This window comes from Acinetobacter guillouiae CIP 63.46 (assembly GCF_000368145.1).
In the GTDB taxonomy this organism is placed as follows: Bacteria; Pseudomonadota; Gammaproteobacteria; order Pseudomonadales; family Moraxellaceae; genus Acinetobacter; species Acinetobacter guillouiae.
Genome location: NZ_KB849285.1, coordinates 139,618 through 181,024, shown reverse-complemented (window position 1 = coordinate 181,024; position 41,407 = coordinate 139,618). Strand labels below are relative to the sequence as shown.

General features: G+C 37.7%; 36 protein-coding genes, 10 tRNA genes and 1 rRNA gene (1 of these 47 cut by a window edge). 33 read left to right on the top strand and 14 right to left on the bottom strand.

Annotated features, from left to right (window positions below; genetic code table 11):
* The first annotated feature begins 78 nt into the window (after positions 1-78).
* Positions 79-193: ribosomal RNA gene (gene rrf, locus F981_RS17680) — 5S ribosomal RNA — on the top strand.
* A gap of 165 nt (positions 194-358) precedes the next feature.
* Here rrf and F981_RS17675 read toward each other — a convergent pair.
* From F981_RS17675 to metG, 3 genes are all read right to left on the bottom strand, one after another.
* Complete coding sequence (locus F981_RS17675; protein WP_004723842.1) at positions 359-1,336, bottom strand: MBL fold metallo-hydrolase; 978 nt, start codon at positions 1,334-1,336, stop codon at positions 359-361.
* A gap of 142 nt (positions 1,337-1,478) precedes the next feature.
* Complete coding sequence (locus F981_RS17670; protein ID WP_004723841.1) at positions 1,479-1,952, bottom strand: hypothetical protein; 474 nt, start codon at positions 1,950-1,952, stop codon at positions 1,479-1,481.
* Positions 1,953-2,074: 122 nt separating this feature from the next.
* Positions 2,075-4,129, bottom strand: a complete 2,055-nt coding sequence (gene metG, locus F981_RS17665; protein ID WP_004723839.1) for a methionine--tRNA ligase — start codon at positions 4,127-4,129, stop codon at positions 2,075-2,077.
* 180 nt (positions 4,130-4,309) lie between these two features.
* On the opposite strand from metG, the gene F981_RS17660 reads away from it, so the two are divergent.
* From F981_RS17660 to F981_RS17650, 3 genes are all read left to right on the top strand, one after another.
* Positions 4,310-5,110 carry a hypothetical protein gene (locus F981_RS17660; RefSeq protein WP_004723837.1) on the top strand — a complete coding sequence of 267 codons (801 nt, stop codon included), beginning with the start codon at positions 4,310-4,312 and terminating at the stop codon, positions 5,108-5,110.
* Positions 5,111-5,212: 102 nt separating this feature from the next.
* Positions 5,213-5,707 (top strand): hypothetical protein, encoded by a 495-nt coding sequence (locus F981_RS17655; RefSeq protein WP_004723834.1) that lies wholly within the window; start codon positions 5,213-5,215, stop codon positions 5,705-5,707.
* Between the two features lie 50 nt (positions 5,708-5,757).
* The gene (locus F981_RS17650; protein WP_016539416.1) at positions 5,758-6,060 is read left to right on the top strand and encodes a putative quinol monooxygenase; all 303 of its coding nucleotides are present in this window, start codon (positions 5,758-5,760) and stop codon (positions 6,058-6,060) included.
* A gap of 4 nt (positions 6,061-6,064) precedes the next feature.
* On the opposite strand, the gene F981_RS17645 is transcribed toward F981_RS17650, so the two are convergent.
* Positions 6,065-6,283, bottom strand: coding sequence for a DUF6500 family protein (locus tag F981_RS17645; protein WP_004723831.1), 219 nt, complete (start codon positions 6,281-6,283; stop codon positions 6,065-6,067).
* A gap of 193 nt (positions 6,284-6,476) precedes the next feature.
* Between F981_RS17645 and F981_RS17640 the strand changes: the two genes are divergently transcribed.
* Positions 6,477-6,665, top strand: coding sequence for a hypothetical protein (locus F981_RS17640; RefSeq protein WP_004723829.1), 189 nt, complete (start codon positions 6,477-6,479; stop codon positions 6,663-6,665).
* A gap of 48 nt (positions 6,666-6,713) precedes the next feature.
* Here F981_RS17640 and F981_RS17635 read toward each other — a convergent pair whose 3' ends face one another.
* Complete coding sequence (locus F981_RS17635) at positions 6,714-7,013, bottom strand: hypothetical protein (protein ID WP_004723828.1); 300 nt, start codon at positions 7,011-7,013, stop codon at positions 6,714-6,716.
* 320 nt (positions 7,014-7,333) lie between these two features.
* Between F981_RS17635 and apbC the strand changes: the two genes are divergently transcribed.
* Entirely contained in the window at positions 7,334-8,584 is a 1,251-nt protein-coding gene (apbC, locus tag F981_RS17630) for an iron-sulfur cluster carrier protein ApbC (RefSeq protein ID WP_004723826.1), read from the top strand.
* A gap of 327 nt (positions 8,585-8,911) precedes the next feature.
* Positions 8,912-9,790, top strand: a complete 879-nt coding sequence (locus tag F981_RS17620; protein WP_004723822.1) for a 5'-methylthioadenosine/S-adenosylhomocysteine nucleosidase — start codon at positions 8,912-8,914, stop codon at positions 9,788-9,790.
* A 28-nt stretch (positions 9,791-9,818) separates the two neighbouring features.
* On the opposite strand, the gene F981_RS17615 is transcribed toward F981_RS17620, so the two are convergent.
* Positions 9,819-10,370, bottom strand: a complete 552-nt coding sequence (locus F981_RS17615; protein ID WP_004723820.1) for a DUF2062 domain-containing protein — start codon at positions 10,368-10,370, stop codon at positions 9,819-9,821.
* Positions 10,371-10,826: 456 nt separating this feature from the next.
* On the opposite strand from F981_RS17615, the gene F981_RS17610 reads away from it, so the two are divergent.
* From F981_RS17610 to F981_RS17600, 3 genes are all read left to right on the top strand, one after another.
* Positions 10,827-11,420, top strand: a complete 594-nt coding sequence (locus F981_RS17610) for a LysE family translocator (RefSeq protein WP_004723817.1) — start codon at positions 10,827-10,829, stop codon at positions 11,418-11,420.
* A 139-nt stretch (positions 11,421-11,559) separates the two neighbouring features.
* Positions 11,560-12,129, top strand: a complete 570-nt coding sequence (dcd, locus tag F981_RS17605; RefSeq protein ID WP_004723815.1) for a dCTP deaminase — start codon at positions 11,560-11,562, stop codon at positions 12,127-12,129.
* A gap of 329 nt (positions 12,130-12,458) precedes the next feature.
* The gene (locus F981_RS17600) at positions 12,459-13,805 is read left to right on the top strand and encodes a hypothetical protein (protein WP_004723813.1); all 1,347 of its coding nucleotides are present in this window, start codon (positions 12,459-12,461) and stop codon (positions 13,803-13,805) included.
* Between the two features lie 133 nt (positions 13,806-13,938).
* Here F981_RS17600 and F981_RS23750 read toward each other — a convergent pair whose 3' ends face one another.
* Complete coding sequence (locus tag F981_RS23750) at positions 13,939-14,085, bottom strand: hypothetical protein (protein WP_004723812.1); 147 nt, start codon at positions 14,083-14,085, stop codon at positions 13,939-13,941.
* Positions 14,086-14,555: 470 nt separating this feature from the next.
* Here F981_RS23750 and F981_RS17595 point away from each other — a divergent pair, with 470 nt between their 5' ends.
* The 5 genes from F981_RS17595 to F981_RS17575 all read left to right on the top strand — a co-directional run bounded on the left by F981_RS17595 (position 14,556) and on the right by F981_RS17575 (position 22,097).
* Positions 14,556-15,944 carry a hypothetical protein gene (locus F981_RS17595; protein WP_004723810.1) on the top strand — a complete coding sequence of 463 codons (1,389 nt, stop codon included), beginning with the start codon at positions 14,556-14,558 and terminating at the stop codon, positions 15,942-15,944.
* A gap of 261 nt (positions 15,945-16,205) precedes the next feature.
* Positions 16,206-17,762 (top strand): hypothetical protein, encoded by a 1,557-nt coding sequence (locus F981_RS17590; protein ID WP_004723809.1) that lies wholly within the window; start codon positions 16,206-16,208, stop codon positions 17,760-17,762.
* Between the two features lie 16 nt (positions 17,763-17,778).
* Entirely contained in the window at positions 17,779-18,531 is a 753-nt protein-coding gene (locus F981_RS17585) for a DUF6160 family protein (protein WP_004723808.1), read from the top strand.
* 21 nt (positions 18,532-18,552) lie between these two features.
* Positions 18,553-21,042: a DUF6160 family protein gene (locus F981_RS17580; RefSeq protein ID WP_004723807.1), complete on the top strand. Its 2,490-nt coding sequence runs from the start codon at positions 18,553-18,555 to the stop codon at positions 21,040-21,042.
* 95 nt (positions 21,043-21,137) lie between these two features.
* A complete protein-coding gene (locus F981_RS17575; protein WP_004723806.1) occupies positions 21,138-22,097 on the top strand; it encodes a DUF6160 family protein in 960 nt (319 codons plus the stop codon).
* A gap of 97 nt (positions 22,098-22,194) precedes the next feature.
* On the opposite strand, the gene F981_RS17570 is transcribed toward F981_RS17575, so the two are convergent.
* Together F981_RS17570 and F981_RS17565 are read right to left on the bottom strand one after the other, a co-directional pair.
* Complete coding sequence (locus F981_RS17570; RefSeq protein ID WP_004723805.1) at positions 22,195-23,910, bottom strand: proline--tRNA ligase; 1,716 nt, start codon at positions 23,908-23,910, stop codon at positions 22,195-22,197.
* Between the two features lie 249 nt (positions 23,911-24,159).
* Complete coding sequence (locus tag F981_RS17565) at positions 24,160-24,801, bottom strand: hypothetical protein (RefSeq protein ID WP_004723804.1); 642 nt, start codon at positions 24,799-24,801, stop codon at positions 24,160-24,162.
* A gap of 284 nt (positions 24,802-25,085) precedes the next feature.
* Between F981_RS17565 and pilG the strand changes: the two genes are divergently transcribed.
* From pilG to F981_RS17535, 6 genes are all read left to right on the top strand, one after another.
* A complete protein-coding gene (pilG, locus tag F981_RS17560) occupies positions 25,086-25,469 on the top strand; it encodes a twitching motility response regulator PilG (RefSeq protein ID WP_004723803.1) in 384 nt (127 codons plus the stop codon).
* A 25-nt stretch (positions 25,470-25,494) separates the two neighbouring features.
* The gene (locus F981_RS17555) at positions 25,495-25,863 is read left to right on the top strand and encodes a response regulator (RefSeq protein ID WP_004723801.1); all 369 of its coding nucleotides are present in this window, start codon (positions 25,495-25,497) and stop codon (positions 25,861-25,863) included.
* A gap of 3 nt (positions 25,864-25,866) precedes the next feature.
* The gene (locus tag F981_RS17550; RefSeq protein WP_004723799.1) at positions 25,867-26,403 is read left to right on the top strand and encodes a chemotaxis protein CheW; all 537 of its coding nucleotides are present in this window, start codon (positions 25,867-25,869) and stop codon (positions 26,401-26,403) included.
* 42 nt (positions 26,404-26,445) lie between these two features.
* Positions 26,446-28,515, top strand: coding sequence for a methyl-accepting chemotaxis protein (locus F981_RS17545; protein WP_004723798.1), 2,070 nt, complete (start codon positions 26,446-26,448; stop codon positions 28,513-28,515).
* 145 nt (positions 28,516-28,660) lie between these two features.
* Positions 28,661-33,187, top strand: a complete 4,527-nt coding sequence (locus F981_RS17540; RefSeq protein ID WP_004723796.1) for a hybrid sensor histidine kinase/response regulator — start codon at positions 28,661-28,663, stop codon at positions 33,185-33,187.
* An 8-nt stretch (positions 33,188-33,195) separates the two neighbouring features.
* On the top strand, positions 33,196-33,660 hold the full coding sequence (locus F981_RS17535; RefSeq protein ID WP_004723795.1) for a hypothetical protein: 465 nt from the start codon (positions 33,196-33,198) through the stop codon (positions 33,658-33,660).
* A gap of 76 nt (positions 33,661-33,736) precedes the next feature.
* On the opposite strand, the gene dapE is transcribed toward F981_RS17535, so the two are convergent.
* From dapE to F981_RS17520, 3 genes are all read right to left on the bottom strand, one after another.
* On the bottom strand, positions 33,737-34,870 hold the full coding sequence (gene dapE / locus F981_RS17530) for a succinyl-diaminopimelate desuccinylase (protein WP_004723792.1): 1,134 nt from the start codon (positions 34,868-34,870) through the stop codon (positions 33,737-33,739).
* A 156-nt stretch (positions 34,871-35,026) separates the two neighbouring features.
* Entirely contained in the window at positions 35,027-35,167 is a 141-nt protein-coding gene (locus F981_RS17525) for an entericidin A/B family lipoprotein (RefSeq protein ID WP_004723791.1), read from the bottom strand.
* A 115-nt stretch (positions 35,168-35,282) separates the two neighbouring features.
* Positions 35,283-36,128: a DUF1853 family protein gene (locus F981_RS17520; RefSeq protein ID WP_004723789.1), complete on the bottom strand. Its 846-nt coding sequence runs from the start codon at positions 36,126-36,128 to the stop codon at positions 35,283-35,285.
* A 226-nt stretch (positions 36,129-36,354) separates the two neighbouring features.
* On the opposite strand from F981_RS17520, the gene F981_RS17515 reads away from it, so the two are divergent.
* The 12 genes from F981_RS17515 (at position 36,355) to F981_RS17460 (ending at position 38,904) form a co-directional block, all read left to right on the top strand.
* Positions 36,355-36,753: a YbaN family protein gene (locus F981_RS17515; protein WP_004723787.1), complete on the top strand. Its 399-nt coding sequence runs from the start codon at positions 36,355-36,357 to the stop codon at positions 36,751-36,753.
* Between the two features lie 282 nt (positions 36,754-37,035).
* A tRNA-Val gene (locus tag F981_RS17510) sits at positions 37,036-37,111 on the top strand.
* 23 nt (positions 37,112-37,134) lie between these two features.
* Positions 37,135-37,211 (top strand) — tRNA-Asp (locus F981_RS17505).
* A 44-nt stretch (positions 37,212-37,255) separates the two neighbouring features.
* Positions 37,256-37,332 (top strand) — tRNA-Asp (locus F981_RS17500).
* 72 nt (positions 37,333-37,404) lie between these two features.
* A tRNA-Val gene (locus tag F981_RS17495) sits at positions 37,405-37,480 on the top strand.
* Between the two features lie 8 nt (positions 37,481-37,488).
* Positions 37,489-37,565, top strand: a tRNA-Asp gene (locus tag F981_RS17490).
* A gap of 107 nt (positions 37,566-37,672) precedes the next feature.
* A tRNA-Val gene (locus F981_RS17485) sits at positions 37,673-37,748 on the top strand.
* An 8-nt stretch (positions 37,749-37,756) separates the two neighbouring features.
* Positions 37,757-37,833 (top strand) — tRNA-Asp (locus tag F981_RS17480).
* 107 nt (positions 37,834-37,940) lie between these two features.
* A tRNA-Val gene (locus F981_RS17475) sits at positions 37,941-38,016 on the top strand.
* Between the two features lie 8 nt (positions 38,017-38,024).
* Positions 38,025-38,101 (top strand) — tRNA-Asp (locus F981_RS17470).
* A 184-nt stretch (positions 38,102-38,285) separates the two neighbouring features.
* Positions 38,286-38,361 (top strand) — tRNA-Val (locus tag F981_RS17465).
* 75 nt (positions 38,362-38,436) lie between these two features.
* A complete protein-coding gene (locus F981_RS17460; RefSeq protein ID WP_004723784.1) occupies positions 38,437-38,904 on the top strand; it encodes a DUF2750 domain-containing protein in 468 nt (155 codons plus the stop codon).
* A 33-nt stretch (positions 38,905-38,937) separates the two neighbouring features.
* Here F981_RS17460 and F981_RS17455 read toward each other — a convergent pair whose 3' ends face one another.
* Positions 38,938-39,723: a YdcF family protein gene (locus F981_RS17455; RefSeq protein ID WP_004723783.1), complete on the bottom strand. Its 786-nt coding sequence runs from the start codon at positions 39,721-39,723 to the stop codon at positions 38,938-38,940.
* Positions 39,724-39,847: 124 nt separating this feature from the next.
* Positions 39,848-41,407, bottom strand: partial view of a PepSY domain-containing protein gene (locus tag F981_RS17450; RefSeq protein WP_004723780.1) — the 3' portion only. 1,089 nt of this gene lie beyond the right edge of the window; 1,560 of the gene's 2,649 nt are visible here — the last part of the coding sequence; its start codon lies off the right edge, out of view; it ends in the stop codon at positions 39,848-39,850.

Below are 41,407 nucleotides of genomic sequence, written 5' to 3'. Positions count from 1 at the left end.
CAACTCAAATGTTCTGTTAAACTCATTTGGTACGAAGTAAGGCATTTAAATAAGACCCGAACAAGTCCATAACAGTTTGCTGGCGACAATAGCAAGAGTGAACCACCTGATCCCTTCCCGAACTCAGAAGTGAAACCTCTTAGCGCTGATGGTAGTGTGGGGTTACCCATGTGAGAGTAAGTCATCGCCAGCTTTTAAATCTAAAACACCCCGATCTTTAACGAGATTGGGGTGTTTTTTTATGCGCGGTGTTTATTAGCGAAATGAAAAGAAAACTGCGAAAGGAAATATAAAAGCTCTAGCCTTAGCAGGAGCTTTTAAAAATCATTAGGAATATTCTACTTAAATAATAAAATCATTAATCTTTAAAGTGAACAGGAATCCATTGATAGCTTTTCCCATCGGCTGAGTAAATATGTCCAATGCCTGGGAATGGTAAATGAGGTGCTGCGATGGTTTGCCCATGTTTTGCATAATCAGCAAACTGCTTTAATCGGGTTTGAACAGCTGTTTTCGGGTCAATATCATATTCTATTGCTGTTTCTGGTTTATCGAATTGCACTGTATGAGAGTGGACAATATCCCCAATAAAAACAATATCTTCACCCGTTGTTTTTAGTTTGTAACTAAAATGCCCTGGGGTATGACCAGCAGTACTGATCACTTCAAATCCGCTGATGTTGTCAGCCAGTTTAAATGTTTTAAACTGTTTTTTAGCTTGATAGGGTGCAAGGGCGGCTTTGATCTTTTCTACAGTTGCTAAGTAATTGGCACGTTTATCTTGTGCTATTTTTTCAGCTTGTTTCGGATTTAGCCAATAATTTGCTTCATCTTCAGAGACATAGATGGTGGCATTTGGGTAGTTTGCTATGCCATTTTTACTGACACCACATGAATGATCAGGATGTAAATGTGTTAGTAAAATCGTATTGACTTGTTCAGGTTGATGACCTGAAGCTTTGAGATTTTTTAATACAGAGCCTAGATGTGCACCGAAACAATCTGCAGTACCACTATCCACCAAAATCAGTGATTTACCTGTGTTAACTAAAAATGCATTCACTGATGTTTGCACACCTTTGGCTTGATCTGCATGATATTTCTTTAAAATTTCTTGAACCTTATCCTGTGAAATATCTTTAAATAGTGTGGGAGACATAAAGTTAGTGCCATCTAGCAAGGCTGTAATTTGTGTATTGCCCAGCTGATGTTGGTAAAATCCTGCTACTTGCGCTTGTTGTTCAATGATCGGTAATGTTTTGGTGACTTCTGCTTGTGATGTAAGAGGGAATAAGCCGAATAAAAGGACTGATAATGATAGGGCAGTTTTTTTCATTGGAGTTGATCAGAATTAATTTAACGAATTATTTTTTAACATGGATTGGTTCATCACGGCGCTTTTTATATATGAAAAAAAATCTACTTTTGTAAGCGAATTTTTTATTAATATACACAATGATCGAATCAGCTATGTGAGGTCATTCATTGATATCCTGACGATTTCTGGCTCTTTTCCATTCAATAAAAGTACAAATCAGCGTTGTTGGTAGTATAAGGACAAACTGGAGGTAAAGAAAAGTGAATAAAGGGGACGGCGTGACTATAGCAATGATAAGAATAAAAGGGGCTAGCATAAAGCTTAAAAGACACCCATAGATTAAACTATAACGCCAAGAGGCTAACGCTAATTTACTTGCAAAAAAGTGTTTAAATAAGAGATTGGTAATGATGGCTGGAATGCACCCTAGGAGATAACCAAATGGAGTAATCAAGATGAATGCAGCGATCATTGGAAATATAATAGATGGTGTAATGAGTCCTTTTAAAAACCGCATTGGATTATAAAAAATAATTTCGCTGTGAAATGTGATTGCGATAATAAATGTACCAATGAATGGACCACAGAGGATAAATGCAGATATTTTTCTTTTGTTATTTTTTGACATATCCATATTGAGGCGAGCCCCTTTTTTTCATTTTTATAATGATAGTGTAGTAAAACATTAGCATAAAAAAAGACTTCCGAAGAAGCCTTTTAGTGATTTATGATCGTCTAGGATGAGACAATCAATACTTAAGAAACTTTATCACCTGGTTTCGCACCAGATTCAGGTGAAATCACCCAAACGCCATCACCATTTCCAGCAGCAAGCACCATACCATTTGAAATACCAAAACGCATTTTACGCGGCGCAAGGTTTGCAACCATAACCACCAATTTGCCAGTTAAGTCTTCAGGTTTGTAGAACTCACGGATCCCACTGAATACATTACGTGGTTCAGCTTCACCGACATTTAGAGTCAATTGAAGCAGCTTATCAGAACCTTCTACTGTTGCTGCTTCTAAGACTTCAGCAACACGCAAGTCGACTTTGATAAAGTCATCAATCGTAATGATTTCTGCTTCACCCACTTTGGCTTCAGGCTTTTTCTCTTTGGCTTTTTCAGTTTTCTTTTCTGCTTTCGCTGGTGTTGCAGCAGCTAAAGATTCTTTTGATGCATCAACCATTGCAGCAACTGCTTTGGGATCAACACGTTGCATCAATGGTTGGAATTGAGCAATTTCATGCGCAACTAAAACCGTTTTTCCTGAAGTAAAATCAAAACTTTCAAGTTTTAAGAAGTCTTGAACTTGTGTTGCCAAAGTTGGAAGTACTGGTGCCAAGTAAACAGCCAATTGGCGGAATAGATTGATCCCAACAGAACAGACATCATGAACTTGTTGTTCCTGACCTTCTTGTTTTGCCAAAGCCCATGGTTTTTTCTCATCAATATACTGATTTGCACGATCAGCAAGTGCCATGATTTCACGTATAGCGGTTGAAAACTCACGCGCTTCATAAGATTGAGCAATCGAATCACCCGCATCAATGAAACTTTGAACCAGTTCAGGTTCAGCACATGTTGTAGACAAGCTATTATTAAAATTGCTGTTAATGAATTTTGCACAACGACTGGCAATATTCACAACTTTACCTACCAAATCTGAATTTACTTTTTGTACAAAGTCATCAAGATTCAAATCAGAATCTTCAACTTTATCAGAGAGTTTAGAAGCAAAGTAATAACGTAAATATTCAGGATTTAAGTGCTGTAGATAGGTTTCAGCTTTAATAAATGTGCCACGCGATTTTGACATTTTTTGACCATTTACAGTCAAGAAACCATTTACGAATAGACCTGTAGGGGTGCGGTAATTTGCACCTTCTAACATCGCAGGCCAGAACAACGCATGGAAATATACAATGTCTTTACCAATGAAGTGATACACCTCATTTTTAGAATCTTTTTTCCAGTAGTCGTCAAAGCTTAATTCTGGGCGTTTCGTTTTGATGTAATTTTCAAAACTTGACATATAACCAATCGGGGCATCAACCCAAACATAGAAATATTTATTTGGTGCATCTGGAATTTCAAAGCCGAAATAAGGTGCATCACGAGAGATATCCCAATCGTTTAGACCATTTTCAAACCATTCATCTAACTTATTGGCGATCGAAACAGGTAAACGACCTTCATCGCGCGTCCATTTTTGCAAGTATTCGGCAAAGTTTGGGAGTTTAAAGAAATAATGATCTGATGATTTTTCAACAGGTGTCGCACCACTTAATGTTGAGCGTGGATTTAATAGCTCTGTTGCATTATAGGTCGTACCGCATACTTCGCATGAGTCGCCATACTGATCTTCTGATTTACATTTTGGACAAGTACCTTTAATGAAACGATCTGACAAGAACATGCTTTTTTCAGGATCAAACAACTGAGTAACAGGGCGAATCGCAATATTGCCTGCCTCACGGTTTTTAATATAGATTTTCTCAGAACGGGCTTTATTTTCATCGCTATTGGTTGAATCATAGTGATCAAAATGTACGCCAAAGCCATCAAAATCACGAATATGCTCTTTTTGCACATTGGCAATTTGTGCTTCTGGACTAATCCCATTGGCTTCTGCACGGAGCATGATTGCTGTACCGTGTGCATCATCCGCGCAGACATAAGTCACTTCATGACCCATTGCACGCATGGCACGAACCCAGATATCTGCTTGGATGTAGCCGAGTAGGTGACCCATATGAATAGGACCATTTGCGTATGGAAGGGCGTTAGTGACTAAAATATTTCGCACGGATATAACTCTCTTTCTCAAAGTTAATGCAAGGGCATTGATTTTAGCGTAATTGCTATGAAGATGCACAACAGAATAGGTGAATTCTTTTCAAATGTAGATTTTTACGCATATTCTTATATCTGCCAATTCATTATTATAGAATGACGTATTCGTGTATTTCCCAAGAGTAATAAATCTATGATTGATGATGAATATTTTGATGATGACCAGCCTGTAACCCGTATTCCACAAAATCAAAATAGTAAAAATCTGATTGAAAAAAATATTCTGAAACAAGCTGAACGCTATTTTGCAGATATTTCTGAAGATGAACATCAGTATCTTATTGAAACACTCAATGGGTTTGCTCAAGAAGAGCCTTATTTTGAAGTTTTAGCCGATCAATTGGATCAGCCTGTGGGGGCTAAAATTGCCAATGACGCTCTCAATCTATTGCATTTTTGGCAATTAATACATGAAGCTGAGGATATTGCTCAGTTTAATCTTTTAGATGTGATCAACAGTGCGTTTTTTCAGTCCGAGATGTTTAAAGCTTTTGATCAATTAGCGCTGGGTGAGCAGAAGTCACAATACCAAGCTGTGTTAGAACAAAGCTTTAAACTCTATCAATTAGAGTTGTATGCGGGATGTATTCCATTGCTTTATGCTCAATTGGAAGGTTTGTTAACGGCTGTTTTAGTTCAAAATGGTTATTTAAAACAACAGGACACCAAGTTTATTGATGTCTATAAAATCGTTCCTGGGTTAAAAGGTCATGAGATTAAAAGTTTGTGGCATAAAGCTAAAATTGCCAATGAATTGAATCATTATTTTTTAGAGTTGGCTGCTTATAAGATGGATAGTAGTTCAACGGTGAGTATGACACGGCATAACATTCTACATGGTACGGATTTAAATCATTTTAATCAGGGTCGCAGTTTCGTATTGTTTATTTGGCTATTTGCGGCAGTCAGTTTTATGGGAAATGTCCGATCATAAAGTTCGAATCGTGATGATTCTTCACCTAAATTTCACATCCTAATCAAACACGCTACATTTTAATTTTAGAAACTAACACCAAGATCGAAGAAGGAGAAAATCATGCGGTCTTGGTATGTATTTGTTGCTTCAGCATTTGCAAGTTTAGCGGCTGTTCTCAGTTTAGTTGTGCCATTTTGTCTTTTTCTATATTTTTATCAGGGTGATTTATTTATTTCAGCTTCTGAACGAACTTCAAGCCGAGGCATGGAAGTCGTATTGTATTTAACTCCATTTTTACTGCTGGTCGGGTTTTTTAGTTACACTGTTATTTTTAAAGTATTTAAAGTACCTCAAAAAATCATCGAAACAACACAGATTATAAAATCTATAACTTTGATCTTTATCATGATGCTAAGTTTTTTATTCTTAGTTTTATGTTTAGATGGTGCTCTATCTAGCTTTATCGAGGCATTGAGTTATTTAATCTTCGTTTATTTACTGTTATTGTTCCCGTTTTGTATCGGTCTAATTCTCGGAAATGCAATTTATCTCATTTTATACAGAAAATTTAATACGCAGAATATGTTTAGAAAACAAGTACATCATTGGGTTTAAATTTGCGTTTCATGTTATGTTCGAACTTCGATATCAATAAGAAATTACCTATGCTTAAACTGATTGCTGAAGACTTTATCCAAGTGGATAAAATTGATTTAGTTTTACCTTTATATCAACAATTAGTTGAGCAAACTAAACGAGAAGCGGGCTGTATAGCCTATGATTTATATCATGATTTACGCAATACAGGGCATTTTGTATTTATTGAGGAATGGGTGGATCGAGCTGCTTTAGATGCCCATGTTCAATCCTCCCATTTTCAGGATTTAGTCCCGAAAATTGATCAACATAGAAGACAAGACGGAATTTTTACCCATATGCAGCATTATGATGAATTGTTTAAAAAATGAATATTTAGCATTCATCTTCAATCATTTTCTTAATCTTGATTGCCTTTTCAAAATGATCAAGCTGATGGGTTTTAATCCACCATTCTGCCACTTGCATTAAGGTTTCTGGGTCATCATTTTTATTGGCAAAGAATGCATAAAAAGATAAACCAACATCATCTCCCTTTTTAGCAATTTTATCATTACAGACTCGGATAATTTTTTCTTTCATTAAGTGTTGCATTCGATAAGACTCAGTGTTTGTTTTAATTCAATGATTTTTAATCAATCAGAATAGGCTATTTTATTCATTTTGAAACAAAAAAACACATCGCTACAAACTGTGTATGAATTGTTAAAGAAATGCATCTTTTTACATTTTATGGAGTTTCAGTTGTTATAACTAGGGTGAGACTTAATTAAATAGGAAGAAAATCATGACAAATTTAGACGATTTAAAAAACAAAGCTTCTGAAGTAATTGATGATGTGAAGTTAAAAGCCAAAGAAGCAAAATTAGGTGCTGAAAAAGTTGCAGATGACCTCAAACATAAAGCAAAAGAAACACTGCTTAAAGGTGAGCAAGCTGTAAATGATTTGAAGCACAAAAAAGATGATGAAAAGTAATTTGAACAATCACTGAACAGCGCCATGCTGTTCAGTGATACTTTTTACTTAAGGTTCTTTACGAATCCACTCAATTTCACGAATCTGATTATTCACCACCGTAAAAGTATAAGTTACATTCTCAATCTCATAGATATAGTTGGATACGGTAACCGTCGTTTTACCTTCTTTACGTTCATAAGTGTTCATTGAAATTGGAGATTGGCCAATCCGTGTCGACATTTCCGTCAAACTATCACTTACAGAAACCAGTTGTCCTGAAGATGTCCGCACCGTAGTTGTAGATGTTCCAGCAAAAGCTGAACTCGAAATGATTAAAGAAAAAACTAAAAATAATAGAGACTTCATAGACCTACCTTATTATTGTCAAAAATTACACAAAGTTGTTATGACCCAATGTGACTATAGCTATTTTTTATCCAGTATTTGTATGGGAATTATTAAGACAGCGTTTGTCATAGCAAACTAAATCGCAAAAACTAAAAGTTCATTCTGAACAATGAGATAAAATGATTGAATGGATTATTTTGGATGCTAAACCAACTAAATCAGTAGGATTAATAACAACATTCAAAAAGCTGAATAGAAGTTTGCTTAACCTCAGGTCAATTTACAGTTAAACTATCTGTTCTCAGTATTTATTGTATTTGCAAATTTGGAGCAAATCTATGTCGTGGCTTTCTTCGCTTAAATCAGTTTTTTCTCCTGCGCAGGAGGTGAAAGAGGAAGAAGTCCAATCTGTTTTGCAAAACTATATTTTGCCAAATTCAAATGTTTTAAAAGATCGTATTACTCAAGTGAATGTTGTAGGCCGAGTATTACAACTGACAATTAATACTTATCCAGAAGAGGCAGATCATTTACAAAAAATTCATGATGATCTCGCAGATGCATTGGAGAAGTGCGGTATTCAAGAATTGAATCTGCATGTGATCCAACAAAAAATTCAACATGATTCAAGTTGTGGCAGTGACCAACATGGAAAAGCAGGGCATAGTTGCGCTTCAAAGCCCAAAGAGCAACATCCTAATCTTCCTCCAGTTGTCGATGCTTCTGCTAAAATGGCAAATACACAAGAAGATCCTAATAATCCGCCGATTCAAAAAGCAGCACCACAACAACGTGATATTCCGAAGCACCCTCGAATTCAAAATGTGATCCTTATATCATCGGGTAAAGGTGGTGTGGGTAAATCAACTACCACAGTAAATATCGCATTGGCTTTGCACAAACTAGGCTTAAAAGTCGGGGTTTTGGATGCTGATATCTATGGTCCAAGTATTCCAACAATGCTGGGGAATGCAGGGCAAACACCTAAAATAGAAGGTGAAAATTTTGTACCATTAGAAGCTTATGGTATGGCGGTACTTTCAATCGGTCATTTGATTGGAAAAGAAAATACACCAGTTGCTTGGCGTGGTGCAAAAGCCACAGGTGCATTGATGCAACTGTTTAATCAAGCGCTATGGCCTGATTTAGATGTTCTAGTCATCGATATGCCACCTGGTACTGGTGATATTCAATTAACCCTTGCCCAGCGTATTCCTGTAACAGGGGCTGTGATTGTGACAACACCTCAGAATGTAGCCCTGATGGATGCTGTGAAAGGAATTGAACTGTTTAATAAAGTACATATTCCAGTTATGGGTGTTGTGGAAAATATGTCGACACATATCTGTTCAAACTGTGGTCATGAAGAACAAATTTTTGGTACAGGTGGCGGCGATCAATTGTCTGAGCAATATAATATTCCGTTGTTGGGACGATTGCCTCTAAATGTTCAAATTCGTGAAAATGCTGATGCTGGTAAACCTTCTGTGATAGCAGGAGATGTTGCTGCAGAAAACTATATGGCTATTGCTGAAAAAATTGCACAAGCTTTACCTAAAGCCGAAAAAGATCCGCATAGAATTTTCTAAGAATTGATCTCTCAAGCGTCCTCTCTTTATTTTAACCATTGAATTAAGGAGAGGATGGTTGAGAATGAATCAATGAAATATTTAAACTTACTCGATAATAAGATTTTATATGCACTGCCCATTTTCAGTATCCTCAAAAATCAAATAATTAATGCTAAATATGAAGGGTATGGTACAAACGATGTTAAGTTAATTAAAGTTATTCTTAATTCAAAAATAAAATTTAAATCGCCTTCTCTTAACTATCTGTATAAAAATATAGAAAATTGATCAACTGGTATATTCATTGCTTAGGTATAATTTCTAATTTAAACCATTGAGTAGACCATGCTATTAAAAAAAATCTTATGTGCTTTAGGAATCTGTAGTTCGGTGTTCTTGGCTGCATGTAATGATAGTGATTCAGATAAAACCAATTCTAATTCAACGACACAGAAATCATTGCAACCCATCATTATTCAAGGTGCATTACCTGTAGAATCTGAGCAAATGGCCTCAAAACTAAGCAATTCTACAGTCGAAACGTTCGGTGGTTGGACGTTTTGGGAAGGAACCTATCAAGGTTATCCGGTGATTATCTCTAAAACAAGAATGGGAATGAGCAACTCTGCTGCCGCAACAGCAATTGCGATTGAACGTTATAAACCCATTGCGATTATTAACCAAGGAACATCAGGTGGACATGATCCAAATCTTAATGTCTATGATATTGTTTTAGGTCGTTACACCACCAATATTGGTGCGTTTAGAACACCTAAAAAAGCAGTTGGAGAGGGTTCAAATTCTCTTGAATGGACAGAAGCTTTTGATGTGCTGCCTACGGATGAGTCTGATCCTGAACCGATTGCGATTCGTAAATTTGAAGCAGATAAAGATCTGTTATTGGCAGCGCAGCGTGCAAAAACCAATTATAGCAAGGGCCGTGTGGTTGAAGGTACTATTGGTTCAGCAGATGTTTGGAACAATGAGTTGGACCGAATTGCATTTTTCCATAAAAACTATGGCACTTCTGTAGAGGAAATGGAGGCGGCATCTGTGGCACAAATTGCCAGCCAATATAAAGTACCATTCCTTGGTGTTCGTATTTTATCGAACAATATTACCAATGGGGGCGCATATGACCCAGGTACTGGAGAAGCATGCCAGCATTATGTTTTAGATGTGGTTGTTGAATATATGAAAGCTAAACAAGCCGCTTTAAAGTAATTTTTTATCAAAATAAATTGGAGTTTGCTTAGAGAGTTTTGGGCTGTTTTTTACGGTTATTCCACTTTTTAATCACGCTCCAACGCCAGTAAATACGTGTTGCAATAAAGAGTAGCGATGCAAATACAAATGCTTCAATAAATAAACCTGTCGCAAGAATTTTGGCTAGGCTAAAATCAATATGCCCATGCCCAAAGTTTTTGATCCAATGAATGATTTGATGGAAAACACCGAGTAACATTTCCTTATTGATCATATGCACATGATAAATTTTGGAACCAATCCAAAAGGCAAAAATCAAAATTGGCACAATGGTTAAGGGATTCATGATCCAAGCTAAAATTAAACCAATCGGTAAATTAGCTTCAAAGAATAATACTGAAAAAATAATTAATAAGGTGTGGAATGGAATAGGCAAGATGCCCCAAAAGGTACCAATAAACATTGCCTTAGAAATTGATTTTCGATTGACATACCAAAGCTGAGGACTTAAGGCTTTATCGCCAAAAATCTTCATGAATTTCAAATTGTTGACTCGCTCTGGACTAGGGAGCCAAGACTGAAAAAAATGCTTTGCCATAAAAGTAGAAAATGCAAGAAAGGTAACTATTGTGCATCAATGTAGATAAAAACGACAACCTTTCTGACAAAAAACCTAATGAGTAAGAGAGAAATATGGATAAAGAATAGTCAATAAAACTGAAAATTTACTTAAAAAGCCCTTGATTCGTACCAAAGATGGCCTTTAACGGAACTACTTGGTATTTTACCGCTAATCAGTGTGCTATTTGGGAATAAACTTACTGATTTAAAAGGTATTATTATTGATTTTAAAGTTTGATTTTGGACATAAAAACAGCATTTCTTCGATCAGTGACTTTGCAGTTCTTATCTGATTTTAAGTTTTCAAAGCATTGAAAATAAAATATATTTTTATTTAGGGTAATGTTCTTCAATAAGTTCTCTTACAATTAATTTTTTGCCAATTCAATTTAAAAGATTTAATCTGCGATCAATCCATTGATGAGGTCATTTAATGATTTCATGGTTTTTTATTGGCTTGGTGGTGACGATTCTTTTAACACCAGGACCAACCAATACGCTTTTAGCATCTTCTGGAATTCAAGTTGGAATTCGAAAATCTCTTGCATTAATTCCAGCGGAAGCGCTTGGCTATCTTATCTCCATTACCATTTGGGGATTAATTATTGGATCTGTGTCTAAACAGTTTCCAAGTGTACCCGTTATTCTTAAATTATTTAGCGCAGGTTATATTTTATTCCTGGCTTTAAAATTATGGCGTACAGCAAATCGAGATGAAAACTTTAATCATGCGACAATTCGGGCGCGTGAGTTATTTTTTGCAACCCTTTTAAACCCGAAAGCACTTCTCTTTGCTTCTGCAATTTTTCCAACACATGTATGGCAAAATGCGTCTGCTTATACTTCACATATGTTGGTGTTTTTATTATTAATCGTACCGATTGCATTTTTTTGGACATTTATTGGTTCTGTGATTTGCAGTAATAAAGTGACTTGGCTCAATCAGCGTAATATGCAAAGAACTGCGTCTTTAGTTTTAGTGAGTTTTACTGTACCACTGAGCTACTCAGCACTTTTAAGCCTTTAACAATCGATTATAGTTAAACTTAAGTTTGTACGTTTACTTACAGACTTGGGTTGCTCTATTTCGTCATAAACATTCCTTTCAAAAGCAATTTCAGTTAAAGTACAGCGCAGTAAATAGCACAGTTTTGGGATAGAGATAAATGGCAATTAAGTCTGATCGTTGGATTCGTGAAATGAGCGAAAAGCACGGTATGATTGAACCGTATGCAGAAAACCAAGTGCGTTATGATGAACATGGTGAAAAGCTAATTTCTTATGGCGTATCTAGCTATGGTTATGACGTACGTTGTGCACGTGAGTTTAAAGTCTTTACCAATGTTCACTCTGCCATTGTCGACCCTAAAAATTTCGATGAGCGTAGTTTTATCGACATTGAATCTGATGTTTGTATCATCCCTCCAAACTCATTTGCGTTAGCACGCACTGTTGAATATTTCCGTATTCCACGTAATGTTTTGACGATCTGCCTAGGTAAATCGACTTATGCACGTTGCGGTATCATTGTAAATGTAACGCCACTTGAACCTGAATGGGAAGGTCATGTGACATTAGAGTTTTCAAATACGACGAATTTACCTGCGCGTATTTATGCCGGTGAAGGTGTTGCTCAAATGCTGTTTTTTGAATCTGATGAAGTTTGTGAAACCTCTTATAAAGATCGTGGTGGTAAATACCAAGGTCAGGTTGGGGTAACCTTACCTAAAGCTTAAATTAAAAATGAGCTGAAAGAAGCAAGTGTAAATCACTTGCTTTTTTTATGTATATATCAACATGATAAATATGTTTAATATATTATTTTTCAATAAAAATTTTTAAATTAAATCATAATTAAACATAACCAAATGAGATTTAAATGTATTTAAAATTATTGTTTTTTATCGGAAAGTGTAAAAAAATCTCGGTATAAATTTTAATCTATGATATAAAAAGATGCTAAATATAAATGTTATTTATATCATTTTATTTTTTCAAGATTCGAAGGATAATTTAGCCTTGGTATAAAAATAAGGTCAAGCTTTGCTAAGGATGGAAGCGTACAATGTTCGAAAGAAAATATTTAAGTGTTGTATTACTAATATTGAGTGTTTTAGCAATGAGTACGACTCATGCTGCGACTTTACAGGCATTGACTGACGAACAATTGTCAGAAACGACAGGTCAAGCACTCATGAGTTTGACTTATATTGCACCAACAGATACTGCGAATTTAGAGGCTCGCCGCACAGGTGGGGATAGTACTGTTGGGTTTTATAAACTAGGTTTAGAAGCGACTGTCGAATTAAATGCAAATATCAAAAAACTTCAATTAGGTTGTGGTGGTACCAATGGAAGTGGTGCTTGTGATTTAGATTTAGATAGTGTTTCTTTTGGTTGTATTACAGGGGCAGCAGGCTATTGTATTACATCTGCAACAACAAACCCGAATCAACCTACTGGCATTGATAGTAATAATGCCATTAGTAATCAAAAGAATATGAAGGATTTTGTCTTAACAAATCCTTATTTTCAATTTGCAATTAAAAATCCTAATAGTGCCTCTACTCGAGAAGTTGTTGGTATACGTATAGGAGCAGAAAAAGCAGAAGGCCCATTATCTATCGGTAATTTAAATAGTTTTAGTGGATATTTTACAGGAAAGGCAAATTTAACAATGTTAGGTGAAACAAATGTTTCTCCTGTAACCTCAACAACCTGGAATTCAAGAGCGATATCAACACCTAGTGCTTTTCTAGGATTGGATGATGCTACAATTTTAAACCTAGGTTTAGCTTCAGTAAAATATAGTGAAATTACCGCAAATTATTCAACTGTAAGTAGAAATGGTTTAGCTGTTTCTGTCGTTGGGAACCGTGTTAGTCAAGCAAAAATAATAGGTTTGGACTTAAGTTCAGTTGTAGATGATATTATAAATGGTACTTCAACCACTTCAGCATTGGAGTTAAATACCAGTAACTCTTGTGTAAGGATTATTGGTATTTGTTCTGGATCTTTTGGTGCAAATATTGGTAATGCTTTATTACCAGTGTTAAGAGGTGGTATTTCCGATTATATTAAACAACAGTTAGCAACAGGATTAGGCACTTCTGTTTCGGGATTGAGCACTTATCAAATGCCTTATAATTTAAGTAACGTGCATCAAATAGATGTGAATTCAAATACCTTTGGTATTGCTCTATCTGCACAAAATTTACAATATCCTGATTATGCAGCAGCAGTGAGTAAAGGTTGGAGTATGTATCTTCAAGATGCTTTTACGCTTAATATTTCAGATAAAGTAAGTAATCTTGTGAGTAATATTGCTTCAAGTTCAAATGCGAAAGATGGAAATATTACTTTATTAGAACAGCCTTATCGTAATTGTTATGGTTCATTAAAATTCTGTTAATTTTTTATTGGTTTATAGTGACTTCAAAATAAAAGGACTAAGCCCTGTGCAGTACAGGACTCAGTCCTTGAAAACCCCTTAATTAATCCGTCCAACTTATAGGGGGTAGATCATTCAATGGGTTTTTTATAGTTTAAATTGTATTGCCACAGATGTCTGTCGTTCCAACTGGATAGGTGAACTGAATTTGTGTTTGAGTTGCATCAAAATCATAACTACATGCAGCCCAACTGCTTATACAGATTGAATTTATCATTAAACCGAATATCATTCTTTTCATGGTGTATTCCTTTTTATTTTGAGATTTTACTATAAAGTTAAAATGGAATAGATTTGAAAATATCCGATAAAAAGGTTCAAAAAATTTAAATATTAAATACTTGCTTTAAATAGATTCATTTTAATTAAAATGTTTGAACTATTTTATATCTATCTTTGATTTTTTATTTATATTTGAATTTAAATCGTTTTTTATTCTTGAAAATTTCTATAGATGTTTTTTCATGTGTTTTTATGCTATTTGGTATTTTGGTTTATTAACAAAAATTACAGTCATTTTGTCGGAAATTTAACCTATATTTAAAAGCATTATGATAGATTAATCACATTATATTTCTCTATTGAAAACTAAAATACATTTTCATAACAGTAAGAGCCTAAATTTTATGAAGTTTATCTAAGATTAGGTTTGATTATTGGAACAATAGAGTTTCACAATTTTGAACATAATCTAAGGATAAGGAGATGTTCATGCTTAAAATAAAGGCTTTGTGTGCAACACTTTTTTCATTCAGTGTTGTTGCAATATCTGCTGTATATGCACAGTCTACAACTTTAAAAAGTATGTCTGATGAGCAACTCTCTGAAACGACAGGTCAGGCTTTAATGAGTTTGACTTATGTTGCACCCACCGATTCAGCAAATATGGAAGCAAAACGATCAGGTGGAGATAAAAGTATTGGATTTTATAAATTAGGTTTAGAAGCTGAACTTGAATTAAATGCCAATATTAAAAAATTACAGTTGGGTTGTGGTGGTGTAAATGGAGCAGGGAACTGCGACATTGATATTGATAATTTAGGTCTAAGTGGCTTAGGAAATTCTGCAACATCAAATACAGATAGTACTTCTGACCGAGCTGCCCGTGTAGGGTCAAGTGCTGTTTTAACCAACCCTTTTATTCAATTTGCCATTAAAAATCCAGGAAGCGCTTCTACACGACAAGTCGTGGGAATAAATTTAAGTTCAGAAAAAGCAGTGGGTTTGCTGACGTTTGGTACAGAAAATAGCGGTACAAAAAATGGAATTAATTCCTTAAGTGGGTATATGAAAGTCGCCGCAACTACGGGGACTGCTTTGGTCAATGGTTTTGGTTCAAGTTTAGTCTCGGGAGAAACTGCCAGAAGACAGTTGATACAGTCAGATGGTTATAATGCAATTAATGGCCAAGCATGTTGTGCTCTTTTTTTTATCCCTATTGGTTTTACGACAACCGCATATAATTTAAATTTACGAGATAAGGCAACGGGCAGTAATATTTTAAAAGGTGATTTGTCTTTACTGGAACAAGAGATTACAGGAAAACGTATCAATAGTGCGACTTTAAAAGCCAGTGCATTGGTACGAGATATTGATTTAAGTGGTAATATTATTGCAAGAGCACTTGGTGTTATTAACTTGGATAAAGAAACCAGTGGCACAATTCAAAACTTGAATGTGGATGTGACTATTAATGAAGATTTGGGTTATTTTCATAAAGCCAGTTTAAATGGAACACCCGCATCATTGTCATTGCAAGGACAAGATATTCAATGGACTGGAAATAAATCAGTTGCACAAAAAGGTTGGTGGTTAGAATTTTCCAATCCGATTGATATTGGCAAGATTGATCCAACTGATCGGGTCGATATTCCTAAAGCCACATTAAATGAAGTGATGAATCAGGTGAGTACTTATTTAAATGATAAACCAGTACAGTGTGGTAGTTTAGCCTTGGAAAATTGTCTTTTTGGGAGTGCAATCCCTCTAAAAGAAGTGGATTTGAAAGATGCGACTAGACCGAGTATGACATTAACGAACTTGCAACTAGCTAAACAGGATTTTACTCCAAACTGCTATGGCTCATTAAAGTTCTGTTAATCAAATACTTATTATGTTTTGGCAGTAATTATGCTAAACCTTATGGCGAGTTTATTGCTTAAAAAGATTCATTTGTCGGAAATGATAGATTTTAACCAAAAAAACTTTGTCATAATTAAAAAAATTACATAGTATGAAGTGTGATAGACATAACAAAACTGTATAAACAAGGATATGTATTTTTGTGCAGTTTGAAGTCGGGAATTTAAGAAATAAAATAAAATATGGTGCGGAGCATCGTATAACACAGGAAGGTCGTGGATGACTACACTCAATTATACGGTAAAATTTCATAAAACCGTTTTGGTGAGTTTGATTGGTTTATGCTTAAGCCAATCTTGCTTCGCACTTGAAGAAATGTCTGATGAAAAGTTAAGTGATACCACAGGCGAAGGTATTGCTTTATTGCCTAGAGACACTTATATGGTTTTTCAGGGCGCTGGAGTTAACCAAACTCAAGATACTGTGCTTACAAATCGTAGTTTAGACACAGGCTATATCTATTATGTTCCTGTGGGACCTTTGTCATCAATCGTTCAAGATACCAATAAAGATGGTGTTGTGAATGCCAGTGATCATTCAGTCGGGAAAGCTGATTTATATCTATATGGTTTAGCGTTGTCTAAAAATGCCAGCAATAATGCCAACCTTAGATTGGATGCGGGATCAACCAATGGCGTAGCGAATGCTGCGATTAAAAGCTGGGGAACTGCAACCAACCCTTGGATATTCAATGTAAAAACAGACCTCAATGTACCTGACTTTGGTGCAGGTGCGGGTTCTGTAACGTATTTAAATTTTGAAGCGCCGTTATATGAAAATTTATATTCATTTGCTGCTGATAAGAAAACAGTGACGACCAGTGCTTTTGTCAATGATGTTGGTGGGGAAGATGCATATAACCTTAAACTTGCATTTTGGGCAGATGGTTTTGTACGCGATCAAAGTAAGGCTGACAAAGATCCAAATCAATTTAATCTAGGCGAGGGGTTTAGTACCACTGCGACGGGGCGAGCAAACCGTATTCGCTTACAAGGTATCTTTAACGGTTTTGGATTAAATGGCAGTAAAATTCAATTATTCCAAACGCTCGGTGGTGCTACAAATACGGGTGGTATGAGTGCTTTTTATAACAATACTTTAGGTTTGGCTGGTGTTATACGATTAAATAGTGGTGATGGTTCAAAATTATTGGGAACATCTACAGCAAACTCATGGACTGCTCCAGCGAATTTGATGAGCCATGTTTTTAGGATTAGCACTCAAGAATGTGGGGTTGGTAACTTAAATGGTTGTACCACACCTTCAGCGCAAGACATCTTGTCGACTCCAGCAATTAATGGCGGAACAGCACCGACTTTTTCAGATAAAGAAGGTATTTATATTTATAATTTGAATACCAATTTGGTGCTTGGTTCATTATATCAGCCTTTGATTCTCGGATCTGATGGCACAAACTTTAGTATAGAACTGGCTAGAATCCCAAATAAAGAATCAATTTATAAGAAGATCTATACGGATTATACAGGGGCGGATACTTCATATACTGGGTCTACTTGTAATGTTTATAACTGTGGCACAAGTTCAATAGCGGGTTATCAAGGCAGTTCGGCAACACACAGTAGTATTAGTATAGGGACTGTTTATAGTATGGATGCAGGGAAGACTTTACTTGCAGATAAATCAGCAGGGGCTGTAGGGGTTTCATTTAATCAATTAAACAATGCCACCAGTTCAAATGCACAGAATAACTTAGGATCTGCCTTGATTGATGGAATGCTGATTCAGCATATGAAAATAACCACCAAAGGCCTATAGGATAGGAAGAAATATAATGAAAAAAATAGTACTTCTTATTTTAACCAGTTTGGTGAGTTCTCATTTGGCAGCGATGGAGGCTTTAACTGATTCAGACATGCAGCAAGTTGAAGGACAAGCAGGTGCCGATTTATCTTTAAAATTGGTATTGAACCAAATTAATGCAAGTGATTCATATTACACCACAAATAATGCCTATAAGTTTGATAATGGTACTGGCGGTATTTGTGAGAAATTACAATTTTGTCATTTGGCATTGTCTGTCAATAATCGCTATGTTGATGCAAATGGTTTAGCCAGTAGTACTGAAGGGAATAAACTTTGGGTGGTCTTTAAAGGTGTACAAGGGACGATTAATATCCAGAAATTGGGTTTGGACGGTGTTGATTTGGTCTATAAAAATACCACTGCTATGCAGATGATCAAACCCGCAATTCAGTTATCTTTTGATGCGAATCAACCGATTCAAATTCGTAATTTTGGCTTCAACTCTCTTTCTATCGAAAAAGATGATTTCACCAGTAAAACTAATCCAGATGGAACAGTTACGGAAAACTCATCGGGTGCAACGGAAGGCCAGTATGGTTATTTAAAAGCCAATAAATATGTAGCAAAACCTCAAACAACGGGCGCTAATGGCTCTACCGCAAACAATTATGATGTCGGTCGAGAAACGGGCTTTATGGGGGTACAAATGAACGGTAATCTTGTGCTGCAGGGCAAGCTGATGATGTTTAGTTGTGATTCTACAATGAATAAGCGTTGCTAAAATAAATCTGAGGGTTTAGGGATGAACATTAAAAAACAACAATATGGAAAAAGATTTATTTTAAATACATTGGCTTTGAGTTTGTTGGCTATACATGCACCTGTTTATGCATTACAAGCTTTAGATGATAGCGATTTAAGAAACGTAAATGGTCAGGATGGCGTACATATAGAGGCTAGCTTAAAAGAAGCCAATATTAAAACATTGTACTGGACAGATCAGGCAGGTCGCGCAGAAGCAGATGCAACCAGTCAAGCGCTCGTTGCAACAGCAGATACGGTTAAAATACAACAGAGCAATACTTCTACAGATCCATTAAAAGCAGATATCAAGCTTAATATGGGCACTGTTGCGGGCAAAACTGGAGTGAATTTAGATTTATCACTCTCTCCTATGCTGATGACCGTCGATTCATTTCGTGTTTGTGATAGTGATCCAAGTGGGGCGCGTTGTAGTGCAAAATTGGGTAATTTAGCGGTACAGACGGCTTCAAATACCAGTATTGGATTAAAAACAAGCAATGGTCTTTTAAGTAAAACAGATCAAGTTGAGTTAACTTTAGGGCTTCAAAATGCCAACATCTATTTAGGCCAAAGCAGTGCCACAAATCAATTAAATCAACTGATTTTAAAGAATTTTAACTTTAACTTTAAAGGAAAAGGTTTTGCGTTTATCGATGCAGCTGAAGGCTTTAAATTACAAACGAATTCTGGAACTAATATCGCGGGTGCAAATCAGGCACCAGATACGAACTATGGTTATGTAGATTTAACCCGTGTGGTTGATCCCGCTTCATTAAAGGCGGGTTTTATAAACACAGGCAGTTATGGAAATGGGACTTCCACAACCAATGCGGGTTTAAATCTTGAAATTATGGTGAATAATAAAGGGATCAATCCTACATCGCTTTATGATGTCGATAGCTATAATACGCCAACAGGTGCTAAAGGGCTGATTCGCGTGGGTGCCAGTGGGCGTATGGTGAATGGTTCATTGCAATTTCGTGGTGTACAGAATGCCAGTAGTTTAATTGGTTCTGCTGTTAATTCGAGTGGTGCAGACACTGGAAAAGATATTGTTGGTGGTTCTGGTATCGCATTTCGTATGAAGACGGATTTCACCAAAGAAGGTGACACCATGCTTGCTGGTGGTGGCGATGCAACCACTTTGGAAATTGGTGGTGCTGGATTAAATAGTTACGGTTTTGAGTTTGGTAATTTAACCGGTTTACAAAAGGGAACGCGTGCTTCTTTTGACACAGGGAATGTTTTTTTAAACCTTACCGACTCTAAGCAAGTTACGATACCTGTAAACACAACCTTCCAAAATTCAAGTTTTGGTAATGGCCAAGCTTTAACCAATTTAAGTGATTATAAACAAGATATTTATACGACCCTATCAGCGGGTAATCGTCCTTATGCTGTGGTCGCTTCAATTCGTGGTGGGGAATTCCAAGCCATCTCTAGACGAGGGAGATTTACCACTGCCGCTGGTGTTGCTGCTGGTAACTTATTTACAGAGAGTGGTTTAAATAATCAGTGGGGACTGGCTTTACCCTTTTATAACTTAAATGCCAATTTAGCGATGTATGGCACAACCGTTTATGCTGATAAAGCCTATTATTATTCAGCAGATGGTGCGAAAAGCAGTGTCTCGAATACAGCTGGTATGCAAACCTCTAGACTCGGTTTTTCTTTAGGTTTAAGTACAGAGGGTGTGGATAAAAATGGTACAACTAAGCTTGGCAATAAAACAACCTCGATTTTGGTGATTGATGGTGGTCAAGTAAAAAATGATGCAGGTGTTCCGATTGCCGGTACCTCTAAAGACTATTATTTAGGTTTAAGAAACATCGATATGTTGCTGAAAGGCAATGGCAGTATCGGGGTGGAAAACGGAAGTTTAAATTTAAGTTTAAAAAATATGTTGGTGGTGATGGCGGCTGAAGTTGCGGCAGGTTATTTACCTGGAACAACCTATGCATCATGTGCAGGTGGTATTGCAACAGCAAGCGTCGCTTGTGGCAATAAGGGAGCATCTGATTCCAATAATTTCGCCAAAAGTGATGATGTGTTGTTTGGTCTAAAACTTCGCTTTGGTGGTGATATGGATTTGTCACTTATTCCAAATAGTGAAATGAAAGCGGATGGTACAGGCAATCGTTTAACTGTGGTCGGTGATTTAAAATTAGCAGCTACAAATAACACCATCCAGATTAGTGATCCTGTCAATGGTTCTATACTTGGTTTAGATAACTTGACGGGTGATATTCGCTTTAACAATGCTATTGTGCTCAGTAAAAACTCAACGAGTGGGACTGGTCAGGTTGGATTTAATGCAAGTTTACAATTTAATCCAACACAGTCCGTCGGCGGTGTATTTAGAGCGAGAGATTTAAACTTCTATCCTCCATCTATGAATGGCGCTTTAGTTTCGGGTGCACGCTTAGGTGAAATTGCGTTGACAGGAGGTCGGTTGACCAGTGAATTTAACATTGTTCCTCGGAATTAATGCGTTATTGGTCGGCTAGTGCTTTTATCGTACAGAATTTCTGATTAGACTGTGATGTGGTAGGCAGTATATAAATTTTCCTAAGGATTAGGATAATGAAAAAAAATAGAAACCTAGGATGTATATCATTATTGATACTGAGTCCAATTGCGCTGGCAATGGAACCTATGGATGATCAAAGTCTTTCCCAAACAACGGGGCAAGATGGGATAAATGTTGGTATAAATTTGAGTAAAGTTCAACTCAATCAAATTTCAATTATTGATCGTGACGGGTTAGGCTCAACTGTGAATGATGCAAATAAAGCATCGCTGGTTCTTGCTGGTAAAAGTGCTGGTACGGTTGCTGACCAAACTGTTGATATCACTTTTCTAGGCGCTTCAAATACCCCAACGATGAACATAGTCATGGATACCGATGGGGGCGCTACAGGTGGAGCAAGTGGTAAACCTTTTGCCAATATCGGAATGAGCTTTGCAAGTAATATTACCGGGATTAAAGTTTCACCATTTGCGCTTTACTTGGCTGGAGCGAGTTCATCTTCAGGGCCTGCTGGATATCAATCTATTTTTACAGGTACCAGTGAAAAATCCGATGTCATTAAATTTTTAAAACTGAATGATGGTTTTGATATCAACTTTGCTGCTGCCAAACCCACCATTAATTTACAGTTAGGTAATGCACCTCAAGGGCGTATGATTGCTTTTGGTGGGGCAATTCAATCGATTTGTGGTACGGGATCAGGCTGTGCTATTGCACTTTTATCTGATGATAGCGATATTGGTGCAAATTTTAACTTCCAATTAACTGGAACAGATAAGGTCAATGGTTTTTCATTAAACGGTTTCTATGCTGGCGTTGAACCAACAGGTTTTGTCTTTGGTAATACGGGTGAATCGAGTAAGTTTGATCTGGGTATCAATCAGATGATTATGGGAACGAGTGGGGCAAGTGCGGCAGGGACTTTTAATGGTCTGCAAAATGGCTCGATGGGGAACTTTGGGGCAATCGGAACATCAGTTACAGATTTAAAAGTCAAAATTAATGGTCTGTAATGCTGGTCTATAAAATATCAAAGCATAAAAAACCCTATAAGTTGTGTGACTTATAGGGTTTAGTTTATTTCAGGGCTTTTTTAATGCGATTGAAAAATTACTTCACTAATTTAGCCAATAACTCATCTTTGCTTAAATTTACAGATTCGGCATCTCTACGACCTTTGTATTCAAAAGTTCCAGCATCTAAGCCTTTTTCACCAATGACAATACGGTGAGGAATACCTGTTAATTCCAAGTCAGAGAATTTAACACCAGGACGCTCATTACGATCATCCAGTAATACATCATAACCTGCGGCTTGTAATTCAGCATAAAGTGCTTCAGCTGCTTCAAGCGTACGTGGAGATTTTTGCGCATTCATTGGTACAATTGCAACTTCGAAAGGGGCAATTGCAGATGGCCAAATAATACCTTTCTCATCAAAGTTTTGTTCGATCGCGGAAGCAACTACACGGGTTACGCCAATTCCATAACAGCCCATTGTCACCACTAATGGTTTGCCGTCATCACCCAAAACTTTACAGCCGAGTGCTTCTGAGTATTTGGTACCCAATTGGAAAATATGACCGACTTCAATACCACGTTTAATTAAAATCTTGCCTTGACCATCTGGAGATGGGTCACCTTCAACCACATTACGTAAGTCAAAAACTTCTGTAAATGTTGCATCACGGTCCCAGTTGATACCAGTGGCATGTTTATCGACTTCATTGGCTCCCGCAACAAAATCTGAAAGCACAGAGGCTGCACGGTCAACAATCACAGTTAAGCCTTTCTCAACCAGTCCTTGTGGTCCGCAGAATCCTGCAGTTAAACCAAGAGCATTGAGTTGAACATCTGTTGCAAATGTTAAAGGTGCGGCAATCAGTGGATGCTTTTCAGCTTTAATTTCATTGAGCTCATGGTCGCCACGCAGGAATAACGCGATTACAGGAACATGACCCTTTTCATCAGCAATACCTTGTACAAGTAAGGCTTTTACCGATTGCGCTGGATCTGTATTTAAAAATGCAGAAACATCAGCAATGGTTTTTTGATTTGGTGTGTCTACAATTTTTAGATCTTGGCTAGGTGCTGCACGCTCACCAGTCAATACTGCTTCAGCCATTTCAACATTGGCCGCATAGTCAGATTCGGTTGAGAAAGCGATATCGTCTTCACCACTTGATGCAAGTACGTGAAACTCATGTGAACCTGAACCACCAATCGATCCTGTATCTGCTTGAACAGGGCGGAAGTTTAAACCTAAGCGGGTGAAAATTCGGCAATACGTATCGTACATAACATCATAAGTTTCTTGTAATGACGCTTGATCGACATGAAAAGAATAAGCATCTTTCATAATAAATTCACGCGAACGCATCACACCGAAACGTGGACGAATTTCATCACGGAACTTAGTTTGAATTTGATAAAAATTCATTGGAAGTTGTTTATAACTTTTTAATTCATTGCGAGCCAAATCCGTAATGACTTCTTCATGTGTCGGACCAAGAACAAAGTCATTGCTATGGCGGTCTTTAAAACGCAACAGTTCTGGGCCGTATTGTACATAACGACCAGATTCTTCCCATAGTGAAGCTGGCTGCGTCACGGGCATTAATGTTTCCAAAGAACCTGCACGATTCATTTCCTCACGAACAATCGCTTCAACTTTATTGAGCACACGTACACCCATCGGCAACCAAGTGTATAAACCTGAAGCCAATTTACGGATCATCCCAGCACGTAACATGAGCTGATGTGAAATGACTTCAGCATCGTTTGGGGTTTCTCTTAACGTTGCAAATAAAAAGCGACTCGCGCGCATGGAAACTGTCCTAAAATTTTTAGATTTAAAGGAATGATTATACGATAAAAAAATACGATAAAAAAATAAGCTGAACATTTTTAATGATTGTTTAAATTGAAAACTTTCTATTCTTATATTGGCGATGCGATCAGAGCTCGGTTTTAACTTGAAATTAGCCGATATCGTGAAAGGTTGTTTAAATCATTTATATTGTTTTGTTAAGTTCTTATCAATAATAGAGCCAAGGAATTCCGAATTAAAAGGTGATTATTCAAGTTTTTTAAGGCGGTTAATAATATCATCATAGTAGGTTTGTGTCTTGCGGTAGTTGTCTTGTAGGCTTCCAATATAATTCTTTGTTTTATCTATGTTTTCAGAATTGTATTTGATCCGATCTTTGAGTGTAACAGGAACAGAGTTACCTTTGCGGTAGTATTCCATTTCTTGTCTTTTAAGTATAATACGATCACTTTGAAGTTGTTTAAGTGTTTGGTTTTGTAGTGTTATTTGTTGTTTTATATTGCTTAGAAGTTCATTTCTTTTGTTGACAGCGACAGATGAGTTGCCATAGGCACGCTTTAAGCGCGCATCTTGTTCTAATTTACGCATTTCAGATGCGCGTGACGTCGATTGCTGTAAATCTTTTTCGACATTATAAGCATGATTACGTTTGATCACTTGCATGTTGCGATCAAGTGCTTCATAACCATTTTTTATGTGTGCTGGTGTGACCGAGGTGCTGATATTGGCCACCCCATTTTTATCATAATATCGATACCATACCGCTTTAGCTTGAGGCGTATCAGCATAGACCGATAAAGTACAGATGAGTAAGCTGACTGAAAGGGCGGTATTGCATATTTTTTTTGTTTTTGACGCTATATTTTGGTAATAGATTATTCTATCCATTTAAAGTCTACCATCCCCAAAAAATCAATGTAAGTTATATGATTTTGAAACTATCTTTGGTCATTTTATGTGGTTACAAAATTTTAATAAACAATTAACTTCTAAAAAAAAGCAGAATATTTTTTTTTATGTGAGCTTTACTGTGTTTTACTGTTTGAAGTGAGATTTCCGACAAGAAATGTTCATTGATAAAGTGAGTTAATATATGTTAAAAAAACATGATTAATTGTAAAAATAAATCTGTACAGCACAATTCATTCCAAGCTTACGGAAAGGGGCATTAAATGGACGATAAATTTCAAAATCTAAAAGTCATGGTGATCGATGATTCTAAAACCATTCGTCGTACTGCTGAAACATTATTACAAAGAGAAGGTTGTGAAGTTGTCACTGCTGTAGACGGTTTTGAAGCCTTATCTAAAATTGCTGAAGCAAATCCAGATATTGTTTTTGTCGATATCATGATGCCTCGTCTGGATGGCTATCAAACCTGCGCTTTGATTAAAAACTCCCAAAATTATCAAAATATTCCAGTCATCATGTTATCCAGTAAAGATGGCTTATTTGATCAAGCAAAAGGTCGTGTTGTCGGTTCAGATGAATATTTAACAAAACCATTTAGTAAAGATGAACTATTAAATGCTATTCGCAATCATGTGACTGCTTAAATGAACGGTTAATTTGGGGGAAATAATGACAAAAATTTTAATAGTTGATGATTCACCAACAGAAATGTTTAGATTTAAAGAAATTCTAGCTAAGCATGGATTTGAAGTGATTGAAGCAACCAATGGTGCAGATGGTATTACACTGGCGCAAGCTGAATTGCCGGATCTTGTGTTAATGGATGTTGTTATGCCTGGTGTAAATGGTTTCCAAGCGACTCGTCAGATCGCACGTGGTGCAGCCACCAAGCATATTCCAATTGTGATTGTAAGTACTAAAGATCAAGAAACCGACCGCGTTTGGGGAAAACGTCAAGGGGCTTGTGACTACTTAACCAAACCGATTGATGAGAATCAGCTGATCAGTACGATTAAGCAACATCTACAAGCAGGATAATGTATGGCAGCAAATGGATTTATCGAATTACTTCGATTGTCTAAGCGAGGAAATAAAAATTACGCTGACAATGAAAATGAAGTAAACCGATGGTCAGGCATTGCATTTGAAATGATGGGGCAATATTTTGTTGCGCCTTTGGGTGAGGTTTCAGAAGTTATTTATCCGCCAAAATACACACCCGTTCCCAATGTTCAGGGATGGGTGAGAGGTTTAGCGAATATTCGCGGACGGTTATTGTCAGTTTCTGATTTGGCTTTTTATTTAACGGGGCAAAGAAGCCAATTTCTACCTACTCAAAAAGTCTTATGTATTAGTCATAATGACCACTATGTTGGTCTGATCGTAGATCAGGTTTTGGGGATTCAACATTTTAATAAAAAAGGTTTTTTTTCTAAAAACAATCAATTAGAAGAAAACCTTCAAACCTATTGTCAGGGATATTTTCAGCAGCATAATCAGGCTTGGAATATATTCTTGTTTAGTCGTTTGTTAAATGATCCTCAATACATGAATGCATCAGAAAAATTTATAAACTAGCTTTGACGCCTAATGAGAGTTAAGCGAATCGGGAGAAGCTGAATGGGCTTTAAACTAAAGAAGAAAAATACAGGGGATACTGCTCAAAAAAGTAGTTCAGGCGTATTAACCAAAACCAAATCAAAAATTGATGAATTTGCTAAGTTGTTTGGGGAAAGCGACAAATCAAAGCCATTTATTCAAATGGCAATTGCCAGCATCATCGTTGCGATTATTTTGCTTTTGGTTCTATTCTATACAGTTCCTCGAAATAACGACTTAACTCGTAGCTTGGGTGAATTAAAACTTTTATCACAGACCTTATCTCGTCAAGCAGCTGAAGCCACTGGATCAGGTTCGACAAAATCAATAGAGGCTTTAGTTGCATCACAAAAGAAATTTAAAGAAAACTTAGAAGTTGTCAAAGATATTCATGCATCTTCAAAACAAGTGGAAGACGTTGAAAAAACATGGAAACAAGTTTCTGCTGATATCGACATGATTGCGACACATCAAAAGATCATTAACCAATTATATGATACCAATATCGCTGTTGCGGATGTGATCCCTGGCATGCAGGCTGAATATAATGCAATGGTTGACCAAATGGCACGTGACAATATGTCAAGTACTCAGGTTGTTATCGCAAAAAACCAAGTATTCCTTGCGGAACGTATTTTACGTTCTATTGGTTCAGTATTAAGTGGTTCAGAGAATACCCGTGTTTCAGCAGATGACTTTAATGCGGATACCGAAACATTTGGTACGTATTTAAATGCGCAACTCAATGGTAGTGCCGATTTAGGTGTAATACGTATTGATAAACCTGAACTACGTGAGTCTTTAGAAAGTATTAAAGCGGATTACAATGAAATTGTGCAATTGGCATCAACTTCTGTACTAAAGAACTCTGATCAGATTTTTAAAGTACGTCAGGCATCGTCAGACATCTTTGCGCAATCGGATAATTTATTAAAAGGTTTGGATCGACTTTCGGTAAATACTGGTGTGGGTACGATTTTACCTGCATTGATTTTACTCCTTGCACTTGGCGCATTCTTATTTGCTGTATTTAAACTACTCGGTTTACGTAGTGAGTCAGATAAAGTTCGTGTAACACGTTTACAAGATGAGTATGACCGTAACCAGAATGCGATTTTACGTTTACTTGATGAAATTGCCGATTTGGCAGATGGTGATTTAAGTTCGTATGCTACGGTATCGGAAGACTTTACTGGTGCAATTGCCGACTCGATTAACTTTGCGATTGACCAATTACGTGACCTGGTATCTCGAATTAATGACACTTCTCAAGAAGTTGCACAATATACGCAGAATACGCAACAGATTACTAACCAGTTGGCTGAAGCTTCTGAGCATCAGGCGCAAGAGATTGCAGGGGCATCAACAGCGATTAATGAAATTGCACAGTCGATTGACCACGTATCTGCAAATGCTGCTGAATCAGCAGAGGTAGCACAGCGTTCTGTACAAATTGCATCAAATGGTGCAGATGTGGTAAACCGTTCAATCGAGGGGATGGATACGATTCGTGAGCAGATTCAAGAAACTTCTAAGCGTATTAAACGTTTGGGTGAGTCTTCTCAAGAGATTGGTAACATCGTATCGCTGATTAATGATATTGCCGACCAAACCAACATCTTGGCATTAAACGCAGCAATTCAGGCATCTATGGCAGGTGAAGCGGGTCGTGGTTTCGCCGTGGTTGCGGACGAGGTACAGCGTCTTGCTGAACGTTCAGCATCTGCAACCAAGCAGATTGAAACACTGGTTAAAACCATTCAGACCGATACCAATGAAGCCGTAATTTCAATGGAACAAACCACCTCGGAAGTTGTGCGTGGTGCGAACCTTGCAAAAGATGCGGGTGTTGCCTTGGGTGAGATTCAAACAGTATCAAGTAACTTGGCTGGTTTGATTGAAAGTATTTCTGAGTCAGCGAAATTGCAGTCTGCTTCAGCAGGTCATATTGCAAATACGATGAATGTCGTACAAGAAATTACCTCACAAACCACTGGTGCAACATTTGATACAGCCCGTTCGGTTTCTGAATTGGCAAGTATGGCGGATTCATTACGTCAATCAGTTTCAGACTTTAAACTGCCTGACTAAAACGATTGATACTTTATATATGTGCAATATCTACTGTAACAAGTGGCTATTGCACAGAATGGAACGCCTTCTAAAGCCATTCAGCTTGACTGTATTTTGAAAGGTTTTAGTCCCAAAGACGGGAACTAACATAGAAGCCTGAGCTATGAAAGAAATATTAAAACATTTAGTGGAACACGTTACTTTACCTGAAGATGCGTATCTTGGTCAGGATGAGGAAATTTTAGAAATTTTTGTAGAAGAACTTGAAGAAATTTTTGAACAGCTACAAACCTCTCTTGATCGATGGCAACTCGAAGAGTTTAAAGATACCGAATTGGTCAATATTCGCCGTTATTTTCATACGCTTAAGGGGTCTGGGCGTATGGTGGGGGCTAAACGTTCTGGTGAACTTGCTTGGACTGTTGAAGATACATTAAATCGTATTATTACGAAAAATCTGGAACTTACTTCCGAGATTCAACACTATGTAAGCGCAGTATTTAATATTTATAAATTCAAACTCTACTCAGAGTTTTTAAATCGAAAACCGCATCATTTAGATTTAGCACCTTTGGTGTATTTGGGGCAACAGCTACAACAGAAACAAAGCTTAGAACCTGCTTTAGATGAGTTATTGGCATTATCAAATACACTGGATAATGAAAATGTCATTACTGGTTTGGAGATTGGTGAAGATACTGCAACAGCAGCAGGAACCTCTGTGACCACTCCGCATGTGGTTGATCTCGTTGCAGATGGCTCTACAGATACGACTGAAGAAGAAGTGGTAGTTGAATCCACTGTTGCAGATGATAGTTTAACCTCTGAAACCTTGGAAATCTTTGTTGAAGAGTCAGAGGAGCATCTGGCGGCAATTAAAGACTTTTTGCACTTAGAAGAACATACGCCTGATCAATATAATCGCTTGATTCGTGCCTTGCATACTTTGCGTGGCAGTTCTTCAATGGCGCATGTCAATGAGGTCTTTGAAGCAAGTGGTAAGGTCGAGCATTTATTTAAAGTATTGGTTCAAGAAGATACCGAGTCCTCAAAAAATGAAAATGCGCTACTGACTTACTATGCTGAATTTGTCAGTGATTATCTCTATGTTTTAAAGCTGAAAGGTAATCAAGCTGTTGAGCTACAAACCATTTATCAAAAATTTAATGATGCTTGGGAACGCTACGATTTCCAACATCAATATCAACATTCGCAAACGGGTTTAGTCACACAATTGGTTGATCTTGAGATCGATCTATTACTTGATGCCGAGTTTGAGTTTGATAAGCGTGCCCAAGTTGAATATCCAGCATATTTCCAACAACTGGCTCAACAAGCGCAGATGTTGATAGATCATACCAATAATCGTGCTGCACAAGGCATTCATGATTTTAGTCTTGCTTTAAAAGATGGTTATGAACAAGTTATTCGCAAGCCTGATTTATTAAATACTGATTATGTTTTTGAAATGTTTTCTAAGGCCCATCAGGAATTTATTCATTTATTCGATACTTTGGCATCAGGACAAAGAGTCAGCCTAAATGAATCAACACAAGCGATTTTGGCTGAGTTACATGACTATTTACACCAAGAAATAGACACTGGTGTTGCTGGTCAAATTGTTGAAACAAGGATTGCGCTAGACACTGAACAGCAGCCAGATACAGTCTCAATGGCAGCGAACCCTGTTGAATCAGTAGGGAACTATGTACTGACGCAAATTAATCTGGATAAACAGAATATTGACTCAGAACATAGTCAACGTGAATTTGATGCTGATGTTCTCGACATTTTTATTGAAGAAGCCGACGAATTGTTGGTTGGGATGGACCATGACTTAAATACTTGGTCAATTCATCCTGATGACACAACAGCACTAAACAATTTGATGCGTTATTTGCATACCTTAAAAGGTGGTGCAAATATGGTGCAAGCGACCCATATTGGTTTGATTGCGCATGAGTTAGAAACCATTTATGAACGCGTGATTAAAGGTCAACTCAAAGCAGAACCACACATTATTCAAGCAATTCGTTTAATTCAAGATGATGTGGCAGATCGCATTCAATTGATTCGTGAAAAAACAATTGATTATCCTGCAACTCATATTCTCAATGTTTTACACAATATCGATCAGCAAGATCCGATTGAAACTGTTCAAGCGCCAACAGTGGTTGAACCACAATTTAGCCATGATTCAGCAGATTTACATGAAGTCGCATATGTTGAAGACGATATCGTTTTAGCGATTGATCAAACTCCAGAATTGCTTGAAACTGAACCCTCGGATCAAGATCAACAACCTGCAATTGATGCTACTCAATTGTTTATAGATGCAAATCAAGATGCAGGTTTAGATCCTGTTGAAGTTGTTGCCCGAGAAACCTTTATCGAAGAAGCAAGAGAGCTGATTGATGATGGTTTAAGCATTTTATCTCAATGGTTTGATCAGCGTAGCAACCGTAGCTTCCTACTCCAATTACAACGTATTGCACACAGCTTAAAAGGCGGTGCAAAAATGGTGAAATTGGAAGAAGTTGCTGATATTGCATATGAATTAGAAAATGCATTTGAGCAATTTGGTTTACATAATTTTAACTCGAATGTTTATGATGGTTTACTGGAAAAAACCTTTCATTGGCTAGATGCAGCAATCTTTAAACATCACTACGATAACTTTGAAGGCTTAAAGTCGAGTTTACATGGCATTGAATATGTTGATGTTTCTGCACAGCTTCCAGAAAAATTATCTCGAACAAATTTAATCTTTGAGCAATCGATCAGTGAGTTTGTTCAGGGGGATGGTACTGAGCCACCGTCAATGCTGGGTGAATGGGATCTTTCACAAAAAACTGAATCCAACAATGAGATGATTCGTATCTCTGCGGATTTGGTTGAAAAAATGATTGACCTTTCTGGTGAAAACGCGATCAACCGTTCACGTATTGAGATGGATTTGGGGCAGTTAGGGAATACCTTGACTGATATGGAGTTGGCTATTCAACGTTTGGCTGATCAGCTACGCCGTATGGAAGGTGAGTTAGAAAGCCAAATTATTGCAAAACATGGTGATTTAAGCGCTCGCTATGCAGATTTTGACCCTTTAGAAATGGACCAATATTCATCTCTAAACCAGTTATCAAAATCGTTGGCTGAATCTGCATCTGACTTGGTTGATTTTAAGACCACGTTGGCTGAAAAGATTCGTGATACTGAAGGTTTATTGCTTCAGCAATCTCGTATTCAAGCTGAAATTCAGGAAAGCTTGATGCGTACTCGTCTGGTACCATTCTCAAGATTGTTGCCTCGATTACAGCGTTTGGTTCGTCAGACCTCTTCAACCGTGAATAAACCCACTGAGCTTTTAGTCAATAATACTGAAGGGGAGTTGGATCGTAATATTCTGGAAAAATTAGTTTCACCGTTAGAGCATATGTTGCGTAATGCGATTGACCATGGGATTGAAGATGCGGAACAGCGTCAGAAGTCGGGCAAAGCATTGACAGGTCGAATTGATTTGAATATTAGTCGTCAAGGTACAGATGTGCTTGTATCGTTTAAAGATGATGGTAAAGGAATTGATCCAAAAGTTATTCGTGATAAAGCAATCGAAAAAGGCTTAATCAAAACTGATCAGCAGTTAGAGCCTGAGGAAATCCTACAGTTTATTTTCCATCCAGGTTTTAGTACAGCACAGCAAGTGACACAAATCTCTGGTCGTGGTGTTGGCTTGGATGTTGTGCAAAGTGAAATTAAATCACTTGGTGGACAAGTGAGTGTCAGTTCTGAGTTGGGGCATGGTTCAACCTTTACGATTACCGTACCTACAACAGTTGCGGTCAGCGATGCCTTGATGGTGAAAGTCGGTGATCAGCAATTTGCAGTCCCATTATCGCAAATTGATCGTATTGTTCGAATTTCACCAGCCGCTTTGGAAGAATATTTTGAAACTCAAAATGACTATTTTGATATCGATTTCCAAAGCTATAAGCTACGTTATTTAGGTGAGTTTACCTCGAATCAAGTCACTCCACGGTTACATGGGCTTGCACATTCATTACCAGTGTTGTTGATCAAGGGAAGCTTGGGGCAATCCATTGCCATTCTGGTTGATCAGTTAATTGGTTCACGTTCACAAATTGTAGTTAAACCGATTGGTAAGCAGTTTGCTACCATCAATGCGATTGCGGGTGCAACCATTCTGGGTGATGGTCAGGTGTGTTTGATTTTGGATGGACAAAATATTGCACGACAAGTTCAAGCATCTACCCGAGGTGGCGCTGAACATCTTCAACATGATAAACAACGTCATCGTGATCAACGCCGTTTGATTATGATCGTGGATGACTCAGTTACCGTTCGTAAGGTCACTTCACGTTTGCTTGAACGCCAAGGTTTCGATGTGATTACTGCGAAAGATGGTGTGGATGCGATTGAGCAACTTGAAAATGTCAAACCAGACTTGATGTTGCTGGATATTGAAATGCCTCGAATGGATGGTTTTGCAGTCACCAACTTGGTTCGCCATCATGAAATTCACCGCGATTTGCCAATCATCATGATTACGTCACGAACAGGTGAAAAACATCGTGAACGGGCATTTAGCTTAGGTGTGACAAATTATATGGGTAAACCATTCCAAGAAGCTGATTTATTGGAAAATATTGAAGCTTTGTTGACGGTTAAATAGGAACGCTCATGACAAAGAATATCGAAAAGTCTGCAATTGATAAAATTAGCACACGGGAATTACAGCATTTAATTACGGTGTCTACTGGGTTTATTGATGCATATATTATTGATTGTTATGATAAAGCACCAATGTTATTACCACAAAATGTGGTGCTTTCTGCTCAGAATAGTCCAACCTATGTCAATGTCGTGGAATGGCATGAAAAGAAGTTGCCGACATTTAGTGTCAGTGATCCTAAAAAGACCCTGGGTGTCGCACTGATCATTGAAGGGGAAGATGCAGACGAGCGTTTTGCCTTGATGTGCAATGAAATGCCAAGCTCGATACGGCTACGGATTTCAGAAGTGGTCGACGCAGAAGATAGCATCAAAGATAAGACGATTTTACAATATGTGAAAATTGGCGATAAGACTTATCATGTGCCAGATTTGGATCAAATTCAGTTACAGATTGGGATAAAGAAGACTTGATCTGTAATGCTTTCAAAGCTTATCTGTAAAAAAGGACGCATTTGCGCCCTTTTTTACTTAGTGAGAATTGCTCAGCTTAAGCGAGTAATTCGACTAAGATTTGTTCGTAGATTTCAGCCAAAGGCTCTAATTCAGCAATATTCACATGCTCATTAATTTGATGGATCGTTGCGTTTAAAACACCTAACTCAAGCACTTGAGCGCCTGTCGGTGCTATAAAACGACCATCAGAAGTCCCACCACTGGTTGAAAGTTCGGTCTCTGTCCCTGTCACATTTTTAATTGCAGTTCGTGCAGCATTGACCAACTCACCGACTGGGGTTAAGAATGGCAAACCTGATAAGGTCCACTCAATATCATAATCAACATGATGGCGATCTAAAATCTCAAGAACACGTAATTTGAGTTGATCTGCAGTCACTTCAGTTGAGTAACGGAAGTTAAAGGTAACGGTCATCGTGCCGGGTACAACATTGGTTGCGCCTGTACCTGCTTGAATATTGGAAACTTGGAATGAAGTTGCGGGGAAGTATTCATTGCCATTGTCCCACACCGTATCACATAGTTCAGCTAAGGCTTTTGACGCGGTATGAATGGGGTTGATGGCTAAATGTGGGTAGGCAACATGGCCTTGTTTCCCTTTTACTGTTAACACTGCATTTAATGAACCACGACGGCCATTTTTTACGATATCGCCCAGCGTATCTGTACTTGAAGGCTCACCGACAAGGCACCATGTCATTTTTTCATTACGTGCTTCTAAGGTTTCGACAACTTTAACCGTACCATTGATAGAAGGGCCTTCTTCATCAGAGGTGATTAAAAAAGCAATAGAACCTTTATGGTTGGGATGATTCTTTACAAAACGTTCAGATGCAACCACCATTGCAGCCAATGCTGTTTTCATATCAGCACTGCCACGACCATAGAGTTTGCCATCACGAATTTCAGGTAGGAATGGATCAGACTCCCATGCATCTAGATGACCTGTAGGCACAACATCGGTATGACCTGCAAAACAGAAAACTGGAGATGCCGTTCCGCGTCTTGCCCAAAGATTATCAACATCTTCAAAACGCATATTTTCAATATTAAAGCCTATAGCAGACAGACGATCTGCCATGATAGTTTGGCAGGTATGGTCTATAGGTGTCACGGAAGGCTGACGAAGAAGTTGTAAACTCAGTTCTAAGGTATCCGAATGATTCATGGACATTGATCAAGTAAGTAAATTGAACAATATAATAGAGGAAGATAAAACCGAATGAAAACCTTAAAGCTTGAGAAAGGATAAAACTATTTAAATTGGCATTAAAAAAGCCTTATCTATTGAGATAAGGCTCATGTTGTAGAATGAAGTTGAGTCTTACAATTTATTTTCAACTTTTTCTGCAGAATTCGTAACAGCATCCCCCGCTTTAGATACATCCTTACCAACACCTTTAAATGTGTTGCAACCAGCTAAAACAAAAGCGAATAACATTGAAACTGCTAAAATTTTTTTCATTACTATCTCCGTGTTTCACGCGTTAATTAGAATTTTAGTATACGAGCATCGGGTCAATATATCGTTATGTTTTTATGAGTGGATTGGTTAAACCGTGTATAAGAAACGTGAATAATTAAGCATTTATGTCAAAGAAAAGCGCCAGAGGGGCTTGGCGGTACATATAAAATTGCAGGCTATGGGTATCATGATATAAACCATTACACCAAAATTGGGCAGCAGCTGAGCTTTGCTTTAGATCTGGGCAAATCCATTCATGCCGTTGTAGGCGGTAAAAATCTTGTGCAATGTGATGTCCCCATTGACCCAATCGACGTTGCTTGTTGATCCATGAGGGGGATGCAACACCGTCTGTATTGTGAGGCAGATAAAGCTGTCCTTTCATCACAGCCAGTTTCTTTTCAATTTTAAGATCTAAAGCCTGGGTAAATTGAAATTGTTTTTCTGAGAAATGATTTAGTTTTCGTAAAAGGGTGTCGCTACGATTTAGACCATACCAATGCTTTAAGTGTAAGTTTGATTCGCCTAAATAGTACTTTAAAGCAACTTCCCAATGCTCAATCTGTTTTGTGGCCTGATTACGAACAAGGAAATCAATTTCGCCTAATGTATTCTTTGCTTCAATGATTTGGATACTATGCTGAATCAGTTGATAGTGTTGATTGGCTTCATCTTGTAACCAGAACCAAAATAAATATTCAAAACGTAAACCTAAACGTGTGCTTTTAAGCTGTTGTACAAATTCAATGAGTGGGGTGGGGTCATGATCAAGTTGATCTAAGCGTGTTTGAAAATCTATATATTGTTGTTGCCAAAACGCCGTGTCGTGTACTTCAAAACGATTTTTAATTTCTAATTCATCAGGCAGATGCTGAATAATATTGGGACTGGCAATGCAAAAAGCCAATTGACGAACAATAGGGTGTTTGTACTTTAACCAAGGCTCAAAGAAGTCTGTCATTGTATGTTGTCCTAAGCTGAGGACTCACTCAGTTTATTTTTAAAGAAAAGGTTTTTAGTGTGTTGAGATTCAAGCAAATAAGTGGATCAACATGCAAGCTCAATTTGACTGTATTGGAAATGATGAACACCGTGATTTTAAAATACAATGATTTCAATTGATTTAAAATATACTGGCAAAATCATTTGGGCGGTATACTAGTCGAATGGGCAGATTGAGTTAATCTATGAAAGTTTTGTTTTGGCGAACATTGGTGATTGTTTTTATTGTACTCGGGTTTATTGGGGCAATATTACCGGGAATGCCAACGACAGTTTTCCTCATCTTGGCAGCTTGGGCGGCATCAAAAGGTTGGCCACAGGTTGATGCTTGGTTACTCAATCATCCAAAATATGGTGCAACGCTTCGTGCTTGGCGTGAAAATGGGACTGTGCCACGTAAAGCAAAGTGGATCGCCAGTATTATGATGTTGATCAGTGGAGTAATTATGTTATTCACCAATGCACCACTGGCTGTGAAAATTTTTACCGATGTGACCATGTTGATTGTGGCTATCTGGCTTTGGTTGCGCCCTGAACCAAAACCTATTGTAAAAAATCTGAATGAAATGGATAAATCCGAATAGCCTTTATTTGATATTCTTGATCATTCAGTACTGAATATTTTATTAAGTTTAGAGCAAATAGATAATAGGGTTAAAATATTGATTAAATGATCAACTCAATTTAATTAAAATACAGGTTTTAAAACCTTATAAATAGATAAATAATAAACAAAAAACACCAATTTAAACTAAAATGATCTATTTTTTAATCACTCAAACCTAAAATAGGTAAAACATCGAGAAAAGCGTTTGACACTCAGTAAAGATTCTCTATAATGCACCTCACAAACGATGAAGTCGTTAGGGCGCTTAGCTCAGTTGGTAGAGCGTCTGCCTTACAAGCAGAATGTCGGCGGTTCGATCCCGTCAGCGCCCACCAAGCTTTAACGTTGAATTTTTAGTGCAGCGGTAGTTCAGTTGGTTAGAATATCGGCCTGTCACGCCGAGGGTCGCGGGTTCGAGTCCCGTCCGCTGCGCCACTTAAATTCAATCATCGTATGTATAGCAATTCATTTGTTAAAGTGCAGCGGTAGTTCAGTTGGTTAGAATATCGGCCTGTCACGCCGAGGGTCGCGGGTTCGAGTCCCGTCCGCTGCGCCACTTTAGAATGATTTTGCAGTGACATGTAATACTGAATTAGAGTCTAAATAGCTTTTTATTTATTCTAGTTTAGGGCGCTTAGCTCAGTTGGTAGAGCGTCTGCCTTACAAGCAGAATGTCGGCGGTTCGATCCCGTCAGCGCCCACCACATACAATGCAGCGGTAGTTCAGTTGGTTAGAATATCGGCCTGTCACGCCGAGGGTCGCGGGTTCGAGTCCCGTCCGCTGCGCCATTTATCTTATTTCCTGAGATCAAGATATTTGGATGTATAAGAATTTGAAAGGGAATATTGTTTTCTTTTATGTTCTGATAAAGTAATATTGTGAAGATCCACACTCAGGGCGCTTAGCTCAGTTGGTAGAGCGTCTGCCTTACAAGCAGAATGTCGGCGGTTCGATCCCGTCAGCGCCCACCATATACAACGCAGCGGTAGTTCAGTTGGTTAGAATATCGGCCTGTCACGCCGAGGGTCGCGGGTTCGAGTCCCGTCCGCTGCGCCATTTATCTTATTTCCTGAGATCAAGATATTTGGATGTATAAGAATTTGAAAGGGAATATTGTTTTCTTTTATGTTCTGATAAAGTAATATTGTGAAGATCCACACTCAGGGCGCTTAGCTCAGTTGGTAGAGCGTCTGCCTTACAAGCAGAATGTCGGCGGTTCGATCCCGTCAGCGCCCACCATATACAACGCAGCGGTAGTTCAGTTGGTTAGAATATCGGCCTGTCACGCCGAGGGTCGCGGGTTCGAGTCCCGTCCGCTGCGCCATTTATCTTATTTCCTGAGATCAAGATACTTGGAATTGTAAGAATTTGAAGTTTTTTGATTTTTAGAGATCAAACATTATAGACTTCATATCGCTTACTCCCCATCTTTAGGATAGAACTTAAGATTAAATCATCGATTTTCTTATAGGTTCAAACAGAGTAACAACTTTGTTTATCCACACTCAGGGCGCTTAGCTCAGTTGGTAGAGCGTCTGCCTTACAAGCAGAATGTCGGCGGTTCGATCCCGTCAGCGCCCACCAAATTTTCCAATCTAGTTATTTGTTTAGAACTTCTGTATAATATATAAGCATAAGTATTTTAAAAATAAATTTTCTATGCGAAATCCATATCAACGTAAAGCTGCGTCTTCAATTCAAAAAAACTCAGTTCAAACCCTAGACCAATATAAACATTTTGTCGAAATGATTGTTTCACAAACCAAGGTTTTTGTTCTTTATGATGATGGCTGGGCTTTGTGCGCATCACCGACAGGGCAACAGTCTTTAGCTGTTTGGCAAAGTAAAAATTTGGCACAACTTCTGATTAAAGATAACTGGAGCCGTTACGCAGTTCAAGAAGTTGAACTCATTGTTTTTATTGAACAGATGATTCCTTTTATCAAACAAAATAATACGGCAATTTCTATAAATTTAACCCCAGAAGGGCGGAATATTTTAGTTTCAACAAATAAATTTTTACTCGATATCAAAAATTATTTATATCAGATGTATACGACTCAACCTGAGTTATTTCAAAACAATAAACGCTTACCGTTACCACGGAAAATTCGCTTACATCAGTAACGCTGTACAGACAATGATATGGTTTTCTGTGCCTTAATATTCACCGAGCATCCACCCGCTGATATAGGCAAAGTACTCTCTTAACCATGCGTTATAACGTGTCGTGAGTGGGGTTTCAGCACCTACAGTAATGAAGTTATGATAGCCTTGTTTTCTGGCGATTGCTGCGGCACGTAAGGTGTGAAAATCACTGGTCACAATCGCAATTTTAGAGTCTAAAGTTAAACCATGCGCTTTTAAAATCGCTTGGCTATTTTTTAGGTTTAAGTCAGTACTGGTACTTTTATTTTCTTGTAGGATCCTACTGGCTTGGATTTGTATATGCTCTTGTAGATATTGCGACATAATTTCTGCTTCGGTTTTTTCTTCACCAAAATCTAAACCACCACTGACAATGATCAAAGCTTGTGATTGTTGTTTTGCAATTTCGCCGGCTTGATCTAAACGTTTTGCGAGGGTCGGTGAGGCTTTTCCTTGGGTAATCCCACTGCCTAACACAATAATCGCTTGTAGATTGTTTTCTGCTGTATTTTGTTGGGATTTTAAGTGGATATAACCAAAGAAGCCGATTAAGCTGACAGACCAAAGCGTAAATAGAATCCATCCTGAGCGCCAGATTTTCTTTAACTTTAAGTGTTGTGCTAAATACTGCTGAATGTGTTGGCTCCATAGCACTGTAGTGATAAAGGCTAAGCCAATCAGCAAAGGGAGTATTGTTCCTAAGTGGATTTTTTTATATAAAATTAAAATAAATCCATCGAGGAATAAGACAAATCCCAGCAAAAAAAAGACAATGCGGAAGAGTTTATTGTTATACATGGGTGAAAACAAATCATTAAAAATTAGTCTAATTCTAAACGAAATCTGTGTATTTATTATATATGAATCAAAAAAAACCGAGCAATCGAGCTCGGTTTTGGCGGGTAAATTTATTCAATAGACCCTAATAAACGTCACGACGATAACGACCATCTAAACGTAATTGTTCAACTGTGTCTTCTCCAAGGATATCAATTAAGGCGAGATCAACATCAGTTGCCATACCATTGATACTGCCACAGACATAGATCACCGCATCATTGGCTACCCATTTTTTCAGTTCTTCCGCTTGATCACGCAGTTTATGATGTACATAAATTTTTTCAGCTTGATCACGAGAGAAGGCTAAATCAATACGTTTTAGCATCGCTGTATTTTGCCAAGCTTGAATTGTATCTTTAAAGAAATAATCGTTTGCTTGTTGGCGTTCACCAAAAATCAACCAGTTTTCAGTATAGTCCATACGAACACGGGCATGAATCAAACTCATTAATCCCGCAATCCCGGTACCATTTCCGATACAGATAATCGGGCGGTTATCGGTAATTAAATGGAAAGATTCATTATTACGAATTCTTAACGCAATTTTATCACGCAATTGCACATGTTCTGTCAGCCAACCAGAACCGAGACCAAGCTCACCTTGAGGATTTTGTTGCTGACGAACCACCAAACGCAACACTTGCTGACTTGGAATACTGGCAATCGAATACTCACGAGTCGGTAGTGTAGGGAGTTGCTCAAGTAAATGTTCCATATTGGCAAAAGGTTCAACAGCAACAGTTAAATCGCGCTTCCAAAGAGCTTCTTGAATACTTTGTTCGAGTGAATCCACTTTTGTTTCTGCATGAACTTGATATTTATCCAAGAACAATTGAATACGTTCTGGGCTATTTCCCGTTTGAATTTCAGCAATATCACCTGCTTGCCAAGCTGTATCATAACTGGCTTGTAATTCAAGATTAAATGCGGGTGCGCCTAAGCTGTTTGGATTGAGTAATTCTCGTTTTGTTAGACGCCATTGATCAAAAACTTTATCAATAGACATTGTTTGTAGATCGAGTTTTGTGGCTTTTGCTAAAGCATCATTCCAATGTTGGATATCTGCATTATTGCCATTGTTGACTTCAAGCGTAGCAAACAATTGTTGCGCACCAGAATGTTTTAACCATGCATCTATGCGATGCCCAAAGCTACAATAGGTCTCAGGATAGTCTTGTGAACCCAATGCTAGAACCGCATATTTTAAATGCGAAAGATCCAATGATGTAGCCATAAGCTTTTTCTCAAAGTGCGAGGCTAAGTCAGGTGCTTCACCTGTACCATAGGTACTTGCAATCAAGAGAATCTGTTTGGCTTGCTTGAGGTCATCTTCAGAGAGTTGTTGTACAGCTTTTACCGTTGTTGGCTGATGGGCTTCTTGTAGACTGGTTGAGGTGCGCCATGCCAATTGCTCAGACATTCCTGTTTGAGAGGCATAAGTAATTAACCAAGGTGTTGCATTTGGATCAATTTGAATTGCTGAACCCGCTTGTTTTGCAGCAAGCGTAAGTCGCTTTTGCTTACGACGTTTTAAATACAGCATCCATCCAGTAACAAAAAATAATGGCATTGCCAATGCCGCAAGCATTGCGATGAATTGAAAAACTGGGCCAAAGAAACTACCACGGTGTACAGGGAGCAT

Coding starts and splice junctions, on each gene's coding strand:
- F981_RS17675 (WP_004723842.1), bottom strand. CDS start 1,336: ATGAAAAAAACTGCCCTATCATTATCAGTCCTTTTATTCGGCTTATTC.
- F981_RS17670 (WP_004723841.1), bottom strand. CDS start 1,952: ATGGATATGTCAAAAAATAACAAAAGAAAAATATCTGCATTTATCCTC.
- F981_RS17660 (WP_004723837.1), top strand. CDS start 4,310: ATGATTGATGATGAATATTTTGATGATGACCAGCCTGTAACCCGTATT.
- F981_RS17655 (WP_004723834.1), top strand. CDS start 5,213: ATGCGGTCTTGGTATGTATTTGTTGCTTCAGCATTTGCAAGTTTAGCG.
- F981_RS17650 (WP_016539416.1), top strand. CDS start 5,758: ATGCTTAAACTGATTGCTGAAGACTTTATCCAAGTGGATAAAATTGAT.
- F981_RS17645 (WP_004723831.1), bottom strand. CDS start 6,283: ATGCAACACTTAATGAAAGAAAAAATTATCCGAGTCTGTAATGATAAA.
- F981_RS17640 (WP_004723829.1), top strand. CDS start 6,477: ATGACAAATTTAGACGATTTAAAAAACAAAGCTTCTGAAGTAATTGAT.
- F981_RS17635 (WP_004723828.1), bottom strand. CDS start 7,013: ATGAAGTCTCTATTATTTTTAGTTTTTTCTTTAATCATTTCGAGTTCA.
- apbC (WP_004723826.1), top strand. CDS start 7,334: ATGTCGTGGCTTTCTTCGCTTAAATCAGTTTTTTCTCCTGCGCAGGAG.
- F981_RS17620 (WP_004723822.1), top strand. CDS start 8,912: ATGCTATTAAAAAAAATCTTATGTGCTTTAGGAATCTGTAGTTCGGTG.
- F981_RS17615 (WP_004723820.1), bottom strand. CDS start 10,370: ATGGCAAAGCATTTTTTTCAGTCTTGGCTCCCTAGTCCAGAGCGAGTC.
- F981_RS17610 (WP_004723817.1), top strand. CDS start 10,827: ATGATTTCATGGTTTTTTATTGGCTTGGTGGTGACGATTCTTTTAACA.
- dcd (WP_004723815.1), top strand. CDS start 11,560: ATGGCAATTAAGTCTGATCGTTGGATTCGTGAAATGAGCGAAAAGCAC.
- F981_RS17600 (WP_004723813.1), top strand. CDS start 12,459: ATGTTCGAAAGAAAATATTTAAGTGTTGTATTACTAATATTGAGTGTT.
- F981_RS23750 (WP_004723812.1), bottom strand. CDS start 14,085: ATGAAAAGAATGATATTCGGTTTAATGATAAATTCAATCTGTATAAGC.
- F981_RS17595 (WP_004723810.1), top strand. CDS start 14,556: ATGCTTAAAATAAAGGCTTTGTGTGCAACACTTTTTTCATTCAGTGTT.
- F981_RS17590 (WP_004723809.1), top strand. CDS start 16,206: ATGACTACACTCAATTATACGGTAAAATTTCATAAAACCGTTTTGGTG.
- F981_RS17585 (WP_004723808.1), top strand. CDS start 17,779: ATGAAAAAAATAGTACTTCTTATTTTAACCAGTTTGGTGAGTTCTCAT.
- F981_RS17580 (WP_004723807.1), top strand. CDS start 18,553: ATGAACATTAAAAAACAACAATATGGAAAAAGATTTATTTTAAATACA.
- F981_RS17575 (WP_004723806.1), top strand. CDS start 21,138: ATGAAAAAAAATAGAAACCTAGGATGTATATCATTATTGATACTGAGT.
- F981_RS17570 (WP_004723805.1), bottom strand. CDS start 23,910: ATGCGCGCGAGTCGCTTTTTATTTGCAACGTTAAGAGAAACCCCAAAC.
- F981_RS17565 (WP_004723804.1), bottom strand. CDS start 24,801: ATGGATAGAATAATCTATTACCAAAATATAGCGTCAAAAACAAAAAAA.
- pilG (WP_004723803.1), top strand. CDS start 25,086: ATGGACGATAAATTTCAAAATCTAAAAGTCATGGTGATCGATGATTCT.
- F981_RS17555 (WP_004723801.1), top strand. CDS start 25,495: ATGACAAAAATTTTAATAGTTGATGATTCACCAACAGAAATGTTTAGA.
- F981_RS17550 (WP_004723799.1), top strand. CDS start 25,867: ATGGCAGCAAATGGATTTATCGAATTACTTCGATTGTCTAAGCGAGGA.
- F981_RS17545 (WP_004723798.1), top strand. CDS start 26,446: ATGGGCTTTAAACTAAAGAAGAAAAATACAGGGGATACTGCTCAAAAA.
- F981_RS17540 (WP_004723796.1), top strand. CDS start 28,661: ATGAAAGAAATATTAAAACATTTAGTGGAACACGTTACTTTACCTGAA.
- F981_RS17535 (WP_004723795.1), top strand. CDS start 33,196: ATGACAAAGAATATCGAAAAGTCTGCAATTGATAAAATTAGCACACGG.
- dapE (WP_004723792.1), bottom strand. CDS start 34,870: ATGAATCATTCGGATACCTTAGAACTGAGTTTACAACTTCTTCGTCAG.
- F981_RS17525 (WP_004723791.1), bottom strand. CDS start 35,167: ATGAAAAAAATTTTAGCAGTTTCAATGTTATTCGCTTTTGTTTTAGCT.
- F981_RS17520 (WP_004723789.1), bottom strand. CDS start 36,128: ATGACAGACTTCTTTGAGCCTTGGTTAAAGTACAAACACCCTATTGTT.
- F981_RS17515 (WP_004723787.1), top strand. CDS start 36,355: ATGAAAGTTTTGTTTTGGCGAACATTGGTGATTGTTTTTATTGTACTC.
- F981_RS17460 (WP_004723784.1), top strand. CDS start 38,437: ATGCGAAATCCATATCAACGTAAAGCTGCGTCTTCAATTCAAAAAAAC.
- F981_RS17455 (WP_004723783.1), bottom strand. CDS start 39,723: ATGTATAACAATAAACTCTTCCGCATTGTCTTTTTTTTGCTGGGATTT.